We start from the raw sequence: 55,803 nt of genomic DNA, 5'->3' as shown, positions 1-55,803 counted from the left end.
GGGCGCGCACGCGCATCGTGCCGCTCTGCGGATCCACGCGGTTTTCGGCGAAGTCGAGCTTGCCCTTGAACGGCTCCTCTTGCGAGTCGGCGATGGTGACCAGCACTTCGAGCGAGCCGCCGCCTTCCTGCAACGCGCTGCCGCGCTCGCGCGCGACCCGTGCATAGGAAAGCAGCCGCCGTTCGTCGACATCGAAGTAGAAATCGATCGGGTCGAGCGACACGATCGTCGTCAGCACCGTCTGGTCAGCCTGGACGAGATTGCCCGTCGACAGCAGGCGCCGGTCGACCCGGCCGCTGAGCGGCGCGGTGATGGTGGTGTAGTCAAGGTCGAGCTTGGCACGCTCGACCGCCGCTTCTGCGCCGCGCACAAGCGCCTGCGCCGACAGGAGTTCGCGGCGGTGATCGTCGAGCGTCGAGACCGAAAGCGTGCCGGTGCCCGTCAGCGATTGCGTCCGCTTGAACTGGGCCTCGGCGAATTCCAGCGACGAGCGCGCCGATTCCAGCGTCGATTCGGCCTGGGAGAGAGCCGTACGATAGGGCCGCTGGTCGATGACGAAGAGCTTGTCGCCCTTCTTCACCAGGGCGCCATCGGTGAAATTGACCTCGTCGAGATAGCCGCCGATGCGGGCGCGAACCTGCACCTCGTCGACGGGCTCGAAACGGCCGATGAACTCGTCGCTGTCGATGACGTCCCGCACGACCGGCTTGGCGACGGTCACCACGGGCAGTTGCGCGTCCTGCGCCTGGGCACCGATTGCGGATAGAAGGGAAAGAGAAGCGCCGACGAACATCGGCAAATGCCACTGAGACAACATGCATGCCCTCCGAATGCACTTGGATCACGAGGGGCAGCCAATCGACCAGACCACCGCGATCGCTTTGAATATTTCAGAGCGGGGCCTGTGCGCAAAACAGCCGCATTACCCGTCCCGCTCCGCACAAATCCTCGGATCGGCAGCGATCCGAGAGGCAAAGTCACACAAGCAATCAAATGATACAGCGGCCTTGCGCCCTTCGGCCCGCGAACGCTGTCAGGTCAAATTCGCTGGGCAGCGAGCAATTGCCCGTGGCGCAGCGACAACAGCACATGCCCGCAATCCAGGACTGCGCACACCATTCATTCTGCAAAAACCCACGAATACATCACGCCCCGGCCCGGCGTGATTTCGCGATAACCTGCCATCATTTGATGGGGTTGTCACCTTGAAAAAAATCAATTCCAATAAGGCGATACGGGACAACCAAAGGTGCCCGCGCGCAGCTTCGCGCTGCGTTCAGAATGCCGCCTGACTTGGCCTTAAGACCAGAAATCCGGGATCGTTTCCGCCAGTCTCGGCCCAAGTCGCAGCGGCGCGATCTTCTCGGCGAGCCCGGTGCGATCGGAGATCTCGACCCCGAGACCGCAGATGGTGGCCGGACCCGAGGCCGCCTCGAAGCGCCCCTTCGGCATCTTCGAGATGAAGCGGTTGAGCGGCTCCTCCTTGTCCATGCCGAGCGAGGAATCGTAGTCGCCGCACATGCCGGCATCGCTCATATAGGCGGTGCCGCCGTTGAGGATCTGGTGGTCGGCGGTCGGCACGTGCGTATGCGTTCCGACGACGAGGCTGGCGCGACCGTCGACGAAATGGCCGAAGCACTGCTTCTCGCTGGTCGCCTCCGCATGGAAGTCGAACACGATCGCATCCGCCTGCTCGCCGAGCGGGCAGGCATCGAGGATGGCCTCGGCCGACTTGAAGGGGTCGTCGAGTTCGGGATGCATGAAGACGCGGCCCATGACGTTGGCGACCAGCACGCGCGCGCCATTGCGGGCAAAGAACAGGTTGGATCCGCGGCCGGGCGTGCCGGCCGGATAGTTGGCCGGGCGCAGGAACTGGTCGTGCCGCTCGCAGAAGACCACCGCTTCCTTCTGGTCCCAGACGTGGTTGCCGGTGGTCACCACGTCGGCGCCGGCGTTGATCGTCTCGAGGAAGATGTCTTCGGTGATCCCGAAGCCGCCCGCGGCGTTCTCGCCGTTGACGATGACGAAATCGAGCTTAAGGTCGCCGATCAGTCCCGGAAGCCGCTCCCAGACCGCCGTGCGGCCCGTCTTGCCCACCATATCTCCCAGAAACAGAAGCCTCATGCTCGCTCAAATCCCACCAGGGCAGTTCCGGCGGAAGCGCGTCAGCGGTTGTGGCGGCCGGACCTGCGTAAAACAAAGAGGTAGAGCGTCTACACGATCCTGGGCCGACAGGAAACGCCCAAGATCGATTCCGCGTGGGATCGCGAACCAATCTTCCGCCTCGGCCCGCGCGATTTCAAAGCGCCGGGCCGTCGCTCAGCTTCGTCAATGACCTAGAAATGCCGGAATCCGCTCTCGGTGAGAACGGCATCCAGCGCCACATCGTGCGGTTCGGCCGGCACGGCAGCCACCTCCTGGCAGTCGAACGCGATGCCGATCAGTTTCGGCAGATGCCCCTTGTTGCGCAACCGGTCGATGGCCCGGTCGTAATAACCGGCACCGTAGCCGATCCGGTGACCGGTCGCGTCAAAGGCAGAAAGCGGCACGAGCATGATATCCGGGTCGAGCACCGGAGCATCCGGGCCAGGCCCCGTCGTGCCGAAGCCGGTTGAGATGATGTCGACGCCATCGAGCAGTTCGCGAAAGACGATCGTCTTCTTGTCCATGATCACAGGCAGGCAGAGCCGGGCGCCGCGACTCTTCAGCCGCGCCATCAGCGGCCGGATATCGACCTCGGAGCGGATGGGCCAGAAGCCGGAAACGATGTGGCCCGGATCGAGCGCAATGACGTCGCCGGCATGGTCGGCCATGGTCAGGCTCGCCTCAATGCGTATCTCCGCCGGCATCGCATCGCGCAATGCCAGCCGCTCGTTGCGCAGCGCCGCCTTCAGGTCTTTCGGTGACATCGTGCCCTCTCCTGCCTCATGCCATCGTCGCGGACGAATTCTCCTCCCGAAATGGCACAACCCGTCACTTTCTCGCCGATTCCCGGCTCAATCACCAGCCTATATACCCGATGTCGCCCGTGCACATTCACCCGCATCGCCGCTTTTGCCGCGGTTTGCGACAGCACTGCCAGCGCCTTCCCGGTTCGGCACAGCATTAGCGTTCCGTTCATCATGGACGACGGTTCCGCTTTCGCGCATTGGCGACCGCATGCAAATAAAGACGCGATTTCAAATAATTAGCAGGAACTAATGCCCGCGTTCGATGTATGGACGCGCTCCTGCAGGCAGCAGTGGAAAAGCCGACGTCCATGAAGGACCAGATGAAAGAACTCGAACCGTTGGAACTGCGTTGCCTGACGCTTGCAGCCCGCGGCCGCACGCGCCAGGACATGATGCGCGAAACCGACATTCCGCTCGACCGGATCGACCGCGCGCTGGAAGACGCCATGCGCAAGCTGCAGGCCGGCAATCTGGCCGAAGCCGTCTTTCGTGCCGCAAGGCTCGATCTCATCTCGTAAGGATTGGCGCGGGCACGGCCTAGAGCATCCAGTGCGACCGATAGACCGCCTGCCCCAAGATCCGCTCCCGCTGCCGAAGGTCGGGGTCGCCTGCCGAGATCCCGACGTCGCGCAGCAGCAACGGCTTGTCTGCCGGCACCTCGACGGGCGCCTCGACAAACAGCAAATCGACAGTCCATTGCCTTGCCCTGCGTCGGGCGGTAACGAACGTTTCGGAAAAGGCGAGAACGGCAAGCACGCTCATGGAAAGGACTCGGGCGCAAGATGATCTGACGGGACGATCTTCGTCCTCGCATTGACATCTGACAAACGAATTGCAAGCATGACTGTCATCAGAAAATCTGATGGTTGAAGCCATGCCCCTTCCCCTCGATAGCGATCTGCTCAGAACCTTTCTTGCGGTTGTCGATACCAGCAGCGTCACGCGCGCCGCAGACATCGTCGGGCGCACCCAGTCGGCGGTCAGCATGCAGATCAGGAAGCTCGAGGATGTGCTCGGCGACGCCCTGTTCGAGCGCCATTCGCGCGGTGTGGTGCTGACGCCGCAGGGACTGCGGCTCGTCGATAATGCCAGGCGCATCGTTACCCTGCTCGACGACACGGCCGCCGCGCTCCGCCAACCCGCGCTCGACGGCGCGGTCCGGATCGGATTGCCGGAGGAATACATCAACTCGACCTTGCCGAAGGCGCTTGGCAGTTTCGCCGCCATCCACCCGGGCGTCGAAGTGACCGTGCAGCAGGGCGCGTCGATGACCAATGTCGCAGCGCTGGAAGCGGGCGAGATCGACCTTGCCGTCGTCTTCGAGCCCGGCGGAAAGACGAGAAACGAAGTCCTGATGATGGATCCGACCGTCTGGGTGACGTCGGAGCAGCACCGGACCGACGAGCGACGCCCGGTACCGATCGCGACCTATACCTATCTCGAAGGCGGTTGGTGCGACGACCTCGCTCAGCGCAACTTGAGGAAATGCCGCATCGACAACCGCGTCGCCTATGTCAGCCGCACCAGCGGCGGCCTGATGGCGGCGGTGGTATCCGGCCTCGCCATCGCGCCGCTTGCCCGCAGCAGCATTCCGGCCGGCTGCCGCGAACTGACCGCCGATGACGGCTACACCGTGATCGATCACTCGAATGTCGTGCTGCGGATTTCAAAGGCCGGAAACGGCAAGGACCGGATCGTCGAGGCCATGGCCGACGCCATCCGCCGGGCCTTTGCCGGGGAGTGAATGAGCAACGGAAAGAGGGAGAAGTGCGATCCACACAACCGATGGATATTTTACGATCCCGGGTGCCTACAAAGTAGGTGGGCGCCATGTGTCCGAACCCACGGGTCCGGACAGGGACAGCTCCCTTAGGATCGAGTATGGCCCCGGGGATTGTGGTTCCTGTCGGGGAGCGCAGACCGCATTCGATATATAAAGTGTCTCGGTGCTTCGCGCCAGTGGCTCGCCGACGAAACCTTGTCAGCTCGACGGCGTCGTGGGGCGGCCGTTCAGCTTGGCGGCGATACCGTGGATCTGCTGGGTCACTTCGCTGAGCGCCGAGGCCAGCGCCTCCTCGTTCTTCAGCTGATCCGAAAGCGCGGCGTCGCGCCCATTCGTCAGGTTTCCGACCTCGGCTTCGAGGTTCTTCAGCCGGCGATTGACCTCGCTGAGCTCGTCCATGACCATGATGCCGGCCATGACGGTCAGGCGCAGATCGCCGATCTCGCCAAACTGGGTCTTGAGGTGTCCGACATACTGATCGAAATTGGTGGCAAGCTCGATCAGATGATCTTCCTGCCCTTCCTCGCAGGCCATGCGATAGGCCTTGCCATCGATCGAAACTGTCACCTGCGCCATGTCGCTTGTTCCTAGCGGTCGAGCACCGCCCGAATGGTTTCCATCGCCGTCACGAGGCGACGGGAAACCTCACGGTTGACCTCCTCGAGCCGGTTTGCCCGGAACTGCGACTGATCGAGTTCCTGCGCCAGCCGCGACCGGTCGGTGTTGACGCGTCGCACCTCGCCCTCGAACTCGCTGAAGTCCCGCTCCCTGTCAAACCGACCGTCGATCGCATTCTCCAGGGATTGCACTGCGTTTCGCAGTTCGTCGATCGCCGCTTTGACAGTCTTTGCCGGCATGTGTTCCGAATACCTCGCCCATGAGGCCGAATCGCCCGAATCCCGTCCGCCGCTTCGGCTCGATCTTTTTTAAACCTATTACGTAAGTCTCAACAATGCCAAGTACAGCAAACAACAGCGGAAGCTGTGGATGGATTGCGTAGCCGGCTTTCTTCAACGGCAGTGCAGCAGGCTTATTGCATTGCGGAACAAGCACTCGGGCAGGGACCGAAGCAAGCTGCCGTCAAATGGCCGCGGAAGCCCCGTATTTATTGACTCGCACGGCGCACCTGCTATGTGTCAGCCGCTTCTTGCGCGGTCTTTGGAGGATAGAGACCGTTCCCTGACCACCGAACGCAAACGGAACAGTCATGATCTCTCGCGAAAAACACGACCGGATGGCAAATGCGATCCGTTTCCTCTCCATGGATGCCGTCGAGAAGGCAAATTCCGGCCACCCTGGCCTGCCCATGGGTGCAGCCGACATAGCGACAGTCCTCTTCACGCGCTATCTGAGCTTTGACCCCAAGAACCCCTCCTGGCCGAACCGCGACCGCTTCGTGCTGTCGGCCGGCCACGGCTCGATGCTGCTCTACTCGCTGCTCTATTTGACGGGCTACGAAGACATCTCCATCGACGAGATCAAGAACTTCCGCCAGCTTGGCGCCCGCACCGCCGGCCACCCGGAATACGGCCACGCCGCCGGCATCGAGACGACCACCGGTCCGCTCGGCCAAGGCATTGCCAATGCCGTCGGCATGGCGATCGCCGAGCGCAAGCTGCGCGACGAATTCGGCTCCGACCTGATGGAGCACTACACCTACGTGCTCGCCGGTGACGGCTGCCTCATGGAAGGCATCAGCCAGGAAGCGATTTCGCTCGCCGGCCACCTGAAGCTCAACAAGCTGATCGTCTTCTGGGACGACAACAACATCTCGATCGACGGCCCGATCTCGATCGCCGACTCGACCGACCAGCACGCCCGCTTCCGCGCCAGCAACTGGAACACCATTGCCGTCGACGGCCATGATCCGGACGCAATCGCCGCTGCGATCGACCAGGCGCAGAAGTCCGACAAGCCGACGATGATCGCCTGCAAGACGACGATCGGTTTCGGCGCACCGAACAAGGCCGGCACCCACAAGGTTCACGGCTCGCCGCTCGGCGCCGAGGAAATCGCCGCCACCCGCAAGGCGCTCGGCTGGGAAGCCGAAGCTTTCGTCGTTCCTTCGGACGTTCTCGACGCCTGGCGTCTGGCCGGCCTGCGCTCGACCAAGGCGCGCAAGGAGTGGGAAGACCGTCTTGAAAAGAGCGAGGGCGAGAAGAAGGCCCAGTTCGTTCGCCGCTTCTCCGGCGAGCTCGAAGGCCGTCTGTCCTCCGCCATCGACGACTACAAGAAGAAGCTCGCCGAAACCAAGCCGTCGCCGGCAACCCGCAAGGCTTCCGAAGACGCGCTCGAAGTCATCAACGGCGTTCTGGCCGAAACCATCGGCGGCTCGGCCGACCTGACCGGCTCGAACAACACCAAGACGAGCCAGACCAAGTCGATCACCCCTGACGACTTCTCCGGCCGCTACATCCATTGGGGCGTTCGCGAGCACGGCATGGCCGCTGCCATGAACGGCATGGCGCTGCATGGCGGCGTCATCCCCTATTCCGGCGGCTTCCTGATCTTCTCGGACTATTGCCGTCCGTCGATCCGCCTTGCCGCTCTGATGGGCATCCGCGTCATCCACGTGCTGACACACGATTCCATCGGCCTTGGCGAAGACGGCCCGACGCACCAGCCGGTCGAGCACATGGCAGCGTTGCGCGCCATTCCGAACCTCCTGATGTTCCGCCCGGCCGACGCCACGGAAACGGCCGAGTGCTGGCAGCTGGCGCTCGAAAGCCACAACCGTCCGTCCGGCATCGCGCTGACCCGCCAGAACCTGATGGCCGTTCGCACCGAGTATGAGGAAGAAAACCTCTGCGCCCGCGGCGCCTATGACCTGATCTCGGCCGCCGACGCCAAGGTCACGATCTTCGCCACCGGCTCGGAAGTCGAAATCGCCGTCAAGGCCTGCCAGACGCTGACCGCCAAGGGCATCTCGACCCGTGTCGTCTCCGTTCCCTGCTTCGAGCTTTTCGCCGAGCAGAGCGAAGACTACCAGCAGGCGATCATCGGCAACTCGCCGGTCAAGATCGCCGTCGAAGCCGGCATCCGTCAGGGCTGGGATCACTTCATCGGCAGCGATGGCACCTTCATCGGCATGTCGAGCTTCGGCGCTTCCGGCCCCTACAAGGAGCTTTACAAGCACTTCGGCATCACGCCCGAGGCGGTGGTCGCCGCCGCGGAAACGAAGCTCGCCTGATCAATCTGCGGGGCGCGCCGAAAGGTGCGCCCCGCTTTTTTTCGTACCACGTCAGTCAGACAGGGAGAGACCCATGACAGTGAAAGTCGCCATCAACGGTTTTGGCCGCATCGGCCGCAACGTGCTCCGCGCGATCGTCGAATCCGGCCGCACCGACATCGAAGTCGTTGCGATCAACGACCTTGGCCCCGTTGAGACCAACGCTCACCTGCTGCGCTATGACTCGATCCACGGTCGTTTCCCGGCCGAGGTCAAGGTCGAAGGCGACACGATCACCATCAACGGCGGCAAGCCGATCAAGGTGACCGCGATCAAGGATCCGGCAACGCTGCCGCACAAGGAACTCGGTATCGACATCGCGATGGAGTGCACCGGCATCTTCACCGCCCGCGACAAGGCTGCAGCCCACCTGACTGCCGGCGCCAAGCGCGTCATCGTCTCGGCTCCGGCCGACGGCGCCGACCTGACGGTCGTCTACGGCGTCAACCACGACCAACTGACCAAGGACCACCTGGTCATCTCCAACGCATCCTGCACGACGAACTGCCTGGTTCCGGTCGTCAAGGTCCTGAACGATACCATCGGCATCAGCCACGGCTTCATGACCACGATCCACTCCTACACCAACGACCAGCCGTCGCTCGACCAGATGCACAAGGATCTGTACCGTGCCCGCGCTGCCGCTCTGTCGATGATCCCGACCTCGACCGGTGCCGCCAAGGCCGTTGGCCTGGTTCTGCCGGAACTGAAGGGCAAGCTCGACGGCACGTCGATCCGCGTCCCGACCCCGAACGTCTCCGTCGTCGACTTCAAGTTCGTCGCCAAGCGCAACACCTCGGTCGAGGAAATCACCAACGCCATCAAGGCCGCCTCCAATGGCGCGCTCAAGGGCGTTCTCGGCTACACGGAAGAGCCGCTCGTTTCGCGCGACTTCAACCATGACAGCCACTCCTCGATCTTCGCGATCGACCAGACCAAGGTCGTCGAAGGCAACTTCGTGCGTATCCTCACCTGGTACGACAACGAGTGGGGCTTCTCGAACCGCATGGCCGACACGGCGGTCGCGTTCGCCAAGCTCATCTAAGACAGATGTTTCGCGCCCTCTCCTCAACGACGGTCCGCTGGCGTCCGCTGGAAGGGGAAGGGCTCGAACACCTGACGCTGACAAAAATCGACACCACCGACGGCGCGGTCATCCGCGCCGTCGGCGTTCTGATCGGAAGCCGCGGCGGCACGCCCTATGGCGCGCGCTACCGGATCGACTGCGACGACAGCTGGCACGTTCGCAAATTGATGGTCGACACCACCGATGGCCACAGCCTGCATCTGCGCTCGGACGTTCCGGGCGAATGGGCGACGGCACGCGGCACGCCCCTCCCCGAATTCGACGGCTGTATCGATATCGACCTCGCGGGAACGCCCTTCACCAACACGCTGCCGATCCGCCGCCTCGGCCTTGTGAGCCAGTCCGGCACCGCCAGACTGAAGATGCTCTACGTGCCGTTCGACACGTTTCAGCCTGTTGTGGACGGTCAGCACTACACCTGCCTCGATGATTTCAGGCTCTATCGCTACGAGGCCGAGGACCGCAGTTTTGCCGCGGAACTGCCCGTAGACGAGGACGGCCTCGTCATCGACTACCCCACCCTTTTCCAAAGACTATCACCGGAGACTATCTGATGACTTTCAAGACCCTCGACGATCTGACCGACATCGCCGGCAAGCGCGTTCTGGTGCGCGTCGATCTCAACGTGCCGGTCAAGGACGGCGTGGTCACCGACGCGACCCGCATCGAGCGCGTCGCGCCGACCATCCGCGAATTGTCCGAGAAGGGCGCCAAGGTCATCCTGCTCGCCCATTTCGGCCGTCCGAAGGGTGAGCCGGTCGCCGACATGTCGCTGAAGACGATCGCTCCTGCCGTCGAGGACGTGCTCGACCAGCGCGTTCATTTCGGCGCCGACTGCATCGGCGACAAGGCCAAGAACGCGATCGCCGAAATGAGCGACGGCGACGTGCTGCTCTTGGAAAACACCCGCTTCCACAAGGGCGAGGAAAAGAACGAGGCCGAATTCGTCAAGGCGCTCGCCGCCAATGGCGACATCTACGTCAACGACGCCTTCTCGGCCGCCCACCGCGCCCATGCTTCGACGGAAGGTCTTGCCCATCACCTGCCGGCCTATGCCGGCCGCACCATGCAGGCCGAACTCGAAGCGCTCGAAAAGGGTCTCGGCCAGCCGAAGCGCCCGGTCGTCGCCATCGTCGGCGGCGCCAAGGTCTCGACCAAGATCGACCTGTTGCAGAACCTCGTGACCAAGGTCGATGCGCTCGTCATCGGCGGCGGCATGGCCAACACCTTCATCGCTGCCAAGGGCATCAATGTCGGCAAGTCGCTGTGCGAGCATGACCTCGCCGACACCGCCAAGGCGATCATCGCCGCTGCCGACAAAGCCGGCTGCGCCATCGTGCTGCCGGAAGACGGCGTGATCGCCCGTGAGTTCAAGGCCGGCGCCGACAACGAAGTCGTCGACATCAACGCCATTCCCGCCGATGCCATGGTTCTCGACGTCGGCCCGAAGTCGATCGCGGCCGTCAATGACTGGATCTCCAAGGCCGAAACGCTGGTCTGGAACGGTCCGCTCGGCGCCTTCGAAATCGCGCCTTTCGACAAGGCCACCGTTGCCGTTGCCAAGCATGCGGCTGCCCGCACCCGTCAGGGTTCGCTGGTCTCGGTTGCCGGCGGTGGTGATACCGTCGCGGCGCTGAACCATGCCGAAGTCGCCGACGATTTCAGCTACGTCTCGACCGCCGGCGGCGCATTCCTGGAGTGGATGGAAGGCAAGCCGCTTCCGGGCGTCGACATCCTGAAGCAGAAGTAAGTCATACAACCGGCGCGTGGGAAGCACTCTCACGCGCCGGCCATCAAGAAAAAACCTCATTTATTCAAACGATTAAAAAATTTTAAATCGTTTCAGTCGATTTTCCCGCCATTTTCCTGGACAATTTCACCTGTTACTCGCGCTCCTGTTGGGAGCGTGGCGGTTGCCCCGTGCACCGTCGGCCCTGCAACTGTTTCAGTGTTCGCCTGATCCTGATGATCGGCGCTGTCTAGGGAGAGAAAAAGCATGACGGAAAAACTGGAAGACATCGCCGTCGCCATGGTCGCCAATGGCCGCGGACTGCTTGCCGCTGACGAGTCCACGGCAACGATCAAGAAGCGCTTCGATACGATCGGTCTCGAATCCACCGAAACCTCCAGGCGCGATTACCGCGAGATGCTGCTGCGCGCCGAAAAGGCGATGCGCAAATACATCTCCGGCGTCATCCTCTACGAGGAAACCCTGTTCCAGCATGCGGTCGACGGCACCCAGCTCGTCGACATCATCCGGGCGGCCGGCTCGATCCCCGGCATCAAGGTCGATGCGGGCGCCAAGCCGATGACGAACTTCCCGGCCGAGACAATCACCGAAGGCCTCGACGGCCTTGCCCAGCGGTTGGCGAGATATCACGAGGCCGGCGCACGCTTTGCCAAGTGGCGCGGCGTGATCTCCATCTCCGATACGCTGCCCACCGCCGGTGCGGTTCGCGCCAATGCCCATGCGCTCGCCCGCTACGCCGCCCTGTGCCAGGACGCCGGCATCGTCCCGATCGTCGAGCCGGAAGTGCTGATGGACGGCGCGCCGGGCGATCACTCGATCGATCGCTCCGAACAGGTGACCGAGTGGACGCTGCGGACAACCTTCGAAGAATTGGCGGCCATGCGCGTCAAGCTCGAAGGCATGATCCTGAAACCGAGCATGGTGATCGACGGCAAGAAGGCCCGCAATGCCTCCGTCGCCGAAGTGGCCGAGCGCACCATCCGGGTGCTGAAGCGCACGGTGCCTTCGGCGGTACCGGGCATCGCCTTCCTCTCGGGCGGCCAGTCGACCGAGGAAGCGACCGCCCACCTCTCGGCAATGAATGCCAGCCACGACCTGCCCTGGAAGCTCACCTTCTCCTATGGCCGCGCGCTGCAGCAGGAGGCGCTCAATGCTTGGCACGGCAAGGCCGACAACATCGGCGCCGGCCAGCGCGCCTTCTCGCATCGCGCCGAGATGTGCAGCCTTGCCGCCAAGGGTATGTGGAAGAAGGAACTCGAGAAGGCTGCCTAAGCCAGGTCTACCGGATGAGAAGGGGCCGTCCGCCGCCCCCCTTTTTTTTGCCAAAGGGTTGGCGCGCCTGCGAGGGACGGCTTCGTCGGCGTCGGGGAACTTGTCACCCGGACAAGTTCGCGTCTTTGTGCGGTGTGTCGGCTACCTTAAGCCTTGGCTTCAGAGCCGACACGATGAGCGCCAACGGCGCCCAACCAGCGAAAGCCAGGACCATGACCTCTGACACTGCGCCGAAGTCCGTTGCCTATGTCACCGTCGACGTCTTCACCGACGAGCGCTTCGCCGGCAACCAATTGGCTGTCATGTCCGACGCCCGCGGCTTGAGCGATCGTCAGATGCAGGCGATCGCGACCGAATTCGGCTATTCCGAAGTCACCTTCGTTTTGCCGCCGCGCGACCCCGCCAACACGGCGGAAGTCCGGATCTTCACGCCGACGACGGAGATTCCCTTTGCCGGTCATCCCAATGTCGGCACGGCCTTCGTGCTCGGCGGGCAAAAGGAAATCTTCGGCCGCGCGCCCGGTGAAATCCTGCGGTTCGAGGAAAAGGCCGGCCTTGTCGAGGCCACATTGCTGCGGGAAGGCGGTGTAGTGGTGGGCGCCACCATCGTCGTACCGCGCAGCCTGACCGTCGGCCCCGAAATCGACGCCGACACCGTCGCCGCCTGCGCGTCGCTCGCGCCTGAAGCCGTCAGCAGACGCGTGCATGCGCCGACCCGGCTTTCCGTCGGGCTGCCCTTCGCCGTCGCCGAAATCAAGGATGTCGCGACGCTGTCGTCCGCCCAACCCAATGTCACCGCCTTCCAGGCGGCCAATGCGCGCTACAAACCCGAGGAAGACAGTTTCAGCCTGTTCCTCTACGCTCGCTCGGCAGAGGCGCCATGGCAGATCCGGGCGCGCATGTTCGCGCCGCTCGACAATGTCAACGAGGCCCCGGCAACCGGCAGCGCCTCGGCAGCACTTTCCGCCTATCTCGTCTCGGTCATCCAGGAGCAGGATATCGATGTCGAGATCATCATCGAGCAGGGTGTGGAGATGGGTCGCCGCAGCCTCATCGGCGCGCATGTCCGAAAGCAGGGTGGCGTTGTTCGGAGCGTCAGCCTTTCCGGCCATTGCGTCAGCGCCATGCGCGGGCTGATCGACCTCTAGAGCGTCCTTCCTGCGCCCTCAGGCGCGGTCACGCTCCGGCAGAAGCTTCAAGATATCGGCAAACATATCCTGCCATTCGGCGTCGTCCATCTCGAGGAAGCCGAAGCCGCGCAGCAGGAAGACGCCTTCGGTCGCGAGAAACACCATTCGCGCCCTACGCCCCTCCTCCGTCGAGAGGTCGAGACCATCGAGGCGGGTGCGGTACCAGGCGCGATTCTTCGCCATGTGCTCTTCCCGCTGCAGCAGCGCCGCCATCATGCCGGATGTGCGGGCATTGTCGGCCGTGTTCATCCGGGCGGTCACCGACGCATGGGCACGCATCGCCTTGATCGGATCAGGATCGTCGCCACCCTCCGCCGCTACCGCGGTATCGAACTCGTCGAACCAACGCTGCATCATCGCGTCGATCAGTCCGTCCTTGTTGCCGAAGCAATATTGCACGCCGCCCTTGGTGATGCCGGAAGCCTTGGCGACGGCATCGATCGTCAGGCCGGCCGCGCCGACGGAATTCACCACCGCCTCCGCCGCGTCCAGAACCTTGTCCCGATCGATTGTTCGTCGCCGACCCATCTTGACTTCCTATTTCAAATCCATACGTACGTATTCAAATAACCAACGACCCTGATTTAAACAAGGCCCAGCCCCCATTTCCCAGTGGCGGCCACCGAGGTGTACCATGCTTCCGCAAAATCGCTGGCTCATTCTGGCCATAGTATCGAGCGCGCTCTTTCTGATCGTCGTCGACATGACGGTGCTCTATACCGCCCTGCCCCGCCTGACCCATGATCTCGGCGCCACCGCGTCGGAGAAGCTCTGGATCGTCAACGCCTATGCTCTCGTCGTCGCTGGTCTTCTACCCGGCCTCGGCACGCTCGGCGACCGGCTCGGCCACAAGAAGCCCTTCATCGTCGGCCTTGCCGTCTTCGGCATCGCCTCGCTGATCGCCGCCTATGCGCCGACACCGGCGATCCTGATCGGTGGTCGCGTCCTGCTCGCCGTCGGCGCTGCCCTCATGATGCCGGCGACGCTGTCGATCATCCGGCTCACTTTCACCGACGAACGCGAACGCGCGCTGGCGATCGGCGTTTGGGCAGCGATCGCTTCGGGCGGTGCCGCGATCGGCCCGGTGCTCGGCGGTTTGCTGCTCGAATACTTCTGGTGGGGCTCGGTCTTCCTCATCAACGTGCCGGTCGTCGCGATGGCCCTCGTGCTCGGCCTCGTCGTGCTGCCGAACAACGCCGGCAATCCGAAACACCCCTGGGACGCGATCGGTTCGCTGCAGATCATGGTCGGCCTCATCGGCCTTGCCTATGCCGTCAAGGAAACGAGCAAGCGCGAGCCGTCTTTGGAAGCGGGTCTCGCTGCCGCCGTGATCGGCGCTATCGCGCTCTTTCTCTTCGTGCGCCGCCAGCGCCGCAGCCCGCATCCGCTGATCGACTTCAGCCTCTTCCGCAATGCGGTGTTTTCCTCCGGCGTTGCCGCAGCGCTCGTGGCATCCGCCTCCATCGTCGGCATCGAACTGGTGCTGAGCCAGCAGCTGCAGCTGGTCGAGGGCTTTTCGCCGCTCGAGGCGGGTGTCTTCATTCTGCCGATCCCGCTTGCGGCTTTCGTCGCCGGCCCGCTGACCGGCACCCTGCTGCCGCGCCTGGGCGCCGAAGTGGTGCTGCGCTCGGGCCTCATCCTGGCGGCTCTCGGTCTTGGCGGCTATCTGCTCGTCCATGAAACCGGCGCGCTCGCCCAGATCGTCACCCTCGTCGTTCTCGGCCTCGGCATCGGTGCGTCCATGACCGCCGCCTCCAGCGCCATCATGTTCAACGCCCCGCCGGAACGGGCCGGCATGGCAGCATCGATCGAGGAGGTCTCGTTCGAGCTTGGCGGCGCGATCGGCATTGCCGTGCTCGGCACCGTCATGTCGGTCGTCTACACCGCCTTCCTCGTCGTGCCGGAGGGGGCTGCAATCCCGCCGATGGTGCGCGACAGCCTCGATGAAGCCCTGCTCCTCGCCGAGAAGCTGCCGGCGGATGTGGCGAGCGAACTGGTGAGCCGTGCCCGCCTCGCCTTCGAAGGAGCGTTTACCGCGGTCGTGATGGTGGCAACAGCAATGCTGTTCGTGACCGGGGCGGCCATTTGGTGGCTGACGGCCGGGCGCGTCACCGCCCCTCAGGGATCCCGCCAGGCGGGCCACCACTAACAGCAAGCTTCGAGCCGCCGGATGGAACCGACTGTCCGGCGGTCAGCGCAATCCCGCTTCGCATTTCGCGATCGCCTCGACCATCGCCTGGAAGCGAACATGGTGGCGCACCGCGTCGAGGTCGGAATCCTGCTTGAACCAGAGCAACTGGTAGCAGGAGCTCTGCGGCAGCAAGGTTTCGAGAAGATCGAGGGCCGCGTCGATATCGCCAAGGATGCAAAAGACGCAGGCCGTGTTGTAGCGGGCGACCACGTCATCGGGATCGATTGCCAGCGCCCGCGCTGCCCATTCGCGCGCACGGTCGGCCTCGCCCATATGGGCAAGCGCCAGCGCGCCGCGGTGGGCCGGGCCCGAGTTTTCCGGGTTGAGCTCCAGCGCCCGCTCCGCCCGAGCGATGCCGATGCGCGCCCACTGCTTGCGTTCAGTATCCCGGCCGAGCGTGCGATAGGCGCTCATCAGGTGGATCGGTGACAGGTAGTCGTCCGGCCGGATATCGGCGGCACGCTTGAAGAACTGAATCGCCATTTCGAACGCGCCCTGCATGAACAGGAAGCGGCCATAGTGGAAATTCGCCTCGTAGAGCCCGGCATCCAGCGCAAGCGCCTGCTCGAAGGCGGCGACGGCTTCGTCGCATTGGCCGTCCTGGTGCAGCACGAGACCGCGAGACGCATGGGCCTCCGCGAGGTCTGGGTCGAGCGCCAGCGCCTTGTCGGTCATGGACAGGATGCCTTGCAGCGGAAATTCACCCTCGTGCCAATCGCGAAGCGCCGACTCGCAGTCGGCAATGCCGGCATAGGCGCGGGCAAAATCCGGATCGAGCTCCACCGCCTTCATGAACATGCGCCGCGCGAGCAGGAGATAGGAGCGCGTCCAGGCGTGGGAAAACTGCCGGCCACGCAGATAGTAGGTATAGGCCTCGACGCTTGTCGTCGGATCGCTTTCGATCGCCCGCCTCTCCGCCGGCAGCAGCTTGATCTTCAACTGGTCGACGATCGCATGGGTGATTTCGTCCTGGATCGCGAAGATATCAGTCAGGTCCCGGTCGTAGCGGTCGGCCCAGAGATGCGTGCCGGTCAGCGCATCGATCAACTGGCCGGTGATGCGCACCCGCGCGCCCGCCTTGCGCACGCTCCCCTCGAGGATGTAGCGGACGCCCAATTCCTGGGCCACCTGCTTCACCTTCACCGACCGCCCCTTGTAGGTGAACACGGTGTTGCGAGCGACGACGTGCAGCTTCGAGATCTTCGAGAGATCGGTGATGATGTCTTCGGTGATGCCGTCGGAGAAGTATTCCTGCTCCGGATCGTGGCTCATATTGGTGAAAGGAAGCACGCCGACCGAGAGCCCGTAGCCATCGTCGAGCACCACCGGGCACGATCCGTTCGGTGCCGACGCGACCTTCGTCGGGGCGCCGAGCGCCACCGAATAGACGTGAACGCCGGCGGCGATGTTCTTCAGCGTGTGTTCGCCCTTGTCGACGAAGCCGACATCCAGGCGCGACCCGACATGATCGCGCACGGAAGCCGAGACGGCGATGCCCGACGGCTCTGCGAGGCCTTCGAGACGCGCCGCGACATTGACGCCGTCCCCGAAGATGTCGCCATCCTCGACGATGATGTCGCCGAGGTGCACGCCGATCCTGAGCTCGATGCGCTTCAGCGGCGACACGCTTTCGTTGCGCAGCAGCATGCCGCGCTGGATATCGACGGCGCAGGCGACCGCGTGCACGACGCTTGCGAACTCGACCAGGATGCCGTCGCCGGTGAGCTTGACGATGCGTCCCTTGTGACGGGTGATCTTCGGATCGACGAGTTCGCTCTTGTGCCGTTTCATGGCGGCCAGCGTGCCGGTTTCGTCAGCGCCGATCAGGCGACTGTACCCCACGACATCGGCAGCGAGAATGGCAGCAAGCCGGCGTTCCAAGAAACCCTCGAAGTCATCTCCCGAATGAGGTTCGCACTTTAGCGCTTTCTTTCCCATCTGTCCTGCGCCCTTTTCTGGTTGAAACGACAGGTTTCGCAACCAAGGTAGCGGCGAGCCGGAGGCGATGGAGTTCCAAAGGTAACGGGGAGTTGCGGCGGGGCGGCCGGGTCAGGGACGGATCAACACCGTCACCATCATCATCACGATGGCGAAGACCGCGATCTTCCAGAAATCGCGACGGCGGCGCAGCCCCGGAATGCCGATCGGCCAGAGGAGCTGAATGGCCATGATCAGAAGCAGAAAAAGGGCGATCGCCTTCTGCATGTTGCCCTCGTCTACCGGGAGGCTGCCTCAACCGGTGAAGCGTTCGCAACACCGGCACTCTTCGTCGCACGCAGCACCGCCTCCCCCGAGGACTAGCGATACGTTGCGCTTGGCAAAAAGGGCTAGTGTTTCCGCGGGCGATTTGCAATGACCGGCCGCCGCATGTTGCGTCATTCGTCTCCCATCGAAGGACAAAACCTGCGGCACAGCCAGACGCTGCAATCAGAAACCGGCTGGCAATTCACCAGGCACCGCCCTAACTTGCTGACGGCAGAACGAATTTCGGATGAATGATGAGAAAGAACCTGCTCCCGGTCGCCGCCCTCCTGCTCGGCACGCTGTTTCTCTTTCTGGGCAATGGTCTGCAGGGACTTCTTCTTCCCGTGCGCGGCACCGCTGAAGGCTATCCCACCACCATCCTCGGGCTGATCGGCACATCCTGGGCTGCTGGCTTCGTTCTCGGCTGCTTCTTTGCGCCCACGGTCGTCAAGCGCATCGGCCACGTGCGCGCCTTCAGCGTCTTTGCCTCGCTCATCGCCATCGTCGCGCTAATGACCGGCATCCTGATCGATCCGACCTGGTGGCTGATCCTCAGGGCGCTGACAGGCTTCTCCACTGCCGGCACCTCGATGATCATCGAAAGCTGGCTGAACGAGCGCGCCACCAACGAGAGCCGCGGCGTCATCTTCTCGCTCTATATTGCCATCACGCTCTTCGGCGTCGTCGGCGGCCAGATGATGATCCCCTTCGGCGATACTTCCACCACCATCTTATTCATGATCTGCGGCATCCTCTACTGCGTCGCCATGCTGCCGACGCTTCTGTCCAAGGCTGCCTCGCCGCAACCGCTGAAGAAGGTGAGCCTCGACCTGCGCGGCCTTTACCGCAACTCGCCGGTTTCCTTCCTCGGCATCCTGCTCGTCGGTATTGCCAACGGCGCCTTCGGCACGCTCGGCGCCGTCTTTGGCCGCCAGGCGGGACTTTCCGACAGCACCGTCGCCGCCATGATGAGCGTGGCGATCTTTGCCGGCGCCGTCATGCAGTTGCCGGCCGGGCGGCTATCCGACCGCATCGACCGGCGCTACGTCCTGGCAGCACTTGCCGGGGTCGGCGCTCTCGCAGGCTTGCTGATCTTCCTGGTCGAGCCGACCCAGGTCTGGATCGTGCTGACGCTGATTGCGATCTACGGTGCGGCGGCCAACGCGCTCTATCCGATCGCCGTGTCGCACGCCAACGACTTCGCGACGGCCGAGGACTTCGTCAAGGTCTCCGGCGGCCTGCTGCTGCTCTACGGCATCGGCACCATCATCGGCCCGACGATCGGCGGCCCGGTCATGACGGCGGCGGGCCCCTACGGCCTGTTCATGATCACCGCCTGCGCCCATATCCTGATCACGGCCTACGCCATCATCCGCAGCCGGATGCGCGCGCCGGTCCCGGTATCCGACCGCGACGCCTTCTCGCCGGTCAACGCCGGCACGCCGACGACGCCGGAAAGCCTGCAGCTTTCGCCGCGCGCGGCGCCGTTTGACGAGACACGCAACGAGCCAGACAAAGGTCCGGAATGGGAGGATCAGTCCGATGAGCCTGTTTGACGACGATCGGCCGCAAAAGAAGGTGGCCCATGAAATTGGCAGCGATCTCGCGCTGCTGTCGGTTGACGAGTTGACGCAACGCATCACCCTTCTGACCGAGGAGATTGCACGGCTGGAGGCGGAGCGGACACGCAAGTCCGCCAGCCGCTCGGCCGCCGAGAACCTGTTTCGCTGATCCGGCGGCGTAAGGTCGCACCGCAGCAAAACGAAGCGCGTTTAACGCGGCATTAAGCATTATCTGCGATTGTCAGGGCATCCGGAGCTTTCCGGTTTCAGACAATTTCACCGACTGGCGAATGGGTCTGATTTTTCTCCCTGTTTTACCTTGAGAGCCGCTTTCCGCGGCTCTTTTTTTGTTTTGGCATAGGTTTATCCAAAGAACTGTGGAGATTAACCCTTTCTTAAGAATGCCCTTGCGCGAAATGCGCTATCGGATCATTCTTCAAGCATAGAGACGGGCAAGGATTTATTTCCCATAACCGTCCACTACCTGACTGTCGTGATGCGTTTGAACCAGGGAAAACAGGTCATGTCCGAGAGAGGATTGAATACGGTCAGTTTCGCAGGACACGCGGCGTCCTCGGCACAATTCAAGACCCTCTATTCGGAAGGCATGGGACTGGTCGAGGAAACGGCCACCTATCTCGACGGACCCGGCCGCGCCGCTTCCAAGGTCCTGCCGCGCATGGCATCGGTTCTCTATGCAGCCGAATCCATGCGGCTCACCACCCGCCTGATGCAGATGGCTTCCTGGCTGCTCCTGCAGCGCGCCGTCAACAACGGCGAGATGAGCCGCGATCAGGTGATGTCGGAAAAGAGCAAGGTTCGCCTCGACAGCTTCAACGTCGACAAGGCGGCTCCCGGCTGGGCCGAACTGCCAGAATCCTTCCGCGACCTGATCGAGCGCTCGCTGCGCCTGCAGAACCGCGTCGCCCTGCTCGACCGCGAGATCTATCGCCCGAACGAAGCGGCCGCGATCGTCCCGGACAACCAGAACGGCGTCAAGGCGCAGATCAAGCTGCTGCAGACGGCCTTCGGAACCAACTGACGCCGCGCAGAAAATAGACCTGAGAAATCAAACCCGACGCAACAGCATTTGCCGGCGGGTTTTTCGTTGCGACCGGCAGCACATGGCGGCGCTGGCGCGCCCTGGCCTCGACTGCGAAAACTCCTGGAGAAACCTCACCGAGGGCGCCTATCCGGTGACGCCACACAAGGGCATCTCGATCTCCTGACGGAAGAGGCGTTACCGCTTGCGAAAAGCGCCGGCTGGTCGGGTCAGGAACCGCGACATAACGCCGTCATCCTGCTCCTTGCCTGGCACAGCGACGGAGCGCCAGTGGCCACAGCGCGTCCATGGCACGGCGCCATGTCACCGCCTCGCCCGGCCTATCCCCCAGAACCAAGACAGAAAAAAGCCCGGGCCAAATGACCCGGGCTTCTTCAATCTGCCGAAGAGGCGCTCGATTAGAGGCCGAGGCCTTCGAAGCGCTTCTTGAACTTGGAGACGCGGCCGCCGCGGTCCATGAGCTGCTGGTTGCCGCCGGTCCAGGCCGGGTGCGACTTGGGGTCGATTTCCAGGTTCATGGTGGCGCCTTCAGAACCCCAGGTCGAGCGGGTTTCGTATTCGGTGCCGTCGGTCATGACTACCTTGATGACGTGGTAATCGGGATGGATGTCTGCCTTCATAACGATCTTCCTAGAGTTCCAGGGTCCAATTGTCGCAAGGCATTGCGACTTCGAGACCGAACACGTAAATGAAGCCGCGCACCGGCTGAACGGCCACGGCTTCCCAATTCGATGCCGTGCCTATACATCAAGGTCTGCGCGATAACAAGTGCCGCACGGAAGACTCATGGGCAATCCCTTCCTCCGTGTCTGGCGAAAGGGGTCAAGTGTCGTCAAGAGAAAACCAGGCGCCTGCGCGCAAGTCCATCCGCCCGCTCGCCACGCTCCTCCCCTATCTCGCCCGCTACCGACATCTGGTCGTCGGCGCCGGCATTTCGCTGATCCTCGCTGCCGTGACCACGCTGGCGCTGCCGCTCGCCGTTAGGCGGATGGTCGACAACGGTTTCTCCAGTCCCGACAGCGGCTTCATCAACACCTACTTCTCGATGCTGATGATGCTCGCCATCGTGCTGGCGCTGGCAAGTGCAGCGCGCTACTACTTCGTCATCACGCTCGGCGAGCGCATCGTTGCCGACTTGAGGCGCAATGTCTTCGATCGCGTCACCCGCCTTTCCGCCTCCTTCTTCGACGTCAACCAGTCCGGCGAGATCGTCTCGCGACTGACCGCCGACACCACCCAGGTGAAGTCTGCTGTCGGAGCCACCGCGTCGGTCGCGTTGCGCAACCTGATCCTGTGTCTCGGGGCCATCGGCATGATGGTCTATACCAGCCCCAAGCTGTCGAGCCTGGTGCTGATCGCGATCCCGATCATCGTCTTCCCGCTCGTCGGCTTCGGCCGTTCCGTCCGCCGCCGCTCGCGCCAGGCGCAAGACACGCTCGCTGCCGCCTCGGCCTATGCCGGCGAGGCGATTGCCGCATCGCGCACAGTCCAGGCCTTCAACGGCGAAGGGCTTGCCAACAGCCACTTCGGAGCCGCCGTCGAGGATGCCTATGGCGCGGCGCGCGCCGCGATCAAGGCGCGCTCGGTGCTGACCGCTTTCGCCATCACCATGGTGTTCGGCAGCGTTGTCGCCGTGCTCTGGTTCGGCGCGCACGACGTGCTCTCGGGCAATCTCTCCGCCGGTACGCTCAGCCAGTTCCTGCTCTACTCGGTCTTTGCCGCGGGCAGCCTCGGTTCGCTCTCTGAAGTCTGGGGCGAGCTTTCGCAGGCAGCGGGTGCTGCCGAGCGGCTGAACGAGCTTCTGACCGAAGTCCCCGAGATCCAGGCGCCGGAAAATCCGGTCGCCATGCCGGTCCCGGCGACCGGCGCCATCGCCTTCGACGACGTTCATTTCGCCTACCCGTCGCGACCCGACTACAAGAGCCTCAACGGCCTCAGCTTCAAGATCGCGCCCGGCGAGACCGTTGCGATCGTCGGACCGTCCGGCGCCGGCAAGAGCACTGTGTTCTCCATGCTGCTTCGCTTCTACGACCCTGCCAAGGGCGCAGTGCGCGTTGATGGCGTCGACATTCGCACGGTCGACCCGAAGGATCTGCGCGACCGCATTGCGATCGTGCCGCAGGATGTGACGATGTTCGCCTCGTCCGTGCATGACAACATCGCCTTCGGCATGCCGAATGCCAGCCGCGAGGCGGTGCGTGCCGCCGCCGTCGCCGCGCAGGCGGACGAGTTCATCAACAGGCTCGACAAGGGTTACGACACCTATGTCGGCGAACGTGGCGTTACACTTTCCGGCGGCCAGCGCCAGCGCATCGCCATCGCCCGCGCCATCCTCAAGAACGCGCCGGTGCTGCTTCTCGACGAAGCAACCTCGGCCCTCGACGCCGAGAGCGAGACGCTGGTCCAGAAGGCGCTCGACGGCCTGCTGCACGAGCGTTCGACCATCATCATCGCCCATCGGCTGGCGACCGTGCTGAAGGCCGATCGTATCCTGGTGCTCGATCATGGCCGCATCGTCGAGGAAGGCACCCACGCCTCCCTCATCCGCCAGGGCGGCCTCTACGCCAAGCTGGCGCGGCTGCAGTTCAACCATGGCGCAGAGGCCCTGTTCGTCAACGTGCAGAGCTAAACGCACCGCACGGCGCGAAAAGCGTCCTCCGATTTGCCGTAAAGCGGTTGCCGACGGGAGGCCGAGCCCTATTGTTAGGGGGCCGGCCGAGGAGGCCGGTATCGCTTTCTGCTGAATTGATCGGGAGGACTACCGCATGGCATTTTCGCACCTGACCCGGCGTGCCGCTCTGGCGCTGGGCCTGATGGCGCTGACGGCGCTGCCCCTTGGCTCGACGGCACTGGCCCAGGACTTCCCCGACCGGCCGATAACGCTCGTCGTTCCCTTTGCCGCCGGCGGTTCCACCGACGTGGTTGCCCGCATCGTCGCGCAGAAAATGTCGGAGGACCTCGGCCAACAGGTGATCGTCCAGAACGTTGCCGGCGCCGGTGGCAATCTCGGCGCAGACAATGTCGCCCGCGCCGATCCGGACGGCTATACGATCCTGATGGGCACGGTCGCCACCCACGCGCTCAATCCGCTGATCCTGAAGACCAAGCCCTACGATCCCGAAAAGGATTTCGCGCCGATCTCCCTGCTCGTCGTCGTGCCCAACGTGCTCGTCGTCAATCCGGAACTCCCGGCCAAGGACGTTGCGGAACTGCTGGCACTCCTGAAGGCCAAGCCCGACGAGTACAGCTATGCGTCTTCCGGCAACGGCACGCCGCTGCACCTCTCCGGCGAACTCTTCAAGAAGATGGCCGGCGTCAGCATGCAGCACATCCCCTACAAGGGCGCAGGCCCGGCGCTGAACGATGTCATCGGCAACCAGGTGCCGATCATGTTCGACAACCTCCCCTCCTCCTCCAGCCACATCAAGGCGGGAACGCTGAGGGCGCTTGCGGTGACCACGGCGGAACGGGCACCGTCCTTCCCGGATGTGCCGACGGTCGCCGAGGCCGGCATTCCGGGCTACGAGACCTACACCTGGAACGCGCTCTTCGCCCCGGCCAAAACACCTCAGCCGGTCGTCGCCCGCCTCAACGAGGCGGCCAACAAGGCGCTGAAGGATCCCGCTGTCGTCGAGCGCATGAAGGAATTCAGCGCCACGATCGTCGGCTCGACGCCGGAAGAGCTGGAAGCCCATGTGAAAGCCGAACTGGCGAAGTGGACGCCGGTCGTTCGTGACGCCAATGTGCAGATGGATTGACGATCAGAACGAGCGGGGCCCCTCATCCGGCTGCCGCCACCTTCTCCCCGCAGGCGGGGAGAAGGGACTTGTGGCGCGGTCCGTGCGTATGCGCCAGCACATACGATGTTACTCGGTTGCCTGAACCTCGATGTACCGCGCCGCCTCGGCGGCGATTACACGTGAGGGTATCGTTGCACAATCGACCGTCACCTCCCCGCTTGACGAGAAGAGGGCTAGGATGAGGGGCAAATGCGCGGCAAGGAGCCATCACACCCCGGCAGCACCCCGCCCCGCGGCCCGGCCGGAAAAGATGCAGCCGCCGAGGAACGTGCCTTCGAGCGCGTTGTAGCCATGCATGCCGCCCCCGCCGAAGCCGGCGACTTCGCCGGCAGCGTAGAGACCGGGCACCGGCTCGCCCGATTGCTCCAACACCTGGCCCGACAGGTTGGTTTGAAGCCCGCCCAGCGTCTTGCGCGTCAGGATATGCAGCCGAACGGCAATCAGCGGCCCGGCTTTGGGATCGAGCAGCCGATGCGGCTTGGCCGTGCGCAGCAGCCGGTCGCCGCGATAGGCGCGCGCACCGCGGATCGCGGTCACTTGCGCGTCCTTGGAGAATGCGTTGGTAATTTCCCGGTCGCGCGCCTCGATCTGCTGCCGCAAGTGCTCCAGTGACAGCCGGTTCTCACCGGTCAGCGCATTCATCGCCGGCACCAGGTCTTCGAGACGGTCGCGCACGATGAAATCCTCGCCCTTGTCCATGAACGCCTGGACCGGCCCCGGCGGGTTCTTGCCGAACCGCTTTAACAGAAGGGCGATGCTCTTGCCGGTGAGATCGGGATTCTGCTCCGAACCGGAAAGCGCGAACTCCTTTTTGATGATCGCCCGCGTCAGCACGAACCAGCTGTAATCATGACCGCTGTCGCGGATCGCCTTCAACGTGCCGAGCGTATCGAAGCCGGGCATGGCCGGCGCCGGAAAACGATTGCCGTCGGCGTCGCACCAGAAGGACGAAGGCCCCGGCAAGATGCGGATGCCATGGTCCGGCCAGATCGGATCGAAGTTCTTCAACCCCTCCGTATAGTGCCACATGCGATCCGCATTGATGACCGCGCCGCGCGCCTGGCTGACGATCTCCAGCATGCGCCCGTCGACATGGTGGGGCACACCCGCAACCATCGTCGCCGGCGGTTGGCCGAGCCGCTTGCGCGGCCAGTTGCGGCGCACCAGATCATGGTTTCCGCCGATACCGCCTGACGTGACGACGACCGCGCCCGCCGAAATCTCGAAATCACCGACGATGTCGCGGGAGCTGCGTTCACTGCGCCCGACCGGATCATCCTTGAGCAGCGCACCGCGCGCACCCGTCACGCGGCCTTCGGTGGTCACAAGTTCATCCACCCGATGGCGGAAGCGGAAGCGCACCAGACCACGACTTTCCGCCTCCCGCGTCAACCGGATGAACGGTTCGAGCACCGCCGGGCCGGTACCCCAGGTGACGTGAAAGCGCGGCACCGAATTGCCGTGCCCGTGGGCGAGCCCACCTCCGCGCTCCGCCCAGCCGACCACGGGAAACCAGCGCATGCCGAGCGAGTGCAGCCAAGAGCGCTTCTCGCCCGCGGCAAAGTCGAGATAGGCTTCGGCCCAGAGCCGTGGCCAGTGATCCTCCGGACGGTCGAACTGCGAGGAGCCCACCCAGTCCTGCCCGGCAAGCTCGCGGGTGTCGCGGATGCCCATGCGGCGCTGTTCAGGGCTGTCGACAAAGAACAGGCCGCCAAGCGACCAGAAGGCCTGTCCGCCAAGGTTCTGTTCCCCTTCCTGGTCGAGCACGATGACCCTGCGGCCGAGTGCCGCCGCCTCCGCTGCGGCGACAAGGCCGGCAAGCCCCGCGCCGATAACCAAAACGTCGCAATCCATGAAATGCTCTCCCCCTCGCATCCCATCCGGCCCCCCACGCACTGACACGCAAAGGCCGCCGCAGCCATCTGAATGGCTGCGGAAATTGTTACGCGTACGTCAAGGTCAATTCAAGCGTCAGGCTGCGTCGCCCGACGACGGGATACGCGGAGAGCGAATTCTATTTCTCGGTCAGCTTGAGCTCGATGCGGCGGTTCTGCGCCCGCGCCTCAGGGGTTTCACCCGGTGCAATCGGCTGGTACTCGCCAAAGCCCGCAGCCACTAGCCGATCTGCTGGCACACCCTTCGAGATCAGGAACTTGACCACGGAGGTTGCACGCGCCGACGAAAGCTCCCAGTTGTCGGCGAAGCGCCCGGCGCCTGAAAGCTGCACATTGTCCGTGTGGCCGTCGACGCGCAGCACCCAGTTGATTTCGGAGGGGATTTCCTTGGCGAGGTCGAGCAGCGCGGTGGCGAGCTTGGCCATTTCCGCCTGCCCCTCCGGATTGAGGTCGTTGCCACCAGAGGGAAACAGCACCTCCGACTGGAAGACGAAGCGGTCGCCGACGATGCGGATGTTCTCGCGGTCGGAGAGAATTTCCCGGAGGCGTCCGAAGAAGTCCGAGCGGTAGCGGTTGAGTTCCTGCACCCGCTGGGCAAGCGCCACGTTCAGCCGGCGTCCGAGATCGGCGATCTTGGTCTGCGACTGCTGGTCCTTGGCTTCCGACGCCTGAAGCGCGACTTCGATGGCGGCGATCTGGCTGCGGAGCGCGGCGATCTGCTGGTTCAGCAGCTCGATCTGGCTCATGGCCCGGGCGCTGACTTCACGCTCGGTCTCAAGCTCAGAGCCGAGACGGCCGATCTTCTGGTTGGCGGCGTCCGTGCTCCCGGCGCCCTGGTCGAGCAGGGCCTGCAGCCGTGAGCGTTCGCCTTCGGACGTGGCGAGCGACGCCTGCAGATTGGCAAGCGAATCCTCGAGATCCTGCTTGCCGCTCTTTTCGAGCGCCAAAAGCTGGGTGAGTTCGTTGATCTGACTGTTCAGCCGCGTCAGCACCTCGTCCTTGCCGCTGATTTCGCGACTGAGCAGAAACTGTGCAAGGACGAAGACGGTCAGCAGGAACATGATCGACAGCAGCAGCGTCGACAGCGCGTCGACGAAGCCCGGCCAATAGTCGATCGTGCGCTGAGAGCGGCCTTTTCGGGCAAGCGCCATGGATTACTCCCCTCCGGTCTCTTCCACGCGCGCCTTGGCCGACACGGCCGGCTTGTCATGCGCAGGCGACCGGTCGGAGATGCCGACCCGCGATGCCAGCTTGTCGAGCGTCTTGCGCATCGCCTTGGCTTCGTCCTGCTGAGCCTCGATCCAATCCCGCAGCATCTGCTGTTCGCCGCGCATGTTCTTGACCAGCCCTTGAATGCCTTCGGCGAGGCTTGCCATGGCCGCGGTCGTGCGCTGGTTCGCGCCGCCCTCATGGTTGAGGCGGACGAGCTGGTCGGTGAGCCTCTTCAGCTCCTCGACCGGCGCGCCGGCGGGCAGATCGAGCGCCGGCGAAAGTTCCGAGCCGACGTCCGTCACGGAGGAGAGCCAGTTTTCAAGCTCGGTGTAGAACCGGTTCTGCGCGCGCCCGGCCTGCAGATCGAGAAAGCCGAGGATCAGCGAACCGGAAAGGCCGAAAAGCGACGTCGAAAACGCCGTGCCCATGCCGGTGAGCGGTGCCGACAGGCCATTCTTCAGAGCCGAGAGGATGTCTTCCGTCGTTCCCGATCCGGCATCCAGAGACTGGATGACCGTGTTGATCGAGCCGATCGTTCCAAGAAGGCCCCAGAAGGTGCCGAGCAGGCCGAGAAACACCAGAAGCCCGGTCAGGTAACGCGAAATGTCGCGCGATTCGTCGAGGCGGGTGGCGATGGAATCGAGGATCGACCGCAGCGCCGTGGTCGAGATCGCCGTCTGGCGACCGCCGATCAGCGCCCGCATCGGCGCAAGCAGCACCGGATCGCGCCCGACCTTGTCCGCGCTGCCGGCGGCACGAAACGAGTTGAACCAGCGCACCTCGGGGCGCAAGCCCAGCACGTGGTTGAAGACGAGCAGGATGCCGATCAGAAGGACACCGAGGATCAGGCCGTTGAGGCCCGGATTGGCGAGAAAGGCGTTTTGGGCCTGACGGAAGAGGATCGCACCCACGAAGCCGACGATGATCAGAAAGACCACCATCGTCCAGAAATAGTGCATGGGGCTCGAGAGCTTGTGCGGGTTGTAGCCGTCTTCCATACCTTCCCGACCGTTCCACCCGGACAGATGCAGTTTCGTCATGGGTATGAGTATCTCCCGCTTCACTTGACGGAACGGCGCCGCGCCGGCCCGGAGCCTATCGCATAATTCCTGAAACCGAAATCGATTCAAGGGCCAATTTGTGTATGCAGCCGGGATCACGCCACGGCCTGCAGGTCGCCAGTTAGGCACAGGCCTGTGGCGGTGTCGTGTTGCACCGCCCAGCTTCGCGCCAAAAACAAAGCCTCCGATGCGGGATGCGCATCGGAGGCTTCGGAACGAACGGGATTGCGACTTACTTCGTCGGCACCGGGCGGTGAACGACTTCCGTCAGCGCCTTGACGATGTACTCGTTGCCGCAGATGACCGAACCGTCATCGACCGGGCGGGCGCCGCCGTTGATATCGTGCGTCCAACCACCGGCTTCGCGAATGAGAAGCACACCGGCGGCAATATCCCAAGCGGCAAGGTCGCGCTCCCAGTAGCCGTCGAAACGGCCGGCAGCGACATAGGCAAGATCGAGCGCAGCCGAGCCCATGCGGCGGATACCTGCAACTTCGCCCATCACATGGCGCAGTTCGATCAGGTACTTGCCGTGGTTGCCGCGGCCAAGATGCGGCGTGCCGGTGGCGATGACGGCATCGGAAAGATGCTTGCGTGCAGCGACGCGCAGACGACGGTCGTTGAGGAAGGCGCCACCGCCGCGCTCGGCCGTGTAGAGTTCATCGGTTGCCGGGTTGAAGACGACAGCGCCGACGATCTCGCCCTGGCGCTCCAGTGCGATCGAAACGGCGAAATGCGGAATGCCGTGCAGGAAGTTGGTGGTGCCGTCGAGCGGATCGACGATCCAGCGGTGCGCACCGTCGGTGCCGATGATCTCTTCGCCTTCCTCGCCGAGGAAGCCATAGGTCGGGCGAGCCTTCAGGAGTTCTTCGCGAATGAGCTTTTCGGCCTTACGATCGGCCTGCGAAACATAGTCGCCCGGTCCCTTGAGCGAGACCTGCAGGTTCTGGACTTCGCCGAAATCGCGGGACAACGACTTGCCCGCCTTGAAGGCGGCCTGAACCATGACATTGAGAAGTGCTGAACGGGCCATCTGGCGATCCCTTGAAAAACGAAGGCCGATCGAACGCGTTCGATCGGACGTTGAACCTGCTTGACGAAACATAGGCGCATTGCCGGCCCCAAGGGCAAGCTGCAAACCGTGTTCCGTCGTCAAAAAACCGAGTGAAGTCTCACTCCGCTCGCGCATTGCTGCCACTGTCGTGGCGCCACGAGCAAAACCGCGGCCTCAGAACCACAAAAGCCCCGCGAGTTCAAGCGAAATAGCATTTTTGCCGGCCGACGGCGACGGGATTCCGCCTCGCTCAGCTCCGGCGATACCTGTTGGCCGCACTCAGCGCCTGCTTCTGCTGCTCTTCATTGAGACCGAGGTAGAAGTCCTCGAGCGCATCGTCCTTGAGACCGGCACGGCGTGACAGCACATACCACTTCGCCGCCTCGACCGGGTTGGGCCTCGTGCCGATGGCATTGACATACAGATGCGAGAGACGGTTCTGCGCCACCACGTTGCCGCCCTCTGCCGCCCGGCGCATCCAGCCGAAACCGTCCTCCAGGTTCCGATCACCGGCAATGCCTTCGATCATCCAGATGGCGATGTCCAACTGGGCGGTATCGAAGCCCGCCCGCGCCGCACGGATCAGCCATTCGCGGGCACGCGCCCGCTTGCTTTCCTCGATGCCGTCGACATTGACCAGGATCTGCGACAACGCATATTGCGCGTCGGCAATGCCCTGTTCGGCCGACTTCTCGTAATAGGGCATCGCCAGCTTCAATCCCTTCGGGCCGGGATTGTCGGCAACGAGCGTCTGGCCGTAATTGAACTGTGCCGAGCCATTGCCGAGATCGGCCGCCTTCTTCATCAGCTCTTCGGACTTTTTCCGGTCACGCTTGGCATAGCGCCCCTCCATCAGGATCAGGGCATATTTGAACATCGCCGCCGGGTCGCCTTTTTCCGCCGCCTGGCCGTACCAGAAGGCGGCCTGCTGCGGGTTGCGCACGACGCCAAGCCCCTGCTGCAAGATTTCGGCAATCAGCGTCTGTGCCGCAGGATCGCCGAGCTGCGCCCGTGGCAGCGCCAGATCCATCGCGGTCAGGTAATAGCCGCGCTGAAACGCGCCGTAGGCGTCGTCGACCTTGCCGGCGAAGGGTTTTTCGGCCGGCAGCGCCGGCAATTCGGCGCCCATGCGATCAAAGACACCCACGCCTCCAGATGGCGCCGTGCCGTCCGCCGGCTTCTTGTCCGAAGCCGCGTTCGATTTGTCGCCAGTCTCGGCTCCTTCAGGCATCGCCGCGCCGTTGAAGGGCGTGATGCGGCCACGCTTTTCGACGCCGGCATCGTCGCTTACGGCCGGCTTCTCCTGCGCATGCGCCGGCAGCGCCAGGGCAACGGCCAGGGCGACAAGGGAAAGACCCCTACTCAATCTGGAAGACGGACGGTTCAACATCGAAACGTCTTAATCTTCAAACCGTGGCGCTTTTTCGTCAAGCAACGCGTTGACCGCGGCAACGACGGAGGGCGCCTGTCCTGGCTCACCGAAGACGGCCAGACGAAGCGCCACGAACTCGGCACCGGTCTCCGCCACTGCAAGCGCCGATTGCGGATCGGTGCCGCCCATGACGATGCACGGGATCTCGATCATCGACGCCCACCATTCGGCAAGCGCGAGGTTCTTCGAATGCGCCTCCGGCTTGATGTCGCCGTCGGTCCTGCCGAAGAACACGTAGTCCGGGCGCACTTCGCCGATCTCCAGCGCATGGTGGCGGTCGGCCGCGTTGCCGCCGCCGACGATCAGCTTCGGCGTGTGCTTCTCGACCGCCTCACCGAGCACTTCGGCATTGCCGGCAACATGCAGGCCATCCGCCTTGGCGCGACCGGCAACGCGCGAGTCGCCCGCGATCAGCGCTGCGGCGCCCGCCTCCTGGATGACCGGCACCAGGCGCTCGGCATGCTTCTGGAACTCGCTATCGTCGAGCCCGTATTGCGGCACGATCACCGAGGCGACGTCGCCACCCTTGAGCGCGTCGGCGAGCACCTTGGCACGTTCCGCCGCATCGGGCATGTCGGGCGCGATCAGCACCAGGCGGCAGCGTTCTGTTGTCATGCTCAGATATCCATTTCCGGCTGTGCCGCGTAAGCCGCGAAACCAGCGCTCGATTTCATTTCCGAAAACCGATAGACGGAGACTGCAAAAGGATCAACAGCCACCCATGCTTCCGGATCTCGACTTCTACCTTATCGCCATCCCGGCCGTTCTGCTTGTCGGCCTCAGCAAGGGCGGCATGGGGGAAGCACTTTCGCTCATGGGTGTACCGATCTTGTCGATGGCGGTGTCGCCCGTCCAGGCCGCCGCCCTTCTCCTGCCGATCCTGATCGCGATGGATCTTGTATCGCTCTGGATGTGGCGCAAGCATGGCGACCGCAAGACCCTTTTCATGCTTTTGCCCGGCGCCATTGCCGGCATCGTCATCGGCTGGGCAACCTCCGCCTATGTCTCGCGTGACCTGCTCCGCCTGATCATCGGCCTGATCACCGTGCTCTTCGTGCTTCGCTACGTCTACAACATCTGGCGCATGCGCCTCGGCATCACCATCGCGCCGAAGACGCAGCGGGCCGGGCCGGCGGCGCTTTGGGGCTCGTTCGCCGGCTATGGCAGCTTCGTTGCGCATGCCGGCGGCCCGCCCTTCCAGATCTACGCGCTGCCACTGCAGCTCGACCCGCGCGAATATACCGGCACGATCGTGCGCTTCTTCGCGATCCTGAACGCGGTGAAGCTCATTCCCTATTTCGCGCTCGGGCAACTCGACCTCAGCAACCTGAAAATCTCGGCGACACTCTTTCCGCTGGCGATCGTCGCGACCGTGTGCGGCGCCTTTATCGTTCGCCGCATGAAGCCGCAGATCTTCTACCCCTTCATGTATAGCATGGCCTTCATCGCGGGCTCGAAGCTGCTCTGGGACGGTATCGTCGGCCTCGCTGCGGGCGGCTGAGCCGCCACCCAAGTATTACGGAAATATTGCAAAGCAAAATTAGCGTTTCGCACCGCACAAAATTCTTGCTGCCTTGCAAAAATTCGCCTAACGTCCGCCCATGACGATCGCGGACCCTTTCGATGCCATTGCGGACCCGAACCGGCGCCACCTGCTGGAGGAATTGCGGCGCGCGCCGAAAACCGTGAACGAACTGGCCGAAGGCTTGCCGATCAGCCGTCCGGCCGTATCGCAGCACCTGAAAGCCTTGCTGGACTGCAATTTGGTCTCGGTCTCGGCGAGCGGCACGCGGCGGATCTATGCGATCAACCGGCCGGGGTTTGACCGCCTCAACCTCTGGCTCGACCAGTTCTGGTCTTGAGCTTGGAAGCGACGAGCCGGAAAACAAGAGGACCGGGCGTCAAGCCCGGCCCGAAATTCCGTATATTCCACTGTGGGGGATTGGTTCTAAACCTTGTTGCGCCTACTCAGAGGGGAGATGGCGCTTCCCGATGGTTCTGGGAAATACCGTTGATAATCAGTGAGTCGAGGAGCGAAGCCTTTCGATTTCGTCCTTGATGCGCAGCTTCCTTCGCTTGATATCGGTAATCAGTTCGTCTTCCACGGACGGCTGATTCATCGCTACGTGGAGCTCCTGCTCCAGGGCGCCATGTTTTTTCTCAAGCGTTGCAAGATGAGCCTCAACAGTCATTTGGCAGTCCCTTCCTTTTGCTTGCATCCGGCACGCAAATGCCGGATGTTTCATGGTTGTAACCTTACTACTGTGCCATGCCATTTTTCATTTGTCGAAGGCGAAATGATGACGAGGGATAACTTCCCGTTACCGCCCAAGATGTGATAGAGCGGCGCATGAAATTCCGGTTCGAGGAGGACTTCGCAACCGGGCTGATGGGGATCGCTTTGCATGCCGGACCAGGACCAGGCCGAACTCAGACTGACCGCCGCGCGGCTGAGGCAGGAACATGAAGACTATGATGCTGCCATCAACGCCATGATCGAGACCGGCTGCGACGCGCTCAGAGTGCAGCGCATGAAGAAGAAGAAGCTGGCGATCAAGGACAAGATCAGCAAGATCGAAGACCAGATCATTCCCGATATCATCGCCTGAACGCGGAACAGGACAGACGTGATCGACACCACGACCCCACCCGTCGCCATCATCATGGGAAGCCAGTCGGACTGGGAGACGATGAAGAACGCCGCCGATACGCTCGACGCGCTCGACATTCCCTATGAGGCACGCATCGTTTCGGCCCATCGCACGCCCGATCGGCTGGTCAGCTTCGCCAAGGGCGCCCGCGACGAGGGCTTCAAGATCATCATCGCCGGTGCCGGAGGTGCTGCGCACCTGCCCGGCATGTGTGCCTCGATGACGCCGCTGCCGGTCTTCGGCGTCCCCGTGCAGTCGAAGGCGCTTTCCGGCCAGGACAGCCTGCTGTCGATTGTCCAGATGCCGGCCGGCATCCCGGTCGGAACGCTGGCGATCGGCCGTGCCGGTGCCGTCAACGCAGCCCTCCTTGCCGCAGCCGTCCTTGCGCTTGGCGACGAGGACCTCGCCGACCGGCTCGACCACTGGCGCGAACAGCAGACCATTGCCGTTGCCGAGTATCCGGTGGACGAGGCATGACCACCATCGGCATTATCGGCGGCGGCCAGCTCGGCCGCATGCTGGCGATGGCAGCCGCCCGACTGAACTTCCGCACGGTCATCCTCGAGCCGCAGGTCGACTGTCCGGCTGCCCAGGTCGCAAACGACCAGATCGTCGCTGCCTATGACGACGAAGCCGCGCTCGGAAAGCTTGCTGAAGTCAGCGACATCATCACCTACGAATTCGAGAACGTTCCGGTCGCGGCTGCCGAGCGACTGGCGGCAAAACGCCCCGTCTTCCCGCCACCGAAAGCGCTGGAAGTCGCGCAGGACCGCCTCACCGAGAAGCGCTTCATCAACGGCTGCGGCATTGCCACGGCGCGCTTCCATGCCGTCGACAGCCAGGCCGACCTTGAAGCGGCCCTTGCGGATTTCGGCGGGACCGGCGTGCTGAAAACCCGTCGCCTCGGCTATGACGGCAAGGGACAGCGCGTCTTCCGCTCGACGGCAGACAGCCCGGCGGGCGCTTTCGCAGCACTCGGCGGCGTACCGCTGATCCTCGAAAGCTTCGTGCCCTTCGAGCGCGAAATCTCGATCATCGCCGCCCGCGCACCCGATGGCGCCGTTGCCTGTTTCGATCCGGCGGAAAACGTGCATCGCAACGGCATCCTCCATACCTCGACGGTCCCGGCAGAGATCGGTGCTGCGACCGGCGCAGCGGCACGGGTTGCAGCCAAGGCGATCCTCGATGCGCTCGGCTATGTCGGCGTCATCGGCGTCGAGTTCTTTGTGCTCGCCGACGGCAGCCTGATCGTCAACGAGATGGCGCCCCGCGTGCACAATTCCGGCCACTGGACGGAAGCTGCCTGCGTCGTCTCGCAGTTCGAGCAGCATATCCGTGCCGTCGCCGGACTGCCGCTCGGCAATCCGCGTCGCCATTCGGACTGCGTCATGCAGAACCTGATCGGCGACGACCTCGACACGGTCCCCACATGGCTTGCCGAGGATGACGTGCTGGTGCACCTCTACGGCAAGACCGAGGCCCGCGCCGGCCGCAAAATGGGCCACGTCACGCGGCTCGTCCGCGGCTGAGGACCATAGAAATGCGGGGCAAGACACCAAAATGGGGCGTCTTGTGGTTGACACACCAGGGGTGACACGGTATTTGCCATCCCACCTTAAAGGAGCGCGCTCACGGGCGCGCTTTTGATTGTTAGAGATACCGGGCGAATTTTCATTCCCCGAAACCTGCGGATCAGGAAAATGAAGATCAAGAATTCGCTCAAGTCGCTCAAGACCCGCCACCGCGAAAACCGTCTGGTTCGTCGCAAGGGCCGCATCTATATCATCAACAAGTCCAACCCGCGCTTCAAGGCTCGTCAGGGCTGAGACCCGACAGGGGACTTGGGGACAGCGCTCAAGCGATGTCCCAGAATTGATTTTGAAGTTATTCCGTGGCGAGCTAACATGCTCGCCATGCGAGTTTTTATACCCTTGATTCTGGCGTGTTCCGCCCTGCTCGCCACCTCCACGGGAGCTGGCAATGTTTCCTTCGCGGCGGAAGCCTCGACCCAACCGGAAGCAACCAGCCTCACCACCCCGAAGCAGCGCCTCGACACCCTGTTCGCCGACCTGAAAAAGGAACGCGACCCCGACAAGGCACGCGAGCTCTCCAACCAGATCCGCATCGAGTGGCAGGATTCCGGCAGCGCCACCGTCAACCTGCTGATGCAATGGGCCGACAAGGCGATCACCGACAACAAGCAGCCGGCCGCTCTCGATATCCTCGACCAGGTTATCGCCCTTGCACCCAATTATGTCGAAGGCTGGAACCGCCGCGCGACACTGCATTACGCGATGGGCAACTACCGGAAATCCATGTCGGACATCAATCGCGTGCTGTCGATCGAGCCCCGCCACTTTGGCGCACTTGCCGGCATGGCGGCAATCCTCGGCGCCTCCGGCAAGGATGAGCTTGCCATGCGTGCCTGGGAACAGTTCCTGGACATTTATCCCGCCGATCGCAAGGCGCAGGAACAACTGGGCGAACTTGCCGAGAAACTCGCCGGCAGCAAGACCTGACAACGCGCGTTCCAGTCGATTGCCAAGCCCGCCAACGCCCATCCCCTCCGACAGGACGTCGCTTCTGAAGATCGCGACAGCCGCGCGCCATTTCATCGAACCGATCTGGATGGAATGGCATCGTCACGCCGGCGCGGACCGCCCCACGATCGCCTCGCAAGGCACCTGCGGCCGCACGAGCCTGTTCCTGCAGCGCGTCTTGAGCACCCAAGGCTTCAGCGCCGACTGGGTCTGCGGAACGCCGCGCAGCGGGCCGTTGGAGCCTGAAATCGGACCGTTCGGCTTCAACTGCGGGAAGAGCTGGCAAAGCCACGCCTGGGTCGAATGCGGCGATTTCATCGTCGACATCACAGCCGATCAATTCGGCGCGCCTCCGGTCCTCGTTGTCGATCGCACGGACAACCGCTACAACAAAGGCAACCGGGATGGGGCGCTGCCAGAGTTCGTGCTGGCCCGCCGGCGCGCCGTGGACGACATCTGGCCGCAATGGCAAAGAATAAGTGCCGGTGGCCCCAAGGGTTCGCTTACGCCTTGAAAGCCGGGCGCCGGAAGACAAATAGAGACTATGTTCCCAGTTGCGCTCCTGTCCCTTGCACTGATACTCGCCGGCGTCGCCTACAGCCTCTGGCACGCGCGTAGCTTCGCCCGGCGCTTTCCCAATGTCGGCGAACTGATCGACATCGGCGGCTACCGCATGAACAGCGTGCACCTGCCCGCCGGCGGACAAGCCGACCTCTTGCCCGTCGTCTTCATCCATGGCGCCAGCGGCAACCTGCTCGACCAGCTGCATGCCTTCGCACCGGCCCTTGACGGCCGCGCCGAGATGCTGTTCGTGGATCGCCCGGGCCACGGCTACTCGGAGCGCGGCGGGCCGGAAAACGACCTGCCGGACGGTCAGGCGGATGCGATCGCAAAGCTGATGGACAAGCGCGGCATCCGTCGCGCCGTGATCGTCGGCCACTCCTTCGGCGGCGCGATTGCAGCGAGCTTCGCCCTCAACCACCCGGACAAAACCGCCGGCCTCGTCCTGCTGGCGCCGGCGACCCATCCCTGGCCCGGCGGTATCGACTGGTATTACCGCCTGACGGCCCTGCCCTTCGTCGGCTGGCTCTTCGCCCACACGCTGGTGACGCCGCTCGGGCAGCGGCGCATCGAGGGCGGCACGCACTCGATCTTTTCGCCCAATCCACGGCCGGCCGACTACATCGACAAGACCGGCCCGCATCTCGTGCTGCGTCCCTCGGCCTTCCTCAGCAATGCCCGCGACATCGCCAACCTGCACGCCTATCTGACCGCGACCGCGCCGCGCTACCGGGAGATCGCCGCACCGACGGTGATCATCACCGGCGACAGCGATGGCATCGTGCTGGCCGATATCCACTCACGCGGGCTGGCGCGCGATATCCCCGGCGCCGAGTTGCTCTGGATCGGCAATCTCGGCCATAAGCCCGACTATGTGGTCACCGATGTCATCGTCGCCGCGGTGGAGAAGCTGGCCGGCAAGCCCGGGGATCTGGATGCGGCAGTAAAGCGCGCCGAAGAAAGACTTGCCGCCGCCAAGGCACCCTGATCGCGCCAGGCCATCCGGTGGGGCCGCACCTCATCTGGCAGCCTTTGTCGGCGCGCCCGTTATCCCGCAGCTGCCATCATCAACAAAACACGAAACCCCAGGAGCGGATCAGCGCTCCTGGGGTTTCGTTGCAGTCCGAAAAAGAGAGCGGGCGTCAGACGCCGCTCATGCCGTCCGAGCCGATATAGGCGATACGCAGCATGTTGGTCGCGCCCGGGGTACCGAGCGGCACGCCGGCCGAAATGATGATGCGTTCACCCGGCTTGCCGAAGCCTTCCGAGGCAACGATGCGGCATGCGCGGTTGACCATGTCGTCGAGGTCTGTCGCATCCTCGGTGACGACGCAATGCAGGCCCCAGACGACCGAAAGGCGGCGCGCCGTCTGCACGATCGGCGACAGCGCGATGATCGGCACCTGCGGCCGCTCGCGGGCGGCGCGCAGACCCGTCGTACCCGACGAGGTGTAGCAGACGATGGCAGAGAGCCGCAGCGTCTCGGCGATCTGGTGGGCCGCAAGCGAAATCGCGTCGGCACCGGTGGCTTCCGGCGGCGTGCGCTGCGCGTAGATGATGCTGGAATAATGCGGGTCGCGCTCGACGTTGCTGGCGATCGACGCCATGGTCGAAACGGCTTCCACCGGATATTCGCCCGAGGCCGATTCTGCCGAAAGCATGACGGCGTCCGCACCTTCGAAGACGGCTGTCGCGACGTCGGAGACTTCGGCGCGCGTCGGGACCGGAGCCGAAATCATCGATTCCAGCATCTGGGTGGCGACCACTACCGGCTTGCCGGCGCGGCGACATGCGCGCGTCAGCTGCTTCTGCAGGCCCGGCACCGATTCCAGCGGCATCTCGACGCCGAGGTCACCGCGGGCAACCATCAGCGCGTCCGAGAGTTCGATGATCTCGTCGATCCGGTCCAATGCCTGTGGCTTCTCGATCTTCGACATGAGGCCGACGCGGCCGCGGGCGATCTTGCGAACTTCGGCCAGGTCTTCCGGGCGCTGCACGAAGGAGAGCGCCACCCAGTCGAATTCACCGGTCGCCAGAACGGCGTCGAGGTCGGCACGGTCCTTGTCGGTCAGCACACCGACGGCAAGCAGCGTGTCGGGCAGGCTGACGCCCTTGCGGTCGGAGATCTTGGTGCCGGCGACAACGGTCGTGACGATGCTCTTACCGTCGGTCTTCTCGGCCTTGAGGTGCAGCTTGCCGTCGTCGATCAGCAGGCGATGGCCGGGCTTGACCGCTTCGAGGATCTCCGGATGGGGCAGATAGACACGGGTGTTGTCGCCAGGCTCGTCCTTGTTGTCGAGCGTGAAGGTCTGGCCGACCTTGAGATCGACCTTGCCTTCGGCGAACTTGCCGACACGCAGCTTCGGTCCCTGCAGGTCGCCGAGAATGCCGATCGGCCGGCCGCAGCGCGCCTCGACCGCGCGGATGCGCTGCACCAGGGTGCGCATCACGTCGTGGCTCGCGTGGCTCATATTGATGCGGAACAGATCGGCCCCGGCCTCGTGCAGCTTCTGGATCATCTGCTCGTCCGAAGACGCCGGTCCGAGCGTTGCGAGGATTTTGACTTTTCTGTTCCGCTTCATCAATTCTGGCTTTCCTGCGTGCCGGACGGATCCGAAAGCTGAACCATCCAGCTTCCCTGCCGCCCCGTGTCGTACTCTTTGAATCCCATGCGCTGGAAGCCGCGGGCGAAGCAGTCCTGCACGCCCGTGATTTTGAATTCGTTCTCGGCAACGCACATGTTGACGTCACCGGTCCAGCGGCCGCCACGGGCCGCATCTTCCGCGTAAAGATAATAATATCGTGACTGAAGCTCGCCCTCGATCAGGGTCGCGCAGGTGTTGGCAGGCACCTGCCACCAGCCTTCCGTCATCCAGCCGTCCTTGGCCCGGTAGCCGATGGCCACACCAACCAGGGTCTGGGTGCCGTTGCACACGCGAAAGTCTGCGCGTGCGTCGCTGGCGAAAAGAAATGAGCTTGATGTTGCCAGGAGAAACAGGAGGATGCCTCCCAGTGTCGTCAGCCCCGGCTTCGCTTTGGAAAAAGGATATCTGGACACGGTTTCCGATGGAACTCCGTTTTGATTTGCGTGGCACTTTCTTGCGACGGGCGGCCCCGAAAGTCAACGCAACTCTAATCGATTACAATCGGTAAATTGCTTTCGGATTTCGATAAACAGTTGCGTTTTTCTTGCGATTGACGCCCTCGCGTGCGATCAGCGAGACGGGGTGCTGAAACGGACTGGAGCGGCATGCAACACTATTCCCCCTATGAGATCATCGAAGCCAAGCCCACAACCGGGCTCGTGCTCCTTGCCGACCACGCCATGAACCGGCTGCCCGCCGAATATGGCAGCCTCGGCCTTCCCGCCACAGCCTTCGAGCGGCACATCGCTTACGACATCGGCGTCGAAGCGCTCGTGCGGCGCCTGTCGGCAATGCTCGATGCGCCCGCCGTTCTCGGCTGCTTCTCGCGCCTGCTGATCGATCCCAATCGCGGTGAGGACGACCCGACGCTGATCATGCGGATTTCCGACGGAGCAATCATTCCGGGAAACCACCCCATCACCGAGCAGGAGTGGGAAAACCGGCTGAACCGGTTCCATCGGCCCTACCATCGCGCCGTCTCCGAGACCATTGGGCGAAGCGCCGCGGCACATGGCGCAGCACCAGTTGTCATCTCCATCCATTCCTTCACGCCGGCCTGGAAGGGGGTTGCCCGCCCCTGGCACGCCGCCGTCCTGTGGGACAGCGATCCCCGTGCCGTGCTGCCGCTGATCGACAAGCTCGAGGCGCCGGGCGATATCGTCGTCGGCAACAATGAACCCTATGACGGAGCGTTGCGTGGCGATACGATGTTCCGGCATTGCATGGTGCCGGGCATTGCGCATGCGCTGATCGAGGTGCGGCAGGACCTGATCGCCGACGCTGAAGGCGTTACCGCCTGGGCCGAGCGACTGGCGCCGATCCTGGCAAGCCTCAATGCCATGCCGGAGCTGCATCGCTATGAGCGCCACGTCTCGCGCACCGGCGCCTATGATGAAAAGGACGAGCGACCATGACCGAACTGACCCCGGAGCAACAGATCGCCTTCGAGTCCGCCGCCTTTCGCCGGCTGGTCAATCATCTGCGCGAGCGCGGCGACGTCCAGAACATCGACCTGATGAACCTCGCCGGCTTCTGCCGCAACTGCCTGTCCAATTGGTATCGCGAAGCCGCCGAACAGGCGGGCGTTCCGCTTGCCAAGGAGGAATCGCGCGAGATCATCTACGGCATGCCCTACGAGGAATGGCGCGAGCGCAACCAGAGGGAAGCATCCGCAGAACAAAAGGCGGCGTTCGAGCTCAACCGGCCCAAAGCTGAGTGAGGAAAGGCGTGTGCGGGTTTCCGCGGCATTCCACTCTAACTCGTAAGCCGCTTGAAAATGATGGCTGGATCGAGCCGACGCAAACCGTCGTGATCAAAGGAATAAGGGTCGTTTCGCCCGCCTCTGCCACGGAAATGACCGCGTTGTTGCGCAATCACCCTTGACCTTGGCGGCCGTTCGCGGCACGTCACGGCACCCAAGAAATTCCATTCCCCCTATCAAGGAGAAGACCATGTCGGATGCTCACGGCGTCGCACGCGATCAGCTTCGTGCTTTCATCGAACGGATTGAACGCCTGGAAGAAGAAAAGAAGACCATCGCCGACGACATCAAGGACGTCTATGGCGAAGCCAAGTCCACAGGTTTCGACGCCAAGATCCTGCGCAAGGTCATTTCGATTCGCAAGCAGGACCACGACGAGCGCATGGAACAGGAAGCGATCCTCGACACCTACCTCCAGGCGCTCGGCATGGTGCCGGCAGCCGACGAGGAATAAGCGAGCCTTTTTGAAGGCCGCCTGTCGGCGGCCTTCGCCTTCCGCACGTGAACGCCGGCAGCAGAGGCTCTCAATGCAGCCGGGAGCCGACATAAGGCGAAGACAGAATGCAGATACGAAAAAGCCCGCCAGGTCGGCGGGCTTTTTCGTGTCTAGGGTTTGGTGGAAGCTCAGTTGGTGCTGAACTTCTTCACTTCCATGAAGTTGACGGCATTGCCGCTGAACCGGGCCGTGTCGACGTTTGGTCCGGCGCTGCTGGAGAAGCCGGCAGCATAGACCGTCGTCGGAGCAGTACGCAGTGACTTGCTGACGAAGCGCGGCGCCTTCACCGGCTTGGAAAGCGTTGCGACGCGGCCGGTCGAAAGCGCCCATTCGGAAATGATCTTCTGGGTCAGCTTCGGCTCGGCGCGCACCGACGAGCGGGTCGCGGCATCGGCGTCGTTCTTCTTCGGTCGACCGCCCTTGGCCGGAGCTTCCGCCTGCGTGTCGAAGGCGCTGTCGAAGATCGCGGCGCGCGCATTTGTACCCGACTGCGGCGCATAGGCTGCCATCTCGATCGGCTGCGGCTGGGCAACCGGCTGACGTTCAGCTGGCGTCGGCTGGGCAAGCGCGACACGGGTCTTGGCTTCGGCCGCCACGTCGCGCGGCGGTTCGGCGGATGCCACGACCGGGCGCTCCGCGAAGGAGGGGATCACGACCTGTGCATCGGCAACGGCGGCAAGCGCCGCGTCACCCGCGGGGCGCACGGCCGGAACCGGCACGAAACCGAGCGCCTGCATGTCCGGTTCGGCATCGGCGGATGCGACGAGCGTGTTCATGTCGCGGCGGTCAAGCATTTGCGGCACAGGAACCTTCATCGAGCCGAGGTCGGCAAACTCGCTCGGCATTTCCGAGGTTGGCGGCAGGGCGGCAGCAAGGGCTTCCTGCGCCGGGTTCTTCTCCGGCGCCACCAGGGCGACGGCTACGCCACCATCGGCAGGCGCTTGCTTGAAGGCAGGCCGCACCGCTGGGACCGGCGCATTGATGTTCTGTTCGGCAGCAACCGTCGGCTCGGCGGCGACAGAACCGGCGACGCCGGGCAGCGCTTCCTGAGCGGCGGGCGCGGCAGCCGTCTGCACCTTGGCAGCAGGAGCTGCGCCACCTTCATCGTCGGCACCAGGGCCGGCTGCGATTGCCGAGGGTTCTTCATCCTCATCACCGCCGCCGCCAAAGAGCATGGCGAACAGGTTGCCGCGGCGCTTGCCGCTCGCCGTATCGCCCGGGCCCGTATCGCCGCCACCAGCGACCTGGATCGCCGACGCGCCGACGCGACGCTTGTAGTCGGCAACCGCCTGGTCATAACCCGGAAGCGGCTTGCCGTCGGACGGCAGATGCATGGTCTTGCCGTCGGGGAAGAGGCGCGCCAATTCGGCACGGCTCATGCGCGGCCAGGCGCGAACGCCACCGACATCCATATGGACGAAAGGCGAGCCGGAAGTCGGATAGTAACCGACGCCGCCCACCTGGAATTTCACGCCGATTTCACGCAGCGTCTTCAGCTTCACATCCGGCAGATAGAAGTCCATCGCCTTGCCGAGCATGTGCTGGCTCTTCTTGGCGACGCCCTTCGAACGCGAACGCAGCATGCCGTTGGTCGCCGGCGAACGATAGGCCGAAACGACGTGGATGTAATCGCGCGATCCGCTCTTCTGGTAGACTTCCCAGACGAGATCGAGCAGGCGCGGGTCCATCTTCGTCGGCTCGTTGCGACGCCAGTCGCGCAGGAAACGGTTGATTTCCTGCAGACCCTTGGCGTCGTAGCGGCCATTGCGCTTGAAGGTGATCTGCGCCTTTTCCTGAGTATGAATGAAATAGAGCTTCAGTGTCCGGGTCTGGCCTGCGGCCTCCACGGGAGGAGCAAAACCAGGCGTAACGAGGGCAGCCGCAAGAGCAACGGATGTCAGAACCTGCGGCACCCGGCGGGTGACCGCCGCGCAGACTCTCGCTAAGGAGCCGAGCGGCTTCTTAAAACCGAACAAATTTGGCATTCAATCCCCGTCCGACGGACAACCGTGCTTCGCTGTCTCAGATGACTGTCAAATAAGGTGACAGCATGGCAAATTTGCCACAGTCGTCACCGCCCCTTATAATATAGTGAATACTTCACTAACAAGGTCTAAACGGCGGTGACTGAATAGCACGGCTAATGAATCGTGAATGCGTCGATTTTATGCCGCCTCTCTCAAAGGGTTATCGGGATCGATGCCATAATCCTTCAGCTTGCGGTAGAGGGTAGACCGGCCGATACCGAGCTTTCGGGCCACCTGACTCATCTGGCCGCGGTAGAATTTCAGCGCAAAACGAATCAATTCCTCCTCGACTTCGGCAAGCTTGCGCACGTCTCCGCCCTCGTCGACGCTGGCGATCGCATTCTCCATGCGCGGGTCGCTGGAGGCTTCAGCCTCCATGGATTTCGCCGCACTCGCGAAGTCTGGATAGCCGCTTGATGCCGTCTCGCCGCCAGCCGGCGCCCGCTCCGGTCCGCCCTCGCCCCAGGAGAAGCCCGAACGATCGGAAACCACGTAGCCGGGTATCTGAGTGGCGATCTGCGGGAAATCCTTCACCGTCAGTTCGTTGCCCTCGGCAAGCACGACGGCGCGGAAGATCGCGTTCTCGAGCTGGCGAATGTTGCCCGGCCAATCATAGGCGGTCAGAAGCGCGAGCGCACCGCTCGATACCGTCAGCGGCTGGTTCAGCCGCTGCTCGGCGGCGAAGCGCTCGACGAAGGAGCGCACCAGCACCGGGATATCTTCCTTGCGTCGGCGAAGCGCCGGAATGGTGATCGGGAAAACATTGAGGCGGTAGTAGAGATCCTCGCGGAACCGCCCTTCGCGCACTTCGTTGATCAGGTCCTTGTTGGTGGCCGAGATCAGCCGCACGTTCACCTTCTGCGGATGGCGCGCGCCGATCGTCTCGACCTCGCCCTGCTGAACCGCGCGCAGCAGCTTCACCTGAACCTCGAGCGGCAAGTCGCCAATCTCGTCGAGGAACAGGGTTCCTCCGTCCGCATCGACGAACTTGCCGGTGTGCTTTTCGGTCGCGCCGGTAAAGGCACCCTTTTCGTGACCGAAGAGAATGCTCTCGACCAGATTGTGCGGGATGGCGCCACAGTTGACGGTGATGAAGGGCTTGCCGACCCTGTCGCTTGCCGACTGGATGGCGCGCGCCACCATTTCCTTGCCGACGCCGGATTCGCCCTCGAGCACGATCGGGATGTTGGACTGCGCGGCGCGGCGCGCAAGGTCGATCACCCGGATCATCGCCGGGCTTGCCGAGACGATATCGTCGAAGCCGACGGCGCCACCGCGCGGACGGCGCGAGGTTTTGACCTTGCCGTCACGGCTTGCCATTTTCAGCGCATTGCTGATGGCCACGGACAGCCGTTCCGGAGAGACCGGCTTGACCAGGAAGTCGAAGGCACCGGCCTGCATCGCGTGCACCACGGTCTCGATGCCGCCCTGTCCGGTCTGGACGATGACCGGCGTATCGACGCCGCGCTCGGCCAGCGCTTCGAGGAAGCCGTGGCCGTTCATTTCCGGCATCAGGAGATCGAGAAGGATGACATTGATCATGCCGCCCTTGCGCTCCAGCAGTTCCAGACCGCTGCGGCCGTTATCGGCGAGATGCGCCACATGACCGAGACGCTCGATCATGTTCGTCAGCAACCGGCGCTGCACCGGATCGTCATCAATGACCAGAATGTGTGATGTCACGGAAGCCTCCTGCTCTGGACACGCGGTACTCTTTGGCCAACCTCATGTGCCAAATCACGTCAGGCATCTGTGCCATAAAGGGCTGAACATCATGTTTTGAGAAATGCTTGCATTTTATCCATTGCCGGCGATAGCAATGGGGCCCATATCGCTGCCTCTTCCTGTCACGAACGAGAGAAATCCGACGATGACCTTCCGCCCCTTCGCCCCCGAGCAATTTGTTGTCCGCGCCGCCGCCGGCCAGAGCCATGGCGCCGCTGCCGACCTCGGTGACCTGCCCTCCTGGCGGCTGGAGGATCTTTATGCCTCCGCTTCCTCGGATGCGTTTCGCAACGATATGAAGAAGGCCGATGCCGACGCGATCGCCTTCGAGACCAAGTGGAAGGGCAAGCTGGCCGAAGCGGCGACGCAGAGCGGCGAAGCCGGCATCGGCGCTGCCGTGCGGGAATTCGAAGCGCTCGAAGACATCATGGGCCGCATCGCGTCGTTTGCGGGCCTCACCTATTTTTCGGACACGTCCAAGCCAGAGAATGGCAAGCTCTACGGCGATGTGCAGTCGAAGCTCACCGACATGTCGGCGCATCTCCTGTTCTTCTCCCTGGAGCTGAACCGGATCGACGACGCGATCCTCGACAAGGCACTCGAAACAGACGCGCTCGCCGCCCATTACAAGCCCTGGCTGACCGACCTGCGCATGGACAAGCCCTATCAGCTCGACGACAAGCTGGAGCAGCTTTTCCTGGAAAAATCGATGACCGGTGCCGCCGCCTTCAACCGGCTGTTCGACGAGACTATGGCAAGCCTCACCTTCACTGTCGACGGTGAAGCGCTGCCGCTCGAGGTCACCCTCAACCTGCTGCAGGACCCGTCGAGCGACGTTCGCAAGAAGGCAGCGATGGCGCTGGCGGAAACCTTCAAGGCCAATATCCGCACCTTCACTCTGATCACCAACACGCTCGCCAAGGACAAGGAAATCTCCGACCGCTGGCGCGGCTTCAAGGATATTGCCGACAGCCGGCATCTGGCCAACCGCGTCGAGCGCGAGGTCGTCGATGCACTCGCCGAAGCGGTCAAGTCCGCCTATCCGCGCCTGTCGCACCGCTACTATTCGCTGAAGGCAAAGTGGCTCGGCATGGAGCAGATGGATTTCTGGGACCGCAACGCGCCGCTGCCGGAAACGCCGAACGCGCTGATCTCCTGGGACGAGGCCAAGGACACGGTGCTCTCCGCCTATAATGCCTTCGCGCCGGAAATGGCTGATATCGCCCGCCGTTTCTTCGACGAGCGCTGGATCGACGCGCCGGTGCGGCCCGGCAAGGCGCCGGGCGCCTTCGCCCACCCGACGGTGCCGTCGGCTCACCCCTATGTGCTCGTCAACTACATGGGCAAGCCGCGCGACGTGATGACGCTCGCCCACGAGCTCGGCCACGGCGTGCACCAGGTGCTTGCCGGCGGACAGGGCGCGTTGATGGCCTCGACGCCGCTGACGCTCGCCGAAACCGCGTCTGTCTTCGGCGAGATGCTGACCTTCCGCGCGCTTCTCGACCAGACGAAGGACAAGCGCGAGCGCAAGGCCATGCTCTCCCAGAAGGTAGAGGACATGATCAACACGGTCGTGCGCCAGATCGCCTTCTACGAGTTCGAGCGCAAGGTGCACACCGCGCGGAAGGAAGGCGAGCTGACGGCCGACGATATCGGTAAGCTGTGGCTGTCGGTGCAGAACGAGAGCCTTGGCCCGGCCATCCGGATTTCCGAAGGCTACGAGACCTACTGGGCCTATATCCCGCACTTCATCCATTCGCCCTTCTACGTCTATGCCTATGCCTTCGGCGACTGCCTGGTGAACTCGCTCTACGCGGTCTACCAGAACGCCGAACAGGGCTTCCAGGACAAGTACTTCGAGCTTCTGAAGGCCGGCGGCACCAAGCACCATTCCGAACTGCTCGCCCCCTTCGGCCTCGATGCCACCGATCCGTCGTTCTGGGCACAGGGACTGTCGATGATCGAAGGGCTCATCGACGAACTCGAAGCGCTTGATAAGGCCTGATCCGGACAAGGGTCCGGATCGCGGCGCGATCGACAAGACGACTTTATGAACGACACTGCACCCTATGTGCTGTTCCGGGACGACAGCGAAAGCCGCACCACGGTTTTCGCATCGCCTTCGCGCGTCATAACGGCCCGCACGAAGGCCGAATTTGTCCGCGGCCTTGCCGCGCTTGAACGCGCGCACAAATCAGGCAAATGGATTGCCGGCTTCATATCCTATGAGGCCGGCCATCTCTTCGAGGAGAAGCTCGAAGGCTTTGCCGAGGAAAATCGCAAGACGCCGCTGATGTCATTCGGCATCTTCGATGCGCCGAGCGAGGATCATCCCCTCGCCGAGCCGCAGCGGCGAACCGAGAACGAACCCTTCTTGAGCGAACCGCGCGCCAGCTGGGATTTCGATACCTACCGCGAACGTTTCGACCGCCTGCACCTGCATCTGCGAAAGGGCGATTGTTACCAGGCAAACCTGACGATGCCGATCCATGCCCGCTGGTCCGGCGACCCGCGCGCAGCTTTCTGGTCGCTGATCGACCGACAGCCGGTCAAATACGGCGCGCTCGTCGCGCTCGACGGACCAGTGCTCCTGTCGCGTTCGCCGGAGCTTTTCTTCCGTGTCGATGCGGACGGCTGGATCGAGACCCACCCGATGAAGGGCACGGCCAAGCGCGGCGCGTCGGCGCTGGAAGACGCCGAGATCATCGCCGCCATGCGCGCCGACGAAAAGACCCAGGCCGAAAACCGTATGATCGTCGATCTCCTGCGCAATGACATCTCGCGCATCACCGAGGTCGGCACGCTTGATGTCCCCAAGCTCTTCGACATCGAGACTTACCCGACCGTGCACCAGATGGTGAGCCACGTCCGAGCAAAGCTCCTGCCCGAGATCAGCCTCACGGATATTTTCACGGCGCTCTTCCCCTGCGGCTCGATCACCGGGGCGCCGAAGATGCGCGCCATGGAAATCCTGCACGACCTGGAAGACGGTCCCCGCGACGCCTATTGCGGCGCCATCGGTTTCATCGCCCCAAACGGCGTGATGCGCTTCAGCGTCGCGATCCGGACGATATCGCTCTTCGAAAATGGCGATGCCGTCTTTAATGTCGGCGGCGGCATCGTCTTCGACAGCACCGCCCAGTCCGAATACGAAGAGTGCCTCCTGAAGGCCCGCTTTGCCGTTGGCGACGACAGGATCGCGCTCGGCGAAGGCGATGTCGCGCCCGCCGACGACGCGGTCGTCCGATGACGGATTTCTCGCTGATCGAAACCCTGCGCTACGAGCCCGAAGCCGGTTTCATCCGCCTGCGTCTGCACCTCGCCCGGCTGGTCCGGTCCGCCCGCCGTCTCGGCATCACGGGCGCCGATGGCGCGCAGGCCGCGCTGCTTGCAGCGGTCAAGGCCGGCGATGGCGGCGCCGCGCTTCGCGTTCGCCTCGAGCTCTTCCCGGACGGCCATATCGAGGTGAAGACCGCCTCCTTCGCTCCGCTCCCCCAAGATACGGTCTGGCGGGTACGGGTTGCCAGCACCCGGCTCAAGTCGGGCGATCCGCTGCTGCGCTACAAGACCAGTCGCCGCGCCGCCTATGAGGCAGCCCGCGGCGAGTTCGGCCCGAGCGAGGCCGACGAAGTTCTGCTTCTGAACGAGAAGGATGAGGTCTGCGAAGGCACGATCACCTCCGTCTTCCTCGACGACGGCAGCGGCATCCTCAAGACGCCGCCGATCGCCTGCGGCCTGCTTGCCGGCGTGCTGCGTACCGAGCTCATATGCCAGCGCCGCGCGCGAGTTGCGCGGCTTTCGCTTAACGACCTCGCCCGCGGCGACGTTTATTTCGGCAACTCGCTACGGGGCCTGATCCGGGTGAACCTCCTGGTCTGAGCCGGGAAGCGTGTGGCGCCTGACCTGGTCCCGTCCATCGCGCTTGGCGAGATAGAGCGCCTGATCGGCGCGTGCATAGAGGTCGCTGACCGTGTCCCCGTCGCGATACTCCGCAACCCCGACCGAACAGGTGTAGAAGAACTCCGGGATGTTCTCGAGCGGTCGGGAATTGCGCACCCGTTCGAGCAGACGATCGAGAATGCGGTGGCCCTCGCTGATGGTGGTATCAGGCAGGATGAGCATGAATTCCTCGCCGCCAATCCGGCCGAAGCAGTCCGAACGGCGCACGAACTCCTGCATCTGGCGCGCAAAGTCGAGTAAAACCTCGTCGCCGCGCTGGTGACCGTGGCGGTCATTGATCGCCTTGAAGTAATCGATATCGATGATCGCGACACAGCCCCACATATGCGGGTTCTCGGCGCAGTTGGCGATGAACTCGGTGAGACGCCCCATCGTGTAGCGGCGGTTGGGCACGCTCGTCAGCTCGTCGACCTGGGCGGCCCGAAGCGCAAAGTCGCGGTCCTGGCGCAGTTCCCGTTCTTCCGCATGGATCGTCGTCACGTCGACGGCGATGCACAGCATGCAGCCATCCGCATCCACCGTCTCCGTCATCCACAGCCAGCGACCGTCGTGCAGGTCCGTTTCCATGGCGCGGAACGGCACCTTGCCGCGCCGGTGCAATGTCGAGGCGATCCAGGCATCGATATCTTCCGACTTCAGGATGGTGCCCTGTCCGGCGGCATGGTTCCGACGCATGATCTCTTCCCAGGTCGGGCTCTCGTCCGGACCGACATGGTAGGCCGCGCGAAACGCCGGATTGGCGAAGCGCAGTCGATCGTGCTGATCATAAAGTGCGATCAGCACGGGTGTTTTACTCTGTAGGGCCGCAAGAGCCTTGAGATGACTACCGGTCACGGTCTGTCACGCCTCCGGGAACTAATCAATTATGGCGCGAAGCGGATGCTTCTACCGTAGCTATAGCACGAACCGCTTGTGACAAGCGTTTCACCGTGCGAAACGATAGGGAATATGGTTAAATCGCAACCTCGACCGGTCGCTCCGCATGAAGCATACACCTTACGACGGTTCTTCAAAACCTTTCACCATCGGCCTTGCCCAGCTCGACCCCGATCGCTGGATTGAGCCGGACGACCAGCTGCAGCACTATCTCTCCGAAAAGAAGCTGCTGCTTGCGCAAGCGCGCGGTACCGTGTTTGCCGCAGCCGACGGTACGCAGGACGCCCAGCGCGAACTGCTGGGCATTCTGGTCGACTACCTGCCGGCCGCCTACCCAGAGATCTACCGCCGCGACGGCGACAGCATGATCGTCGGCGGCGAGCCCGTGCCACTCGACGGCGATGATCCACTGGCCGTTTCGGGATCGCTTGTCCAGGACGATCTCGCCATCATGCAGAAGACCGGAGACGGCTGGCGTCTCAACGCCGCCTATGTCGCCTTTCCCTCGTCCTGGTCGCTCGCCGAAAAATACGGCCGCACCATGAACGAGATCCATGGCCCCGTCCCGGGTTTCGAGCATGGCACCCGCAATGCCGAACTGATTGCCCGCATGTTCGACAACCTGCCGCCGGGTCGCTTCGTCGAGCGCTTCAACTGGGCGGTCAATGTCGACGGCGCGCTGCACCTGCCGAAATCGAAATCCGAAGGCATCGCCGCCGGTGCGATCGAGATGACCGAGGAGCGGACCTTCATCCGCATCGAACGGCAGACGCTGCGCAAGCTGCCTGAGACCGGTGCGCTCGTCTTCACTATCCGCATCTATTCGGACCCGCTGACGATGCTGCGCAAGCGACCGGATGCCGCGGCGCTGGCCGCGTCCTTCGTCGAGCAGCTGCGCGCCCTGACCTTGCCGCAGGCCGCCTACAAGGGGCTTGTCAGCAAGCGGGACGGGCTGATTGAAGCACTGCTCACGATCGCCGGTTAAGCACAGACGCAAATAGCGGTTGACCCGCCGGCTCTTTATTGTGACAGCAATCTATGCTCTACAGCGCCGCGTGCCCCACGGGCATCGCGGCCGTCGGCACATTCATACGAGCCAGAACAGCGGCCACAGCCGCTTCCTCATGCTTAGTCACCCACCGCCACAGGGAAAGTTTTCTCAGGAGTAAGACAAAAATGGCAGATACCACCTATCCGGTTTATGGCGAGATCACCGGTCCGATCGTGATGATCGGTTTCGGTTCGATCGGTCGCGGCACCTTGCCGCTGATCGAGCGCCACTTCAAATACGACAAGAACCGGTTGATCGTGGTCGAGCCCCGTGAGGATGCTGCCGACAACGAGATCTTCGAACGCCATGGCGTTCGTCACGTTCGCGCGCATGTGACCAAGGACAACTACAAGGAACTGCTGAAGCCGCTTCTGACCGAAGGCGAAGGCCAGGGCTTCTGCGTCAACCTGTCGGTCGACACCGGCTCGCTTGACCTGATGAAGATGTGCCGCAAGCTCGACGTGCTCTACGTCGACACGGTCGTCGAGCCGTGGCTCGGCTTCTACTTCGACGCCGAAATGGACAATTCCGAGCGCACCAACTATGCGCTGCGCGAAACCGTGCGCAAGGAAAAGGAAAAGAACCCGGGCGGCACGACCGCGGTTTCCACCTGCGGCGCCAACCCCGGCATGGTCTCCTGGTTCGTCAAGCAGGGCCTCCTCAACCTCGCCAACGACCTTGGCGTGAAGTTCGAAGAGCCGCATCAGGACGACCGCGAAGGCTGGGCCAAGCTGATGAAGAAGGTCGGCGTCAAGGGCGTGCACATCGCCGAGCGCGACACCCAGCGCACCAAGAACCCGAAGCCGTTCAACACCTTCTGGAACACCTGGTCGGTCGAAGGCTTCATCTCGGAAGGCCTGCAGCCGGCCGAACTCGGCTGGGGCACCCATGAAAACTGGATGCCGAAGAACGCCAAGAAGCACAAGAAGGGTTGCAAGGCAGCGATCTATCTGGAGCAGCCGGGCGCCAACACCCGCGTGCGCAGCTGGTGCCCGACCCCCGGCCCGCAGTATGGCTTCCTCGTGACCCACAACGAGGCGATCTCGATCGCCGACTTCTTCACGGTTCGCGACAAGGAAGGCGAAGTCACCTATCGCCCGACCTGCCACTACGCCTACCATCCGGCCAACGACGCCGTTCTGTCGCTGCACGAAATGTTCGGCAACGGCGGCAATGCCCAGCCGGTGCACCACGTCCTTGACGAAAAGGAACTGGTCGACGGCGTCGACGAACTCGGCGTGCTGCTCTACGGCCACGACAAGAACGCCTACTGGTTCGGCTCGCGCCTGTCGCTCGAAGAAACCCGCCGCATCGCGCCTTACCAGAACGCGACCGGTCTGCAGGTCACTTCGGCCGTTCTCGCCGGCATGGTCTGGGCTCTCGAGAACCCGAAGGCCGGCATCGTCGAAGCCGACGAGATGGACTACAAGCGTTGCCTCGAAGTCCAACTGCCCTACCTCGGCCCGGTCGAAGGTCACTACACCGACTGGACCCCGCTCGACGGTCGCCCGGGCCTGTTCCCGGAAGACATCGACACCAAGGATCCGTGGCAGTTCAAGAACATCCTCGTTCGCTAAGCTGCTGAGACGTAAGCGCATCCGGCCCGGGACACGAACGTGCCCCGGGCCTTTTCATCTCTGGCGGAAAAGCCCGAGGCCGCGGCCTGCCGCTCTTGCTTTCAACTCATGATCGCGGCATGGTCTGCCGGAATGAAACAATCCGCTCGACCCAAACGCGGGGGAAATCGCCTATGAAGCCATTCGCCGTTCTGACCCTAATCGCAACCGCGGCCGCGCTTGCCTCCTGCCAGTCGTCGCCACGGATCATCGATGAGGGTGGGCAGCCGGCACGCCAGGCTTCGGGCGTCGAGGGCTCCTGGGTAGACCCGAACGGTATCGTCTCGACATTTGCCGGCGGTACCTTCTCCACGCGCACGACCGACACCAACCAGCTGCTCGCCTCGGGCAACTACGTCAAGACGAGCCCGACGCTTGTCGAGATCAATATGACCTCGCTGGTGCGCAACACCCAGTCGAAGGTCGCTTGCGCTCTGGTCACGCAGAACCAGCTCAACTGCACCACCGACGCCGGGGCACAGTTCTCGCTCGCGCGTCGCGGCTAAAGCAGAAAACACGAAATTGCAAAGGCCTCCGTCCGGAGGCTTTTTTCGTTTGCGGGCCACGACTTAACCTTAACGGTAAACCCGACAACCAGGGCATGGTTTTAGCGCTTGAAGTCGCCTTCAAGTGATGAAAACATCCGGCCCGGCAAAGCCACCCCGACCGTGGGGACCGGATCCGTTTCGGCGGACCGGATGCGGTCGGGCGACAACCGGCAAAACAGGAGAACATCATGATCAGACACGTGCGGACCGGCCTGATGACCGCGTCCATTCTTGCCCTCTCCTCGGGCGCAGCCTTCGCCGATTATGAATTGAACATCCTGCATATCAACGACCTCCATTCCCGCATCGAATCGATCAACAAGTTCGATTCCACCTGCTCGGCGGAAGAGGAGGGCAAGAACGAGTGCTTCGGCGGCGTCGCGCGCCTCAAGGCCTTGATCGACCAGAAGCGCCAGGACCTCTCGGGCAGGAACGTGCTGCTGCTCAACGCCGGCGACAACTTCCAGGGTTCGCTGTTCTTCACCACCTACAAGGGCCTGGCGGAAGCCGAGTTCCTCAACCTGATGAAGTTCGACGCGATGACCGTCGGCAACCATGAGTTCGACGAGAGCGAGGACGGCCTTGCCGGCTTCCTCGACAAGATCGCCTTCCCGGTCGTCACCGCCAACGTGCTGCCGAGCCAGAAGTCGAAGATCGGCGACCGCATCAAGCCGTCGATCGTGCTCGACGTCGGTGGCCAGAAGGTCGGCATCGTCGGCGCGGTTGCCAACGACACGCCGGAACTCTCTTCCCCCGGGCCGGACATCCTGATCGGCGACGACGTCGCCACCACCACGGCAGCCGTCGAGGAGCTGAAGAAGCAGGGCGTCGACAAGATCATAGCGCTCACCCATGTCGGCTATCCGCGCGACCTCGCGGCCATCGCCAAGATCCCGGATATCGACGTCGTCGTCGGTGGCCACTCGCACAGCCTGCTGTCCAACACCGATGCGAAGGCTGAAGGCCCTTACCCGACGATGGTCGACAACCCAGGCGGCTACAAGGTTCCGGTCGTCCAGGCCGGCTCCTACACCAAATATCTCGGCGATCTCGTCGTTACCTTTGACGACAAGGGCGTGGTCAAGGCCGCCAAGGGCGACCCGATCCTGGTCGACAGCTCGGTCAAGCCGGATGAGGCTGTGCTCGCCCGCGTCGCCGAACTCGGCAAGCCGATCGAAGAGCTGCGCTCGAAGATCATCGCCAAGACCGAGGCGCCGATCGACGGCTCGCGCGAGAATTGCCGCACCAAAGAGTGCGAAATGGGCAGCCTGCTCACCGACGCCATGCTCGACCGCGTCAAGGGCCAGGGTGTGACCATCGCCATCACCAACGGCGGCGGCCTGCGCGCCTCCATCGATGCCGGCGACGTTTCGATGGGCGAAGCCATTACGGTCCTTCCGTTCCAGAACACGGTTGCGACCTTCCAGATGAAGGGCGACGGCATTCGTGAAGCCCTGGAAAACGGTCTCAGCAAGCTTGAGGAAGGCGGCGGCCGTTTCCCGCAGGTGGCCGGCATGAAGTTCTCCTTCGACAAGTCGAAGCCGGTCGGCAGCCGCGTCGTCTCGGTCGAGGTGAAGGAAGGCGAGGCCTACGTCCCGCTCGATCCGGCCAAGACCTATTCGCTCGTCACCAACAACTACATGCGCAATGGCGGCGACGGCTACGACGTCTTCAAGGAGAAGGGTGAAAACGCCTACGACTACGGTCCGGGCCTCGAAACCGTGCTTGCCGACTACCTTGCCGCCCACCAGCCGTTCAAGCCCTATACCGACGGCCGCATCACCGAGGTCGCTTCGGCGGCCGGTGCGGCAGCGGCCGAGCCGGCGGCGGACGCAAAGCCTGCTGCCGACGCCACGGCAGCCCAGCCGGCGGCAACGGCCGGCGGCACGGCGGCAGCGAGCGGCCCGCAGAAGCACGTGATCACCAAGGGCGACACGCTCTGGGATCTCGCCAAGGCCTTCTACGGCGAAGGCGCGCTCTGGAAGAAGATCTCCGACGCCAACGGCAAGCCGGCGCCGCGCCACCTGCATGTCGGCAAGGAACTGGAGATTCCGGCAAAGTAAGACAATTTGCCTCTACTTTCAGAGCCGGCGCGGCTTCCCCGCGCCGGCTTTTCTTTTTAGAAGGACTGGAAACCGAAGGAACGAAAGCGGCGTCCCGATACGGGGACCCGACGAGGATGAAGATGACCGATCAGCTTGCCGTGACCACCCCTGCCAGCCACCCGTCCGTCAAATCCGGAAAGGTCGGTATCCTGCTGGTCAATCTCGGCACGCCTGATGGCACCGACTACACCTCGATGCGCCGCTACCTGAAGGAGTTTCTGACCGACCGCCGGGTGATCGAGTGGTCGCGACTGTTCTGGTACCCGATCCTGTTCGGCATCGTGCTCAACACCCGCCCCGGCAAGGTCGGCAAGGCCTATGAGACGATCTGGAACAAGGACTTGAACGAAAGCTACCTCCGGACCTACACCCGCAACCAGTCCGAACTGATGGCGAAGTCCTTCGCCGACCAGCCTAACGTCATCGTCGACTGGGGCATGCGCTACGGCCAGCCGTCGATCGCC

56 protein-coding genes, 1 other RNA gene and 1 pseudogene (1 of these 58 only partly in view) are annotated in these 55,803 nt (G+C 63.2%); 35 read left to right on the top strand and 23 right to left on the bottom strand.

The window, feature by feature from the left end; all coding sequences use genetic code 11:
- The 3 genes from IB272_RS23820 to IB272_RS23810 all read right to left on the bottom strand — a co-directional run.
- Positions 1–817: the 5' portion of an efflux RND transporter periplasmic adaptor subunit gene (locus IB272_RS23820; protein WP_060581109.1), read on the bottom strand. 338 nt of this gene lie to the left of the window's left edge; the window shows 817 of its 1,155 coding nt (coding positions 1–817); the start codon lies at positions 815–817; the stop codon falls past the left edge of the window.
- Positions 818–1,299: 482 nt separating this feature from the next.
- Positions 1,300–2,124, bottom strand: a complete 825-nt coding sequence (locus IB272_RS23815) for a YmdB family metallophosphoesterase (RefSeq protein ID WP_034806196.1) — start codon at positions 2,122–2,124, stop codon at positions 1,300–1,302.
- A 212-nt stretch (positions 2,125–2,336) separates the two neighbouring features.
- Positions 2,337–2,909, bottom strand: coding sequence for a 5-formyltetrahydrofolate cyclo-ligase (locus IB272_RS23810; protein ID WP_034806194.1), 573 nt, complete (start codon positions 2,907–2,909; stop codon positions 2,337–2,339).
- Positions 2,910–3,271: 362 nt separating this feature from the next.
- Between IB272_RS23810 and IB272_RS23805 the strand changes: the two genes are divergently transcribed.
- Entirely contained in the window at positions 3,272–3,469 is a 198-nt protein-coding gene (locus IB272_RS23805; RefSeq protein ID WP_234798710.1) for a transcriptional regulator, read from the top strand.
- A 19-nt stretch (positions 3,470–3,488) separates the two neighbouring features.
- On the opposite strand, the gene IB272_RS23800 is transcribed toward IB272_RS23805, so the two are convergent.
- Positions 3,489–3,713 (bottom strand): hypothetical protein, encoded by a 225-nt coding sequence (locus IB272_RS23800; RefSeq protein WP_034806191.1) that lies wholly within the window; start codon positions 3,711–3,713, stop codon positions 3,489–3,491.
- Positions 3,714–3,813: 100 nt separating this feature from the next.
- Between IB272_RS23800 and IB272_RS23795 the strand changes: the two genes are divergently transcribed.
- Positions 3,814–4,695: a LysR family transcriptional regulator gene (locus IB272_RS23795; protein ID WP_234798711.1), complete on the top strand. Its 882-nt coding sequence runs from the start codon at positions 3,814–3,816 to the stop codon at positions 4,693–4,695.
- A gap of 23 nt (positions 4,696–4,718) precedes the next feature.
- Here the strand turns inward: IB272_RS23795 and ssrS are convergent.
- The 3 genes from ssrS to IB272_RS23780 all read right to left on the bottom strand — a co-directional run bounded on the left by ssrS (position 4,719) and on the right by IB272_RS23780 (position 5,591).
- A non-coding RNA gene (gene ssrS, locus IB272_RS23790) (6S RNA) lies at positions 4,719–4,876 on the bottom strand.
- A 56-nt stretch (positions 4,877–4,932) separates the two neighbouring features.
- Positions 4,933–5,310: a cell division protein ZapA gene (locus IB272_RS23785; protein WP_034806187.1), complete on the bottom strand. Its 378-nt coding sequence runs from the start codon at positions 5,308–5,310 to the stop codon at positions 4,933–4,935.
- Positions 5,311–5,321: 11 nt separating this feature from the next.
- On the bottom strand, positions 5,322–5,591 hold the full coding sequence (locus IB272_RS23780) for a DUF4164 domain-containing protein (RefSeq protein WP_034806184.1): 270 nt from the start codon (positions 5,589–5,591) through the stop codon (positions 5,322–5,324).
- A 350-nt stretch (positions 5,592–5,941) separates the two neighbouring features.
- Here IB272_RS23780 and tkt point away from each other — a divergent pair, with 350 nt between their 5' ends.
- The 6 genes from tkt (at position 5,942) to IB272_RS23750 (ending at position 13,220) form a co-directional block, all read left to right on the top strand.
- A complete protein-coding gene (gene tkt, locus IB272_RS23775; protein ID WP_060581108.1) occupies positions 5,942–7,924 on the top strand; it encodes a transketolase in 1,983 nt (660 codons plus the stop codon).
- A gap of 73 nt (positions 7,925–7,997) precedes the next feature.
- Positions 7,998–9,008: a type I glyceraldehyde-3-phosphate dehydrogenase gene (gene gap, locus IB272_RS23770; protein ID WP_034806178.1), complete on the top strand. Its 1,011-nt coding sequence runs from the start codon at positions 7,998–8,000 to the stop codon at positions 9,006–9,008.
- Positions 9,009–9,013: 5 nt separating this feature from the next.
- Positions 9,014–9,604 carry a putative glycolipid-binding domain-containing protein gene (locus tag IB272_RS23765; protein WP_060581107.1) on the top strand — a complete coding sequence of 197 codons (591 nt, stop codon included), beginning with the start codon at positions 9,014–9,016 and terminating at the stop codon, positions 9,602–9,604.
- Positions 9,604–10,800 carry a phosphoglycerate kinase gene (locus IB272_RS23760; protein WP_034806155.1) on the top strand — a complete coding sequence of 399 codons (1,197 nt, stop codon included), beginning with the start codon at positions 9,604–9,606 and terminating at the stop codon, positions 10,798–10,800. Before IB272_RS23765 ends, IB272_RS23760 begins: the two co-directional genes overlap by 1 nt.
- Before the next feature lie 246 nt (positions 10,801–11,046).
- Positions 11,047–12,072, top strand: a complete 1,026-nt coding sequence (locus IB272_RS23755; protein WP_060581106.1) for a class I fructose-bisphosphate aldolase — start codon at positions 11,047–11,049, stop codon at positions 12,070–12,072.
- Between the two features lie 212 nt (positions 12,073–12,284).
- Complete coding sequence (locus IB272_RS23750; protein ID WP_192445195.1) at positions 12,285–13,220, top strand: PhzF family phenazine biosynthesis protein; 936 nt, start codon at positions 12,285–12,287, stop codon at positions 13,218–13,220.
- An 18-nt stretch (positions 13,221–13,238) separates the two neighbouring features.
- Here IB272_RS23750 and IB272_RS23745 read toward each other — a convergent pair whose 3' ends face one another.
- Positions 13,239–13,790 carry a TetR/AcrR family transcriptional regulator gene (locus IB272_RS23745; RefSeq protein WP_034806147.1) on the bottom strand — a complete coding sequence of 184 codons (552 nt, stop codon included), beginning with the start codon at positions 13,788–13,790 and terminating at the stop codon, positions 13,239–13,241.
- A 106-nt stretch (positions 13,791–13,896) separates the two neighbouring features.
- On the opposite strand from IB272_RS23745, the gene IB272_RS23740 reads away from it, so the two are divergent.
- Positions 13,897–15,411, top strand: coding sequence for an MFS transporter (locus tag IB272_RS23740; RefSeq protein ID WP_060581104.1), 1,515 nt, complete (start codon positions 13,897–13,899; stop codon positions 15,409–15,411).
- A gap of 42 nt (positions 15,412–15,453) precedes the next feature.
- Here IB272_RS23740 and IB272_RS23735 read toward each other — a convergent pair whose 3' ends face one another.
- A complete protein-coding gene (locus IB272_RS23735; RefSeq protein WP_060581212.1) occupies positions 15,454–17,334 on the bottom strand; it encodes a tetratricopeptide repeat protein in 1,881 nt (626 codons plus the stop codon).
- Between the two features lie 168 nt (positions 17,335–17,502).
- Positions 17,503–17,658, bottom strand: coding sequence for a hypothetical protein (locus IB272_RS23730; RefSeq protein WP_090299729.1), 156 nt, complete (start codon positions 17,656–17,658; stop codon positions 17,503–17,505).
- 147 nt (positions 17,659–17,805) lie between these two features.
- Here IB272_RS23730 and IB272_RS23725 point away from each other — a divergent pair, with 147 nt between their 5' ends.
- From IB272_RS23725 to IB272_RS23710, 4 genes are all read left to right on the top strand, one after another.
- Positions 17,806–17,952, top strand: a complete 147-nt coding sequence (locus IB272_RS23725) for a hypothetical protein (protein ID WP_156400706.1) — start codon at positions 17,806–17,808, stop codon at positions 17,950–17,952.
- Complete coding sequence (locus IB272_RS23720; RefSeq protein WP_034806144.1) at positions 17,952–19,253, top strand: MFS transporter; 1,302 nt, start codon at positions 17,952–17,954, stop codon at positions 19,251–19,253. The genes IB272_RS23725 and IB272_RS23720 overlap by 1 nt, the downstream gene beginning before the upstream one ends.
- A complete protein-coding gene (locus IB272_RS23715; RefSeq protein WP_034806142.1) occupies positions 19,240–19,428 on the top strand; it encodes a DUF1192 domain-containing protein in 189 nt (62 codons plus the stop codon). Before IB272_RS23720 ends, IB272_RS23715 begins: the two co-directional genes overlap by 14 nt.
- Positions 19,429–19,782: 354 nt before the next feature.
- A complete protein-coding gene (locus tag IB272_RS23710) occupies positions 19,783–20,301 on the top strand; it encodes a DUF1465 family protein (protein ID WP_034806141.1) in 519 nt (172 codons plus the stop codon).
- Positions 20,302–20,720: 419 nt separating this feature from the next.
- On the opposite strand, the gene rpmE is transcribed toward IB272_RS23710, so the two are convergent.
- Positions 20,721–20,942 (bottom strand): 50S ribosomal protein L31, encoded by a 222-nt coding sequence (rpmE, locus tag IB272_RS23705; protein WP_034806140.1) that lies wholly within the window; start codon positions 20,940–20,942, stop codon positions 20,721–20,723.
- Positions 20,943–21,148: 206 nt separating this feature from the next.
- Here rpmE and IB272_RS23700 point away from each other — a divergent pair, with 206 nt between their 5' ends.
- Both IB272_RS23700 and IB272_RS23695 read left to right on the top strand, forming a co-directional pair.
- Positions 21,149–22,951: an ABC transporter transmembrane domain-containing protein gene (locus tag IB272_RS23700; protein WP_113135982.1), complete on the top strand. Its 1,803-nt coding sequence runs from the start codon at positions 21,149–21,151 to the stop codon at positions 22,949–22,951.
- A gap of 136 nt (positions 22,952–23,087) precedes the next feature.
- The gene (locus IB272_RS23695) at positions 23,088–24,080 is read left to right on the top strand and encodes a tripartite tricarboxylate transporter substrate binding protein (protein ID WP_060581103.1); all 993 of its coding nucleotides are present in this window, start codon (positions 23,088–23,090) and stop codon (positions 24,078–24,080) included.
- Between the two features lie 249 nt (positions 24,081–24,329).
- On the opposite strand, the gene IB272_RS23690 is transcribed toward IB272_RS23695, so the two are convergent.
- From IB272_RS23690 to IB272_RS23665, 6 genes are all read right to left on the bottom strand, one after another.
- Entirely contained in the window at positions 24,330–25,976 is a 1,647-nt protein-coding gene (locus IB272_RS23690) for an FAD-binding dehydrogenase (protein ID WP_060581102.1), read from the bottom strand.
- A 160-nt stretch (positions 25,977–26,136) separates the two neighbouring features.
- The gene (locus tag IB272_RS23685) at positions 26,137–27,168 is read right to left on the bottom strand and encodes a peptidoglycan -binding protein (protein ID WP_060518618.1); all 1,032 of its coding nucleotides are present in this window, start codon (positions 27,166–27,168) and stop codon (positions 26,137–26,139) included.
- A gap of 3 nt (positions 27,169–27,171) precedes the next feature.
- Positions 27,172–28,269: a MotA/TolQ/ExbB proton channel family protein gene (locus IB272_RS23680; RefSeq protein ID WP_060581101.1), complete on the bottom strand. Its 1,098-nt coding sequence runs from the start codon at positions 28,267–28,269 to the stop codon at positions 27,172–27,174.
- 253 nt (positions 28,270–28,522) lie between these two features.
- Positions 28,523–29,323: an inositol monophosphatase family protein gene (locus IB272_RS23675; protein ID WP_034806132.1), complete on the bottom strand. Its 801-nt coding sequence runs from the start codon at positions 29,321–29,323 to the stop codon at positions 28,523–28,525.
- 271 nt (positions 29,324–29,594) lie between these two features.
- A complete protein-coding gene (locus IB272_RS23670; protein WP_060581100.1) occupies positions 29,595–30,734 on the bottom strand; it encodes a tetratricopeptide repeat protein in 1,140 nt (379 codons plus the stop codon).
- A 9-nt stretch (positions 30,735–30,743) separates the two neighbouring features.
- Positions 30,744–31,391, bottom strand: coding sequence for a thiamine phosphate synthase (locus tag IB272_RS23665; RefSeq protein WP_034806128.1), 648 nt, complete (start codon positions 31,389–31,391; stop codon positions 30,744–30,746).
- Between the two features lie 106 nt (positions 31,392–31,497).
- Between IB272_RS23665 and IB272_RS23660 the strand changes: the two genes are divergently transcribed.
- Together IB272_RS23660 and IB272_RS23655 are read left to right on the top strand one after the other, a co-directional pair.
- The gene (locus IB272_RS23660) at positions 31,498–32,277 is read left to right on the top strand and encodes a sulfite exporter TauE/SafE family protein (RefSeq protein ID WP_034806126.1); all 780 of its coding nucleotides are present in this window, start codon (positions 31,498–31,500) and stop codon (positions 32,275–32,277) included.
- Between the two features lie 100 nt (positions 32,278–32,377).
- Positions 32,378–32,638, top strand: a complete 261-nt coding sequence (locus IB272_RS23655; RefSeq protein ID WP_034806124.1) for a metalloregulator ArsR/SmtB family transcription factor — start codon at positions 32,378–32,380, stop codon at positions 32,636–32,638.
- Between the two features lie 156 nt (positions 32,639–32,794).
- On the opposite strand, the gene IB272_RS23650 is transcribed toward IB272_RS23655, so the two are convergent.
- Positions 32,795–32,968, bottom strand: a complete 174-nt coding sequence (locus IB272_RS23650) for a DUF465 domain-containing protein (RefSeq protein WP_034806123.1) — start codon at positions 32,966–32,968, stop codon at positions 32,795–32,797.
- Positions 32,969–33,181: 213 nt separating this feature from the next.
- Here IB272_RS23650 and IB272_RS23645 point away from each other — a divergent pair, with 213 nt between their 5' ends.
- From IB272_RS23645 to IB272_RS23615, 7 genes are all read left to right on the top strand, one after another.
- Positions 33,182–33,385: a DUF465 domain-containing protein gene (locus IB272_RS23645; protein WP_034806122.1), complete on the top strand. Its 204-nt coding sequence runs from the start codon at positions 33,182–33,184 to the stop codon at positions 33,383–33,385.
- A gap of 54 nt (positions 33,386–33,439) precedes the next feature.
- Positions 33,440–33,904, top strand: a complete 465-nt coding sequence (purE, locus tag IB272_RS23640; protein ID WP_060581211.1) for a 5-(carboxyamino)imidazole ribonucleotide mutase — start codon at positions 33,440–33,442, stop codon at positions 33,902–33,904.
- Positions 33,901–34,956 carry a 5-(carboxyamino)imidazole ribonucleotide synthase gene (locus IB272_RS23635; protein ID WP_060581099.1) on the top strand — a complete coding sequence of 352 codons (1,056 nt, stop codon included), beginning with the start codon at positions 33,901–33,903 and terminating at the stop codon, positions 34,954–34,956. The genes purE and IB272_RS23635 overlap by 4 nt, the downstream gene beginning before the upstream one ends.
- 171 nt (positions 34,957–35,127) lie before the next feature.
- Entirely contained in the window at positions 35,128–35,253 is a 126-nt protein-coding gene (gene ykgO / locus IB272_RS23630; protein WP_034806120.1) for a type B 50S ribosomal protein L36, read from the top strand.
- A gap of 78 nt (positions 35,254–35,331) precedes the next feature.
- Positions 35,332–35,946 (top strand): hypothetical protein, encoded by a 615-nt coding sequence (locus IB272_RS23625; RefSeq protein ID WP_034806119.1) that lies wholly within the window; start codon positions 35,332–35,334, stop codon positions 35,944–35,946.
- Positions 35,947–36,055: 109 nt separating this feature from the next.
- Positions 36,056–36,481: a lasso peptide biosynthesis protein gene (locus IB272_RS23620; protein WP_162728845.1), complete on the top strand. Its 426-nt coding sequence runs from the start codon at positions 36,056–36,058 to the stop codon at positions 36,479–36,481.
- A gap of 30 nt (positions 36,482–36,511) precedes the next feature.
- Positions 36,512–37,516, top strand: coding sequence for an alpha/beta hydrolase (locus IB272_RS23615; RefSeq protein WP_060581097.1), 1,005 nt, complete (start codon positions 36,512–36,514; stop codon positions 37,514–37,516).
- Positions 37,517–37,670: 154 nt separating this feature from the next.
- Here IB272_RS23615 and pyk read toward each other — a convergent pair whose 3' ends face one another.
- Positions 37,671–39,110, bottom strand: a complete 1,440-nt coding sequence (gene pyk, locus IB272_RS23610) for a pyruvate kinase (protein WP_060518631.1) — start codon at positions 39,108–39,110, stop codon at positions 37,671–37,673.
- Positions 39,110–39,481, bottom strand: a pseudogene (locus tag IB272_RS23605) (DUF1036 domain-containing protein); the annotation flags it as partial. The gene pyk and the pseudogene IB272_RS23605, both read right to left, overlap by 1 nt.
- 297 nt (positions 39,482–39,778) lie before the next feature.
- On the opposite strand from IB272_RS23605, the gene IB272_RS23600 reads away from it, so the two are divergent.
- The 3 genes from IB272_RS23600 (at position 39,779) to IB272_RS23590 (ending at position 41,389) form a co-directional block, all read left to right on the top strand.
- A complete protein-coding gene (locus IB272_RS23600; protein ID WP_060581096.1) occupies positions 39,779–40,588 on the top strand; it encodes an N-formylglutamate amidohydrolase in 810 nt (269 codons plus the stop codon).
- Complete coding sequence (locus tag IB272_RS23595) at positions 40,585–40,893, top strand: DUF1244 domain-containing protein (protein ID WP_060581095.1); 309 nt, start codon at positions 40,585–40,587, stop codon at positions 40,891–40,893. Before IB272_RS23600 ends, IB272_RS23595 begins: the two co-directional genes overlap by 4 nt.
- A gap of 232 nt (positions 40,894–41,125) precedes the next feature.
- Entirely contained in the window at positions 41,126–41,389 is a 264-nt protein-coding gene (locus tag IB272_RS23590; protein WP_034806111.1) for a DUF2312 domain-containing protein, read from the top strand.
- Positions 41,390–41,559: 170 nt separating this feature from the next.
- Here the strand turns inward: IB272_RS23590 and IB272_RS23585 are convergent, their stop codons facing one another.
- Both IB272_RS23585 and IB272_RS23580 read right to left on the bottom strand, forming a co-directional pair.
- Entirely contained in the window at positions 41,560–43,416 is a 1,857-nt protein-coding gene (locus tag IB272_RS23585) for a DUF882 domain-containing protein (protein WP_034806108.1), read from the bottom strand.
- Between the two features lie 180 nt (positions 43,417–43,596).
- Complete coding sequence (locus tag IB272_RS23580) at positions 43,597–45,141, bottom strand: sigma-54 dependent transcriptional regulator (RefSeq protein ID WP_060581094.1); 1,545 nt, start codon at positions 45,139–45,141, stop codon at positions 43,597–43,599.
- A 187-nt stretch (positions 45,142–45,328) separates the two neighbouring features.
- On the opposite strand from IB272_RS23580, the gene IB272_RS23575 reads away from it, so the two are divergent.
- From IB272_RS23575 to IB272_RS23565, 3 genes are read left to right on the top strand one after another with little or no spacing between them, the layout of a single operon-like run.
- Entirely contained in the window at positions 45,329–47,188 is a 1,860-nt protein-coding gene (locus IB272_RS23575) for a M3 family oligoendopeptidase (RefSeq protein WP_060581210.1), read from the top strand.
- Between the two features lie 45 nt (positions 47,189–47,233).
- Positions 47,234–48,433 carry an aminodeoxychorismate synthase component I gene (locus IB272_RS23570; protein WP_060581093.1) on the top strand — a complete coding sequence of 400 codons (1,200 nt, stop codon included), beginning with the start codon at positions 47,234–47,236 and terminating at the stop codon, positions 48,431–48,433.
- Positions 48,430–49,062, top strand: a complete 633-nt coding sequence (locus tag IB272_RS23565) for an aminotransferase class IV family protein (protein WP_060581092.1) — start codon at positions 48,430–48,432, stop codon at positions 49,060–49,062. The genes IB272_RS23570 and IB272_RS23565 overlap by 4 nt, the downstream gene beginning before the upstream one ends.
- Here IB272_RS23565 and IB272_RS23560 read toward each other — a convergent pair.
- On the bottom strand, positions 49,027–49,977 hold the full coding sequence (locus IB272_RS23560; RefSeq protein WP_034806098.1) for a sensor domain-containing diguanylate cyclase: 951 nt from the start codon (positions 49,975–49,977) through the stop codon (positions 49,027–49,029). The two genes, IB272_RS23565 and IB272_RS23560, sit on opposite strands and share 36 nt — an antisense overlap.
- Before the next feature lie 148 nt (positions 49,978–50,125).
- Between IB272_RS23560 and IB272_RS23555 the strand changes: the two genes are divergently transcribed.
- The 5 genes from IB272_RS23555 to IB272_RS23535 form a co-directional block, all read left to right on the top strand.
- Positions 50,126–51,004 carry a DUF3445 domain-containing protein gene (locus IB272_RS23555; protein WP_060581091.1) on the top strand — a complete coding sequence of 293 codons (879 nt, stop codon included), beginning with the start codon at positions 50,126–50,128 and terminating at the stop codon, positions 51,002–51,004.
- A gap of 191 nt (positions 51,005–51,195) precedes the next feature.
- Complete coding sequence (locus tag IB272_RS23550; RefSeq protein ID WP_034806092.1) at positions 51,196–52,647, top strand: homospermidine synthase; 1,452 nt, start codon at positions 51,196–51,198, stop codon at positions 52,645–52,647.
- Between the two features lie 173 nt (positions 52,648–52,820).
- Positions 52,821–53,192, top strand: a complete 372-nt coding sequence (gene omp10 / locus IB272_RS23545) for an outer membrane lipoprotein Omp10 (RefSeq protein WP_034806089.1) — start codon at positions 52,821–52,823, stop codon at positions 53,190–53,192.
- Positions 53,193–53,422: 230 nt separating this feature from the next.
- Positions 53,423–55,297: a bifunctional UDP-sugar hydrolase/5'-nucleotidase gene (locus tag IB272_RS23540; RefSeq protein ID WP_060581090.1), complete on the top strand. Its 1,875-nt coding sequence runs from the start codon at positions 53,423–53,425 to the stop codon at positions 55,295–55,297.
- 122 nt (positions 55,298–55,419) lie between these two features.
- A partial coding sequence (locus tag IB272_RS23535; protein ID WP_192445193.1) for a ferrochelatase occupies positions 55,420–55,803 on the top strand: 384 nt, incomplete at its 3' end.

Origin of the sequence: Ensifer sp. ENS08 (assembly GCF_014852195.1) — a bacterium.
GTDB classification, from domain to species: domain Bacteria; phylum Pseudomonadota; class Alphaproteobacteria; order Rhizobiales; family Rhizobiaceae; genus Ensifer; species Ensifer adhaerens.
The sequence above is the reverse complement of the archived record's forward strand: the minus strand, read 5'-3'. Positions and strand labels throughout refer to the sequence as shown.

Bases quoted from the DNA above. Each gene is read 5' to 3' on its own strand.
- IB272_RS23815 (WP_034806196.1), bottom strand. From the start codon at position 2,124: ATGAGGCTTCTGTTTCTGGGAGATATGGTGGGCAAGACGGGCCGCACG.
- IB272_RS23810 (WP_034806194.1), bottom strand. From the start codon at position 2,909: ATGTCACCGAAAGACCTGAAGGCGGCGCTGCGCAACGAGCGGCTGGCA.
- IB272_RS23805 (WP_234798710.1), top strand. From the start codon at position 3,272: ATGAAAGAACTCGAACCGTTGGAACTGCGTTGCCTGACGCTTGCAGCC.
- IB272_RS23800 (WP_034806191.1), bottom strand. From the start codon at position 3,713: ATGAGCGTGCTTGCCGTTCTCGCCTTTTCCGAAACGTTCGTTACCGCC.
- IB272_RS23795 (WP_234798711.1), top strand. From the start codon at position 3,814: ATGGTTGAAGCCATGCCCCTTCCCCTCGATAGCGATCTGCTCAGAACC.
- IB272_RS23785 (WP_034806187.1), bottom strand. From the start codon at position 5,310: ATGGCGCAGGTGACAGTTTCGATCGATGGCAAGGCCTATCGCATGGCC.
- IB272_RS23780 (WP_034806184.1), bottom strand. From the start codon at position 5,591: ATGCCGGCAAAGACTGTCAAAGCGGCGATCGACGAACTGCGAAACGCA.
- tkt (WP_060581108.1), top strand. From the start codon at position 5,942: ATGATCTCTCGCGAAAAACACGACCGGATGGCAAATGCGATCCGTTTC.
- gap (WP_034806178.1), top strand. From the start codon at position 7,998: ATGACAGTGAAAGTCGCCATCAACGGTTTTGGCCGCATCGGCCGCAAC.
- IB272_RS23765 (WP_060581107.1), top strand. From the start codon at position 9,014: ATGTTTCGCGCCCTCTCCTCAACGACGGTCCGCTGGCGTCCGCTGGAA.
- IB272_RS23760 (WP_034806155.1), top strand. From the start codon at position 9,604: ATGACTTTCAAGACCCTCGACGATCTGACCGACATCGCCGGCAAGCGC.
- IB272_RS23755 (WP_060581106.1), top strand. From the start codon at position 11,047: ATGACGGAAAAACTGGAAGACATCGCCGTCGCCATGGTCGCCAATGGC.
- IB272_RS23750 (WP_192445195.1), top strand. From the start codon at position 12,285: ATGACCTCTGACACTGCGCCGAAGTCCGTTGCCTATGTCACCGTCGAC.
- IB272_RS23745 (WP_034806147.1), bottom strand. From the start codon at position 13,790: ATGGGTCGGCGACGAACAATCGATCGGGACAAGGTTCTGGACGCGGCG.
- IB272_RS23740 (WP_060581104.1), top strand. From the start codon at position 13,897: ATGCTTCCGCAAAATCGCTGGCTCATTCTGGCCATAGTATCGAGCGCG.
- IB272_RS23730 (WP_090299729.1), bottom strand. From the start codon at position 17,658: ATGCAGAAGGCGATCGCCCTTTTTCTGCTTCTGATCATGGCCATTCAG.
- IB272_RS23725 (WP_156400706.1), top strand. From the start codon at position 17,806: ATGACCGGCCGCCGCATGTTGCGTCATTCGTCTCCCATCGAAGGACAA.
- IB272_RS23720 (WP_034806144.1), top strand. From the start codon at position 17,952: ATGAGAAAGAACCTGCTCCCGGTCGCCGCCCTCCTGCTCGGCACGCTG.
- IB272_RS23715 (WP_034806142.1), top strand. From the start codon at position 19,240: ATGAGCCTGTTTGACGACGATCGGCCGCAAAAGAAGGTGGCCCATGAA.
- IB272_RS23710 (WP_034806141.1), top strand. From the start codon at position 19,783: ATGTCCGAGAGAGGATTGAATACGGTCAGTTTCGCAGGACACGCGGCG.
- rpmE (WP_034806140.1), bottom strand. From the start codon at position 20,942: ATGAAGGCAGACATCCATCCCGATTACCACGTCATCAAGGTAGTCATG.
- IB272_RS23695 (WP_060581103.1), top strand. From the start codon at position 23,088: ATGGCATTTTCGCACCTGACCCGGCGTGCCGCTCTGGCGCTGGGCCTG.
- IB272_RS23690 (WP_060581102.1), bottom strand. From the start codon at position 25,976: ATGGATTGCGACGTTTTGGTTATCGGCGCGGGGCTTGCCGGCCTTGTC.
- IB272_RS23685 (WP_060518618.1), bottom strand. From the start codon at position 27,168: ATGGCGCTTGCCCGAAAAGGCCGCTCTCAGCGCACGATCGACTATTGG.
- IB272_RS23680 (WP_060581101.1), bottom strand. From the start codon at position 28,269: ATGACGAAACTGCATCTGTCCGGGTGGAACGGTCGGGAAGGTATGGAA.
- IB272_RS23675 (WP_034806132.1), bottom strand. From the start codon at position 29,323: ATGGCCCGTTCAGCACTTCTCAATGTCATGGTTCAGGCCGCCTTCAAG.
- IB272_RS23670 (WP_060581100.1), bottom strand. From the start codon at position 30,734: ATGTTGAACCGTCCGTCTTCCAGATTGAGTAGGGGTCTTTCCCTTGTC.
- IB272_RS23665 (WP_034806128.1), bottom strand. From the start codon at position 31,391: ATGACAACAGAACGCTGCCGCCTGGTGCTGATCGCGCCCGACATGCCC.
- IB272_RS23660 (WP_034806126.1), top strand. From the start codon at position 31,498: ATGCTTCCGGATCTCGACTTCTACCTTATCGCCATCCCGGCCGTTCTG.
- IB272_RS23655 (WP_034806124.1), top strand. From the start codon at position 32,378: ATGACGATCGCGGACCCTTTCGATGCCATTGCGGACCCGAACCGGCGC.
- IB272_RS23650 (WP_034806123.1), bottom strand. From the start codon at position 32,968: ATGACTGTTGAGGCTCATCTTGCAACGCTTGAGAAAAAACATGGCGCC.
- IB272_RS23645 (WP_034806122.1), top strand. From the start codon at position 33,182: ATGCCGGACCAGGACCAGGCCGAACTCAGACTGACCGCCGCGCGGCTG.
- purE (WP_060581211.1), top strand. From the start codon at position 33,440: ATGGGAAGCCAGTCGGACTGGGAGACGATGAAGAACGCCGCCGATACG.
- IB272_RS23635 (WP_060581099.1), top strand. From the start codon at position 33,901: ATGACCACCATCGGCATTATCGGCGGCGGCCAGCTCGGCCGCATGCTG.
- ykgO (WP_034806120.1), top strand. From the start codon at position 35,128: ATGAAGATCAAGAATTCGCTCAAGTCGCTCAAGACCCGCCACCGCGAA.
- IB272_RS23625 (WP_034806119.1), top strand. From the start codon at position 35,332: ATGCTCGCCATGCGAGTTTTTATACCCTTGATTCTGGCGTGTTCCGCC.
- IB272_RS23620 (WP_162728845.1), top strand. From the start codon at position 36,056: ATGGAATGGCATCGTCACGCCGGCGCGGACCGCCCCACGATCGCCTCG.
- IB272_RS23615 (WP_060581097.1), top strand. From the start codon at position 36,512: ATGTTCCCAGTTGCGCTCCTGTCCCTTGCACTGATACTCGCCGGCGTC.
- pyk (WP_060518631.1), bottom strand. From the start codon at position 39,110: ATGAAGCGGAACAGAAAAGTCAAAATCCTCGCAACGCTCGGACCGGCG.
- IB272_RS23600 (WP_060581096.1), top strand. From the start codon at position 39,779: ATGCAACACTATTCCCCCTATGAGATCATCGAAGCCAAGCCCACAACC.
- IB272_RS23595 (WP_060581095.1), top strand. From the start codon at position 40,585: ATGACCGAACTGACCCCGGAGCAACAGATCGCCTTCGAGTCCGCCGCC.
- IB272_RS23590 (WP_034806111.1), top strand. From the start codon at position 41,126: ATGTCGGATGCTCACGGCGTCGCACGCGATCAGCTTCGTGCTTTCATC.
- IB272_RS23585 (WP_034806108.1), bottom strand. From the start codon at position 43,416: ATGCCAAATTTGTTCGGTTTTAAGAAGCCGCTCGGCTCCTTAGCGAGA.
- IB272_RS23575 (WP_060581210.1), top strand. From the start codon at position 45,329: ATGACCTTCCGCCCCTTCGCCCCCGAGCAATTTGTTGTCCGCGCCGCC.
- IB272_RS23570 (WP_060581093.1), top strand. From the start codon at position 47,234: ATGAACGACACTGCACCCTATGTGCTGTTCCGGGACGACAGCGAAAGC.
- IB272_RS23565 (WP_060581092.1), top strand. From the start codon at position 48,430: ATGACGGATTTCTCGCTGATCGAAACCCTGCGCTACGAGCCCGAAGCC.
- IB272_RS23555 (WP_060581091.1), top strand. From the start codon at position 50,126: ATGAAGCATACACCTTACGACGGTTCTTCAAAACCTTTCACCATCGGC.
- IB272_RS23550 (WP_034806092.1), top strand. From the start codon at position 51,196: ATGGCAGATACCACCTATCCGGTTTATGGCGAGATCACCGGTCCGATC.
- omp10 (WP_034806089.1), top strand. From the start codon at position 52,821: ATGAAGCCATTCGCCGTTCTGACCCTAATCGCAACCGCGGCCGCGCTT.
- IB272_RS23540 (WP_060581090.1), top strand. From the start codon at position 53,423: ATGATCAGACACGTGCGGACCGGCCTGATGACCGCGTCCATTCTTGCC.